Genomic DNA, 55692 nt, shown 5'->3' with positions numbered 1-55692 from the left:
CTCGCGGACCTCAACACCCAGCTCGACGTGCCGATCACGATCAACTTCAACGGCTGCCCGAACTCGTGCGCCCGCGTGCAGGTCGCGGACATCGGGTTCAAGGGTCAACTGATCGCCGACGAGGACGGCACCCCGATCGAGGGGTTCCAGGTGCATCTGGGCGGCAGCCTCGGCCTCGACAGCGCCTTCGGCCGGAAACTGCGCCAGCACAAGATTTTCGCGCACGAGGCCACCGACTACATCGACCGGCTGGTGCGCAACTTCATCAAGAACAAGCATGCCGACGAGCGGTTCGCGGAGTGGGTCGTGCGGGCCGAAGAGGAGGATCTGCGATGAGCTCCGGCGAAGAGCATTCGACGCCGATGACCACACCCGTGGACGTGGCGAACGCAACGGAGTCCGAACTCCGCGACCTTGCCGCGCAGGGGGCGGCAAGTCTCGACGGTGCGTCCGCCGCGGACCTGCTGCGCTGGACCGAGGACACGTTCGGCACCAACTACATCGTCGCGTCGAACATGCAGGACGGGGTGCTGGTGCACCTTGCGGCGCAGGTGCACCCGGGTGTCGACGTGCTGTTCCTCGACACCGGCTTCCACTTCGCGGAGACGATCGGGACCCGTGACGCCGTCGAGGCGGTGTACGGGGTGAACGTGATCAACGCCCGCGCCGAGGAGACGGTCGCCGAGCAGGAGGCCCGGCTGGGCAAGGACCTGTTCGCCCGCGACCCGAACGAGTGCTGCCGGCTCCGGAAGGTGGTGCCGCTCAAGCGGTCCCTCGCCGGATACCAGGCGTGGGTGACCGGCATCCGCCGGGTCGAGTCCCCCACCAGGGCCAACGCGCCGCTGATCTCGTTCGACGAGGCGTTCGGTCTGGTGAAGATCAACCCGATCGCCGCCTGGTCCGACGACGACATGCAGAACTACATCGACAAGCACGGGATCCTCGTCAATCCGCTTGTCGACGAGGGCTATCCGTCCATCGGGTGCGCGCCCTGCACCGCCAAGCCAGCTCCCGGCTCCGATCCGCGCAGCGGACGGTGGGCCGGCAACTCCAAGACAGAATGCGGGTTGCACGCGTCATGACTGCTGAACTGACCGACATCCGGCCGCTGCTGCGCGGCGACGACTTCGACACCCTCGCCGCCCTCGAAAGCGAGGCCATCCACATTTTCCGTGAGGTGGCAGGCGAATTCGAGCGCCCGGTGATCCTGTTCTCCGGCGGCAAGGACTCCACGGTGCTGCTGCACCTGGCGATCAAGGCGTTCTGGCCGGCGCCGGTGCCGTTCGCGCTGTTGCACGTCGACACCGGGCACAATCTGCCCGAGGTGCTCGCGTTCCGCGACCACGTCGTCGAGAAGTACAACCTGCGCCTGCACGTGGCGAAGGTCGAGGACTACCTCGCCGACGGCCGACTCACCGAGCGGCCCGACGGCATCCGCAACCCGCTGCAGACGGTGCCGCTGCTCGACGCGATCGCCGAGCACCGGTTCGACGCCGTGTTCGGCGGCGCCCGCCGCGACGAGGAGCGGGCCCGAGCCAAGGAGCGGATCTTCTCCCTGCGCGACGCGTTCGGCCGCTGGGATCCCAAGCGGCAGCGCCCCGAGCTGTGGAACCTGTACAACGGCAAGCACAACCCCGGCGAGCAGGTGCGGGTGTTCCCGCTCAGCAACTTCACCGAGCTGGACATCTGGCGGTACATCGCCCGCGACGAGATCGAACTGGCAAGCATCTACTATGCCCACGAGCGTGAGGTGTACCAGCGCGACGGCATGTGGATGACGTCCGGCGTGTGGGGCGGACCGCGCGAGGACGAGCAGGTGCAGACCCTGTCGGTGCGCTACCGCACCGTCGGCGACGGCTCCACCACCGGCGCGGTGCTGTCCGAGGCCGCCGACAACGACGCCATCCTGGCCGAGGTCGCGGCGTCCCGCCTGACCGAGCGCGGCGCGACCCGCGGTGATGACCGAGTTTCCGAGGCGGCCATGGAAGACCGCAAGCGAGAGGGCTACTTCTGATGAGTGATCTGCTGCGCCTGGCGACGGCGGGCAGCGTCGACGACGGCAAGTCCACCCTGGTGGGTCGGCTGCTGTACGACACGAAATCCGTTCTCGCCGACCAGATCGACGCCGTCACCCGCGCGTCCGTCGACAAGGGGCTCGACACCCCGGACCTCTCGCTGCTGGTGGACGGCCTGCGCGCCGAGCGCGAGCAGGGCATCACGATCGACGTCGCGTACCGGTACTTCGCGACACCGAAGCGCAGCTTCGTGCTCGCGGACACCCCCGGTCACGTCCAGTACACCCGCAACACCGTGTCCGGGGCGTCCACCGCGCAACTGGTGGTGCTGCTGGTCGACGCCCGCAAGGGGGTTATCTCGCAGACCCGCAAGCATGCCGCGGTGCTCGCGCTGCTCGGGGTGCCGCGACTGGTGTTGGCGGTGAACAAGATCGACCTGGTCGAGGATCCGGCGACCGTGTTCGCCGACATCTCCCGCGAGTTCGGCGAGCTGACCTCGTCGCTGGGCTGGGCCGCCGAGGACGTCGTGGAGATCCCGGTGTCCGCGCTGCACGGCGACAACGTCGCGGTGCGGTCGGAGAACACGCCCTACTACGACGGCCCGACGCTGATCGAGCACCTGGAGTCGGTGCCGGTCGACTCGGAGCCGCACCGGGTGGGGCTGCGCTTCCCGGTGCAGTACGTGATCCGGCCCCGCACCGCCGACTTCCCCGACTACCGCGGCTACGCCGGTCAGGTCGCCGCCGGCGAGGTCCGGCCGGGCGACGAGGTCGTCGTGCTGCCGTCCGGTATCCGCACCACCGTCAGCCGGGTCGACACCGCGGACGGCGAGTTGGACTTCGCGCATGCCGGTCGCAGCGTGACGCTCGTGCTCGAGGACGACGTCGACATCTCCCGCGGTGACACCATCGCGTCGGTGGGGGACGCGCCGGAGCCGCTCGGCGAGTTCGAGGCGACCGTGTGCTGGCTGGCCGAGAAGCCGCTGCACCCCGGCGCCCGGCTGCTGCTCAAGCACGGCACCCGCACCACGCAGGCCATCGTCGGCGCGATCGTGGAGCGGTTCGATGAGCAGGAGCTGACCACCGAGCCGAGCCCGGCGTCGCTGGCGCTCAACGAGATCGGCAAGATCTCGGTGCGGGTCGCGGAGCCGATCGTCGCGGACGACTACCGCGTCAACCGGCACACCGGCAGCTTCCTGCTGATCGATCCCGCGGGCGGCAACACCCTGGCGGCGGGCCTGGTCGGCGACGCGATCGCGGCGATCGAACTCGGCGAGCGGGTCTAGGTCGATGAGCGCGCCCCTGGTCCTCGTCGCGCACGGCAGCCGCGATCCCCGCTCCGCGCGGGCGATCTCGGCTGCCGCGGCGGCGATCCGGGGCGCGCGGCCGGATCTCGACGTCCGGCTCTGCTTCCTCGACCTGTCCGCGCCGTCGGTGGACCAGGTCGTCGACGCCGTTGCCGCGGAGGGGCACTCGTCCGCGGTGGTGGTCCCGTTGCTGCTCGGCAGCGCGTTCCACGCCCGGGTGGACCTGCCTGCCCTGCTCGCGGCCGGTCGCGCGCGGAACCCCGGGCTCGATCTCGTGCAGGCCGACGTGCTCGGCGACGACGAGCGTCTGGTGGCCGCGGTTCGGGACCGAGTGCGGGCCACCGGCGTCACCCTCGACGACGCCGAGATCGGAGTGGTACTCGCCGCGGTGGGCTCGTCCCGCGCGGCGGCCAACGCCCGCACCGCCAACATCGCGCCGCGCCTGCTTGCCGGAACCGCCTGGTCCGGCGCCGAGACCTGCTTCGCCACCACCGCACCGTCACTGCCGCAGACCGTCTTCCGCCTCCGCGCGGGCGGCGCCCGGCGGATCGTCGTCGCGCCGTGGTTCCTGGCGCCCGGTCTACTCACCGACCGGCTCAAACTCCAGGCCACCGAGCACGCGCCCGATGCTCTCTTCGCAGACGCGATCGGCGCCCACCCCCTGCTCGCGGAGGTCGCCTTGGACCGCTACCGCGGAGGCCTCGAACTGCTCTCCGACACCCGAATCGAGTTGTCCGCGTAAGGACTCCCGCCGTTGTGCACTACGCGTACTTGACGGTGCGCGGCACTCCCACCCTGCTCCGTCGCCGTGCGGGTTCGGACAACCAGCCATGTTCTTCCGAGAATGGGAAACCCTCGCCGAGGCTCCACCCGCACCTACCGACGGTTCTGCATCGGCACCGCTGCACTCGCTGCCACCGTCTCCCTGGACCTGACCATGACCTCACCCGCATCCGCAGCGGATGTCGCCGGACCCAACGAGGTGGGTGGGCGTTCGAGTGGAAGTGGGACGGGCAACGCGCGATCGCCGTCGTCCGAGACAGCCAGTGCCACCTGTACAGCCGCAGCCGCAACGGCAACGACGTCACCAACTCCGTCCCCGAACTTGCCGAAGCGCTCCCCGGGGCGGTCAGCGACCGGGACGGCATCGTGGACGGTGAGATCGTGGCCCTCGACGAAGGGGGCCGACCATCGTTCGCCCGGCTGCAACGCCGGATGCACGCGCAGCGGCCCACCGCGCAGCTCCTCGCCGCGGCGCCCGTGTCGTACTTCGTGTTTGACGTCCTCGAGGTCGACGGCCAGTCGACGACCGGCCTGCCCTACCTCGAGCGCCGGGCGACGCTCGCTGATCTCGTGCAGCCGGGCCCGAGGGTGCAGGTTCCCCGCACCAGACCGACGTCGACGGTCGGAAGATGCTCGACCTCGCTCGTGAGCACGGGCTCGAGGGTGTGGTGGCCAAACGCATCGACTCGACCTACCGGCCCGGCCGCCACTCCCCCGTCTGGCTCAAAACCCCGCTCCGAAACAACGCCGAGGTCATCGTCATCGGTTGGGTGGGCGGCGCCGGCGCCGCCCACGGCGGGGTCGGGTCGCTCCTGCTCGGCGCAGACGACGACGACCGCAGCCTGGTCTACATCGGCCACGTCGGAACAGGATTCACCACCGCCGACCGCCGAGCGCTCCGACAGCAGCTCGCTGCGATCGAGCGGCCGACCAGCCCACTCGCTACGGCCGCGCCCGCGCGCGATGTTCGCGGTGCGCACTGGGTGGAGCCGTTGCTGGTCGGCGATGTCGAGTACCGCGAGTACACCGGCTGCAGCCTGCGACATCCGAGCTGGAAGGGCCTGCGCGACGACAAGGCGCCCGACGAGGTCGATATGCCGGGCCTGCACTGAGCAACGGCAACCAACCGCGGGCTGTCGCCACCCCCTCGACGCCTGCAGCTCTGCCCGCGGGACTCACGGTCGTCGACGAAGGGGAATGGGTCGACCTGCGCCCCGGTACGGACGGAACGTCCCCACTGGTCAAGAATCTCGTCAGCGATGAGGAATGGCTCGAGCTGTATCGGCGGCTCGACCAGTACGCCGGCGAGCACGACCCCCCGCTGCTATCCGCCAGCCTCGACGAGTCCCGCATCTTGCAGAGTGAGCGACGAGGGGCTGCCTACGTCCGGGATGCGGCCCGCCTCGTGGGGATGGACGAGGTCGCCGACCGCCTCGACCGCGCGAGCTGGTGTACCTCGACAAGATCGGTGGGCGCCTGGCCATCTCGATGCCGTCCCGGGTGGGCGGCCGGGTGCTGGCGAACTCCACCGCGGGCGGCAAGGCAATGCTGGCGTGGCTCGCCCCCGAATGCGTCGGCGCCGCGATCCGCGGTCCCGAGTGCCCGGTCGCGGCCGTCTCCCTGTGCGGCGACAACCGGACGGCACCCCTCGAACGGGTCTCGCCGCTGGTCCTCGACGCGACCCGTAAGATCGCCCTGGCCCTCCATCCGGAGCTCAGCACCGGGCGGCCGGCCCCGCGGCCCGCCCCGGCCGAGACCTGGTCGCCGGGGGCCCAGGCGCTCCAGATGCCCGGACAGCGCTCGGGCTGGATCTGACTCGACCTGCGACGGCAGACGAGGTCGCCCGCGCCCACCACCGGCGCACCGAAGATGATCGGCCTCAACGCATTTCCCGATCGTGACGGCTGTGAGCTCGGCGGCCGGTTGGTGGCTTTCGATCTCGTCTCAGCGAGGGTCCGTCGTTGCGGAGACCGCACCGTCCCCGGACCGTAGACGCACCGGGATCCCGGCGGGATCCTGCGGCACCTCGATGGTGCTTGTCCCCGTCGCCGACACGGCGTCCACCGCGTAACCGCCCGGGCCCGCGACCAGCGTGACGTCACCGTAGCGGGAATTCAGATCGAGGGCGCCACGGGTGTCGGTCACCGTCAGATCACCGAACTTCGAGTTCCCTCGGACGACGGTCCCGTACGGGACAGCGATCTCGTATCGGGCGACGCAGGTAGGGCTGCCGACAGCAAATCTGTCGGGGCAACTCGCGCTGATCATCAGACCGGACCCGTCGGTGTCGATGCGTTCAACCGGCTTGTCGCCGTCGGTGAACTCGAAGGTGCGCCGGATCTCGATGTCGTCGCGGTCGGAGCCGATCACCTGGGCGCTCAGGGCCGCGGTGGTGACACCGAACTGTTTCGCACCCGCATCATCGAAATCGAGTGTGACGGAGGCGGCGCCGCTGTAGCTGTCATTCCGCTGTTCGTGACTCGTGGAATCGGAGGTGCAGCCGGCGACTGCCACAGACGAGAGTGCCAGTGCCGCAACACCGACGGAGAGGTGGATCTTCCTGAGTGCAGTGTCAACGACGGGCATGGCGAATCTCCTGAACGAGTACGGTGGCGGCGATCAGTACGGCGCTGACGCCGAAGGACAACAGTGGAGACGGGCCGCTGAGCGACCCATCGGTGCGGAGCACGCCCATGACGTCGACCGCTGCGACCCCGTTGAGCACGGCGTACCAGATCACCAGGTAGACAGCCTGGAACACGCGTGCGCCCCGGCCGATCGACCCGATCAGCAACGCAAGGGCAGGAATCATCGTCGCGGCCGCAACCCACGCGGCGACTCCGGTTGCGTCCGATGCCAGGAGCATCTTCACCAGCGGGCCGACACCGGCGATGACCGCAATGAGCACACCCGCACCCCACTCGGCGATGAGTCTGATGCGAGACGAGACACCGCACTCCACAAGGGGAGCGACGCCTTGTTCATAGGTGAGTGTCCCGAGACGTGACCACAACAACACCGGCAACAACCACCCGAAGAGCAGTGCGGTGCCGACGCGATCAGCGGGAACAGCGAGCGCCGCGACCGTCACGATCGCGAGTGTGAGCCACCACCACCGCGACACGCTTCCCAGATGAATGCGCACCTCGCCGAGCAGCAACCCCAGGAACGCGTGTCCACGCTCGGCCGGCGACAGCGTTCGCGGACCGTGCGAGAACGCCGGTGCAACGGGAGCCTCGGTCGCAGGTACTGCAGACGTGTTCGAGGGAGAGCGCTGCTGCCGTGCGGGGTCGAACCGGCCGAACCAGAGGGCGGGAAGGATGGCGACGAGCGTGGAGGCCGCTATCACCCCCGCACTCGCGGCGACGAGAGTCGCGTCGATGTCCAACCCGGACCACGTGAACTGCCCGAGCGCGCCCGGTTCCGCGGTGAGCCCGATCGAGATCTCGTCGTCCATGCCGGGGTGCTGCGCCGCCAGGTCGGCCTGGAACCCTGCGATAGCCGACCCGCGGACCAGCGGAATCCCGGCGAGGAACATCGACGGATACACGAAGAACCACAGAATGTTTCCCGCACCACCTCGCAAGAACGGGACCGTTTCGAGGACGACGGCGGCTGCTGCGGCCACGGTCAGGACAGGAAGACAGAACAGCACGATCGGAAGCCAGAGCGCCGTCATGTCGAGGCTCGTGGATTCCCCGCGGAGAAGCTGCATCACGGGTGCGATCAGGGCGAGTGCGGCGGCCATCGCCGCGAGCACCGCCAGGTTGCTCAGATACTTGCCCAGCAGATATGTCGGCGTGCGCAACGGCGAGGCGGAAAGCGTTTCGCCCACGCCAGTGGAGATGTCGCGCGCGATGTTGCCGCGAACGACATAGAACCCGAACAGCGGCAACCACAGGCTGCCGATCATGGCGAGCAACATGCCGATGTACGCGCTGTCGTACAGTCCCCGGAACGATCCGACCTTGACCATCGCGTACGTTGCAGAGACAGGCGGGACGGCCACATATCCGAGTGCGACCGCGCCGAGCACCGTCACCAGGAACGCGGGACGCCGCGAACGATCCCGGAAGTCTGCCATCGCGACGGCAGCGGTGGCGCCTGTCATCGGGTCACCCCGGCCGGCGCCATCGGGCTGTGGACCGCGTTGACGTACGCGTCTTCGAGGTCGGGTTCGACAGGACGAGCCCCCGGCATCGGCGGTGTATGGGCGACCGCACGGACCCGAATACCCTGTCCTGTTCGGACCGTGCGGGTTATCGTCGCTCGTTGCCGGATCTCGGCCACGGCATCGAGGGGGACCATCGCTTCCCACACCAGACCGTCCGCGGAACGGAGCAGTTCCTCGGGGGTGCCGCGCCGACGTAGTTCGCCGGCGGTGAGGATCGCGATGTCGTCGGCGATCGCCTCGATGTCCGACACGATGTGAGTGGACAGGATGACGATCCGGTCGTTCGCCAGATCCCCGAGCAGGTTGCGGAACCGCATGCGTTCCTCGGGGTCCAACCCGACCGTCGGTTCGTCGACGATGAGAAGCTCGGGGTCGCCCAGGAGCGCCTGCGCGATACCGACACGCTGGCGCATTCCGCCGGAAAACCTGCCCACCGGCCGCGATCCCGTGTCCGTCAGGTTGACGAGTTCGAGCAGCTCGTCGACCCGCTGCTTGGCCGACCGCGCCGTCAGACCTTTGACTGCGGCGAGATACCGGAGGAACTCCCCGGCACTGAGATTCGGGTACACACCGAAATCCTGTGGGAGGTAACCGAGGACGCGTCGGAGCGGCTCCGGCCGAGCGACGATGTCGGTACCGTTCCACGTGACCGTACCGGTGGTCGGGCGGGTGATCGTGGAGAGAATGCGCATCAGCGACGACTTACCGGCTCCATTGGGGCCGAGGAGGCCGAGCACCCCGGGCCCGATCCGCAGGCTGACGTCGGTGACGGCCGGTTTGCCCCGATAGGTTTTGGTGACGTTGTTCAGCTCCAGTTGCATGACTTCAGCTGACCATTCGACCGGTGGTGCGGTCACTGGGTCCATGCGGCGGATCGAAGGTGGTGTCAGCACCACCTTTCGGCTGCACTCCGCCTCATCCTGAAGCATTGGCCGCGCCGATAGGCTCACTCGGTGTCCTCCGATGAACCGGCCACGGTGCTCACCGCGATCACACGGCGGCGCTTCCTGCTGACCGGGTGGCCGTGGCGGTCGCTGGGTCATGTGCTGACCACCGTCCCGGTGGTGTGTGTGGTGGCGCTGCCGTTCGCAGCGTTCTGCGTCCCGTGGCTCGTGCTGGCCGTATGGGCCGGCGGCGGCATGTATCCGCAACCGCTCGGCAGAGTGCTGTTCCTCGGTGTCCTCGGCGCAGCGCTGGTGTTCGGGCTCGGCCCGTTGGTGGCGATACCGCTGGCAGCCCTGGAACGAACACGCCTGCGCCTGGTGAGCCTCGACCGGGCACTCTCGGCTCACCATTGCCCTCCGGCAACGGGCCTGTGGGCGTGGGTGCGCACCCGCTACACCGAGGCCGCAACGTGGAGGGAGCTCGGCTACACATTCCTGCTGCTCACTCTGGTGCCGGCCCTGTGGCTCTCGGGTGCGGTGATCGTCGGGCTCATCGTGGTGATGGTGGTGAGCCCCCTGATGGTGGGTGACGGAGACGAGGCAGTGGCGCTCGGTTTCAGCCAGATCACGGCGGTCGACCAGGCCGTTCCGTACGCGATCGCAGGTCTGCTGTTGTTGCCGGCGATCCCGTATCTGCTGGCGCTGATCGCGGGACTGCACGGTGCGTTCGCCCGGTCGTTGTTGTGCGGCGACGACCCGGACGCGCTTCGCGCACGACTTGTGGAGGTGTCCCGGTCCCGTGCCCGTCTGGTCGATTCCTTCGAGGCGGAACGTCGCAGGATCGAGCGGGATCTGCACGACGGCGCGCAATCGCTGCTCGTCAACCTCACCTTGCAGTTGGGTATGGCCAAACTTGACCTCCCACCGGATTCTGCAGCCGCGAAAAGCGTGTCGCAGGCGCATGATCAGGCCAAGGAGTTGATGGCGGAACTGAGGCAACTCATTCGGGGAATCCACCCCCGGGTCCTCACCGACCGTGGCCTGCCCGACGCGTTGCGTGCACTGGCCGAAGACTTCGTGGCCGCGGTCGGCGTCACCGCGGACATCCCATCCCGCCCGGCCCCGGATGTCGAGGTCGCGGCGTACTTCGTAGTGGTCGAGGCGCTCAACAACGTCGCCAAGCATGCGAATGCGACGGCCGTCGATGTGGCTGTCCGACGCGCCGGGGACCTGCTGGTCGTCGAGGTCATGGACGACGGCTGCGGCGGTGCGGATCCGGAACGAGGGAGCGGTCTGACGGGCCTGGCCGACCGGGTCGCGGCGGTCGACGGCAGAATGCTGCTGTCCAGCCCGCCTGGCGGGCCCACCGTTGTCCGTGTGGAGTTGCCGTGGATCGAGAACTGACTGCCGTGCGAGTGGTACTCGCCGAGGATGGGGCCCTGCTGCGCGAAAGCCTCGCTGCGATGCTCGAGCGATTCGGGTTCGAGGTCGTGGCCGCGGTCTCGGATGCCGTGGAATTGGAATCGGCTGTCGCCGAGCACTGTCCGGATCTGGTTGTGACCGATGTGCGGATGCCACCGGGTTTCACCGACGAGGGGTTGCGCGCAGCAGTGAAACTGCGACGAACCTGTCCGGGGCTTGCCGTCGTCGCGCTGAGCCAGTATGTCGAACTGAGTTACGCCGACGAACTGATGGGCGCGGAAGGTGGCCGGGTCGGTTATCTGCTGAAGGATCGCATCGTCGATGTCGAGGAGTTCGTCTCCACCCTGCGGCATGTGGTTGCCGGCGGCACTGTGATCGACCCGATGGTGATACAGCAGTTGTTCCGTCGTCGGCGGGATCCGTTGGCGCAGTTGTCGCCGCGCGAACGCGAGGTGCTCGCCTCGATCGCGGAGGGGCATTCGAATGCGGCGGTCGCCGCTCAGTTGTTCATCACGGAATCGGCTGTGGGCAAACATGTCGGCAACATCTTCAACAAACTGGTGCTGCCGCCGACCGACGACACGAATCGTCGGGTGCTGGCCGTGCTCGCATATCTGCGTCGGGACGAGCTCGGCTGAGACATTTGCAGAACCTGCACGGTGCACGCACCGACCACGGGAGTGGTTGCCGGTTTCTCAGGCGTCGGGATCGGGGATCTCGTGCGGCCAGTAGTCGGGTAGGCGGGTGGCGGGGATGATGGCGGTCACGCTGATCGCGGCCAGGATCAGCAGGCCGATTTTGAGGGTGCGGAGCCGCGTGTCCTCGTTGACAGCGACGGCGGCGTCGACCTGGTCGGGTGTGGCATCGGTGCCGTCGAGAACCTCCCGGATTCGGTCGTTGCTGACGAAGTTGACGTCGTCGGCACCGTGAACCGCCGGGCGGGCAGTGACGTCAGGTACTCGGTCAGGCGGCGATCCAGAGGCACAGGCTGTGCATCGGGCCGCGACGAATCTGCTCAGCAAGAAGTTCCCCGGGTTGGCCTTCGCGATCGTCAAACCCGACCCGAGCACCCCCGGGGCCTCGCTCACCACCACATACCACGACGGACACGCCAGCCTCGACCCGAGCATCCCGGTCGGCCCGCAGACGCAGTTCGAGGTCGGATCCGAAACCAAACTGTTCACCGCGGCGCTGCTCGCCAAGCAGGTCGCCGAGGGGGACGTGGGTCTCGACGATCTGGCCTCGTCCTACTCCGACTGCCACCCACTGCCGAGTCGTGACGGGGCGCAGATCACGCTGCGCGAGTTGGTGACCCACACGTCGGGCCTCGCGGACGACCCCCCGAACCTGGACGCCGGGTGCCACGGACAGAACCCGTGTCCGGAAGCAAAGGCCTGGGACACCGAGGGCCTGCTGTGGGCAGGCCTGCAGGACAATGGCGCCCTCGTGAGCACGCCCGGCACACAATGGCTGTACTCGTATCTCGGCTTCGGACTACTCGGTCACCATCCTGTCCAACGGAGGGGGGAGCCTCTCCGTGCCAGGGACGCCCGCACACCAGATCGTGCCTGCCGCCAAGCGGCTCATGAACGAGCTCATGTTCGGAACGCTGTTGTCGCACGGCTCGACGGGTTCGTCGATCTTCGGGAGCTGCGGGCGCGGGGAAGGGTCGGGCGCTTTCTACCCCGCGCTGCGGACTCCTGCCGCACAGACGAATGCGGTCGGGGTGCGGCCGATCCGGGTGAGCACGACACTCAGCGACGCGCTGCCCCGCAGCTTGAGCCGGGGCCGCAGCGTCGCAGGGTCGACGTCGACGCCGCGGACCAGGATCTCGACGACCCCGCAGTCATGCCGGGCCAGTTCCTGCCGCAGCGCCTTCTCGGAGTACTTGAGCCGCGCCAGGACTCGGAAGCCGCGCACGCCTGCGGGCACCGCATCGCCGGTGAGGTAGGCGATCCGGGGGTCGAGCTGCCAGAGCCCGTGCCGGGCCGCGTAGTGCCGCACCAGCCCGGCCCGGACCACGGCGCCGTCGGGGTCGACGATCCACTCCCCCGGCTCGCGTTCCGGGATGTCGTCGGGTTCGGCGTCGGTAATCTCCCAGCCGCTCCCGTCGGCGTCCAGGACCGTCGCTCGGCGCCGCACCCCGTCACCGGCGAGCCCGGGCGACCACAGGCACGCCTCACGCACCCCGCCGGACAGCGAGACGATCTCCACCTCCCCGTCCCAGCCGAGCTCGTCGTAGTCGAGGCCGGGCGCGCATTTGACGGCGAGGTCGCGGCCCGCGTAGGCGTCCAACAGGTCCGGCAGCGGCGGCATCAAGGCCGCCGGGTCGTGCCTGCGCCTGCCCCCGGACCGGCGGGCCGGGTCGGCGAGGACGACGGTGCCACGGCTGCACGGCCGCAGCGCGTCCGCCCGGATCACGGTGGCGCCGGGCACGTTCCGCGCCGCCATCGCCAACCGCACCGGGTCGAGGTCGCTGCCGAGGACGGCGCCGGCGACGCCGACGAACGCGGCCAGTTCGGCACCGATCGAGCAGGTCACGTCGTGGACGTCGCGGCCGGCGAGCCGTTCCGCCCGCCTGCGCGCGACCAGTATCGGGGTGGCCTGTTGCAGCGCGTCGTCGGTGAGCAGCCAGCCGTCGCCGACGAGCTTGCCCGCGGCGCGCCGCCGCAGCAGTACCGTCTCGACGAGCGCTCCGGCCCGATCACCGAAACGCGTACGCACCCGGCCGATGTCGGCCAAATACGTAAGCGGGTTCAGGTCGAGACGATCCACCTCGGCGAGGTCGGCTGCGGCGCCGCTCAGGTACCGGACGTCCTCGGCGGTGAAGTCGTATCCCACCGGGAGGTCAGGACTCCTTCTGGACCGGCTTCACGCCGGTGATCATCACGTTGTAGAAGAAGTTACGCGGGACGACGTGCTTAAGGACCTTCTCGTCCACCCAGCTCAGCGTCTTGAACCCGCCGAACGCGAAGCGCGCCCAGCCCCAGCCGAGCTTCTCCTGCGGGACGGCCGCCTCGAAGGTGCGAACCGGCCAACCGAGCAGCGCCGCGGCGAACTCCTCGGTGATGGCACGAACCTCGACACCGCCAGCGGACTTCGCCATGTTCTCCAGGTCGGTCGGGTCGAACGTGTGGATGTCGACGACCGCCTCGAGTGCCGCGGCGCGGGAGGACTCGTCGAGCTCTTCCTGCGGACGACGCCAGTCGGCCAGGAACGGCAGCTTGGTGATGGTGGTGGTGGCCTCCCAGGTGAGGCGTCCCAGCCAGCGGGCGTAGAAGTTGCCGACCGTGGACGGCTCGCCCGCGAAGACGAACCGGCCGCCCGGCTTGAGCACCCGGAGCACCTCACGCAGGGACTGCTCGACGTCCGGGATGTGATGCAGCACCGCGTGCCCGACGACGAGGTCAAAGGTGTTGTCGTCGTAAGGAATCCGCTCTGCGTCGGCGACGCGGCCGTCGACCTCGAGTCCGAGGTTCTCGGCGTTGCGCAGCGCGACCTTGACCATGCCCGGAGACAGGTCGGTCACCGACCCGGTCTTCGCGACGCCGCCCTGCATCAGGTTGAGCAGGAAGAAGCCGGTGCCACAGCCCAGTTCGAGCGCCCGCCCGTACGGCAGCGGCAGGTCGCCAGCGACGGCGTCGAACCGCCCCTTGGCGTAGTCGATGCAGCGCTCGTCGTACGAGATCGACCACTTGTCGTCGTAGGTCTCCGCTTCCCAGTCGTGGTACAGAACCTGGGCGAGCTTGGTGTCCTTGAGCGCGGCCTCGACCTGTTCGGCGGTGGCGTGCGGGTTCGGAGCGGGATCGACGACGTCGTCGTTCGAGCTTGCAGTCATGGTGGTGAGCCTACCCGGTGGTAAGGGATGAACAAGTTCTAGTTTCAGAGAATGATCGTCCCGGGAGCCGCGGCAGCGCGACCCCCGGGACGACGGTGCTACTTGCCGACGAACTTCGCCTTACCCGGCCCGTTCTCGATGAACGACGCCATGCCGATGGACCGATCCTCGGTCGCGAACAGGCCAGCGAACTGCGCGGCCTCGATCTTCAGTCCGGTGTTCAGGTCGGTGTCGAGGCCCTGGTCGATGGACGCCTTCGCCGCGGCGAGCGCACGGGCGGCACCGCCGACAAACTTCGACGCCCACGCGCGCGCCGCGTTGTACACCTCGTCGGGCGCGACCATCTCGTCGATCAACCCGATCGCGAGGGCCTCCTCGGCAGCGACGAAGCGACCCGTGAACACCATGTCCTTCGCCTTCGCAGGCCCGATCAGCCGGGCCAGCCGCTGGGTGCCGCCGCCACCGGGGATGACGCCGAGCAGCACCTCGGGAACCCCCAGCTTCGCGTTGTCACCGGCGATGCGGCGGTCGGCGCCGAGCGCGATCTCCAGTCCGCCACCGAGCGCGTAGCCGGTGATCGCCGCGACCGTCGGCTTCGGGATCTCCGAGATCACGCCGAGCGCGGACTGCAGCTCACCCGCGATCGGCGCCATGTCGGCGTACGACATCTCCGCCATCTCCTTGATGTCCGCACCGGCGGCGAACACCTTCTCGCCGCCGTACACGATCACCGCGGCAACGTCGTCGTTGACGGTGGCCTCGCGGGCCGCGGCCCGCAACTCCTCCTGCAACTGACGATTCAGCGCGTTCATCGGGGGACGGGCCAGTCGGATGGTGCCGATGCCGTCGGAAACTTCGAGGGTTACGAACTCAGCCATGCTCGAAGGCTACCGCTAGCGCGCGAACCCGGATCCGGCGGCGCTACCGGGTGCTCCAGGGATGGATCCCTGCTGCGTAGTACGGCTCCTGCCCCGGGAACCGCACCCGCAACCCGCCGTCCTCGCGGTACAGCGTCGGCAGGATCTGCGGGATCTCCGGCTCGGCGGCGAGCACCTCGGCCACCGACCCGAAGGACGCGATCGACCGCAGCTGCGTCCACGTCGGCGGTAGCAGCATGGTGCGGCCCTCCCGCCAGTCGGTGATCGCCTCCTCCGGCGTCTGCCAGGCGACGGCCGCGGCCTCCGAGGTCTCCCCGTCCGCGTTCTGCCCCGCGGGCGCCGCGGCGACGAAGAAGCGGGTGTCGTACCGCCGGTGCTCTCCGACCGGGGTGATCCAGTTCGCCCACGGCCGAAGCAGATCCGCGCGCAGCACCAAACCCTCACGGGCGAGGAACTCGCTGAACGAGAGTTCCCGCGACTCGAGCTGCCTGCGGGCCTGCGCGTAGCCGGACGTGTCGGAGACGACCGTCTCCGCGGTCGGGCCAGCGAGCAGCACCCCGCACTCCTCGAACGTCTCCCGCACCGCCGCGCACACCAACGCCTTCGCCCGCGCCTCGTCGACGCCGAACCGTTCCGCCCACCACGACACCGGCGGGCCCGCCCACGCGACCTCCGCGGTCGCGTCCTGCGGGTCGACGCCGCCGCCGGGGAACACCGTCATCCCCCCGGCGAACGCCATCCCGCCGACCCGGCGGAGCAGGAACACCTCCGGCCCGGACGCGCCGTCCCGGACGAGGATGACGGTGGACGCGTCCTTCACCGGGACGTCGGCGTGCAGTTCATTCGAAGCCATGTGACGCAACTTACGCCGCGCGAACCGCCGCCGACCGGCACCCCCCACACCCGCTCCGGGCGGAGCGGGGGTGGGTCAGCGGCGATGCTGGCCGGGCAGCCTGCTGCGGCGCGCGAAGAAGCGCCCGTCGACGCGGTCGAGGGCGATCGACTGGCTGAACGCCGCGGTCAGGTTCTCCGCCGTGATGACGTCGTCGATCAGCCCCTGCGCGACAACCTCCCCCTCCTTCAGCAGCAGCGCGTGGGTGAACCCGGGCGGAATCTCCTCGACGTGGTGGGTGATCAGCACCGTCGCCGGCGCGTCGGGGTCGGCGGCCAGGTCCCCGAGCCGGGCGACGAGCTCTTCGCGACCACCGAGATCGAGGCCCGCGGCGGGCTCGTCGAGCAGCAGCAGCTCCGGGTCGGTCATCAGGGCCCGGGCGATCAACACCCGCTTGCGCTCCCCCTCGGACAGGGTGCCGTAGGTGCGGTCGGCGAGGTGCTCGGCGCCGATGCTCTCGAGGATCTCCACCGCGCGGTCGGTGTCCATCTCCTCGTACCGCTCCCGCCAGCGGCCCAGCACCGCATAGCCTGCGGACACGACGAGGTCCTTGACCAGCTCGTCCGCGGGAACCCGGTTCGCCAACGCGGAGGACGACAACCCGATCCGCGGCTTCAGCTCGTTCACGTCGACCCGGCCGAGGGTCTCGCCGAGCAGGTTCGCGTGCCCCGAGGTCGGGTACACCTCCCCAGCGGCGATGCGCAGCAGCGACGTCTTCCCTGCCCCGTTCGGTCCGAGCACGACCCACCGCTCGTCGAGCTCCACCTTCCAGGTCACCGGACCCACCAGAGTCACCCCACCGCGGCGGATGAGGACGTCGTCGAAGTCGATGAGCAGATCGGGATCAGGTTCGGACACGGCTGCCATCTTCCCGCACGAACGTCGAGGCCGTGCACCGGGTCCGGGCGCGTGTCGGACCTCCGCACCCGAGGCACCCGAACGGGCATCGCGGGGGCACCGACGACTCGAGGTCCGGCCACACGCCGGGCGCCGCGAGTTGGTCGTGTTCCGGTGATTCCGACGCTCAGCGCCACGAAGGCGCCCAACTCGCGGGACGGCCGGAGCGCGTCCCGCTCACCCCCGAGCCGGGACCGCGATCACCGTCATCGATCCCGGCGCGACCTCGGTGAACCCGGCGTCCCGCACCGCAATCGCGCGGCCATCCGACTCCGCGCGAACCAGGGTCGACCAGAGCTCCGGGTCGGCGTCGCGGACCGAGCACCGGTAGCCGTCCGCCGCCCACATGGCCGCCCGGTCGACGGTCATCGCGCCCGCCAGGATCATCGCGGCGTGCCCGACCTGCGCCGCCGCCTTGCCGACGGTCATGCCGAGTCGGGCGTTCAGCCACAGCACCGGGGCGTCGGCCGCAGGCTCGCCCGGGTCGTCGGGTTCGAGGTCGGTGCCACCGATCTGCAGCTTGCGCAGCCGCGGGTCGAGCGCGCCGACCTCGGTGGGCACGAACGCCCGGGCCTGCGCGCCGCGCACGTCGACGGTGACCCCGTCCACCTCCTGCGCGGCCCGCCAGTGCGCGCCGCGCGCCCGGCGCGCGACCTTCCGGATCCGGGCGTCGGTCCAGGCGCGGTACGCGGCGTGCCACGGTCCCGGTTCCCCGTCACAGCCGACCCCGACCCGCTCATCGAGACACACCGCGATCGTCGCCGCGGCCGCCGCCGCCAACAGCGCACTGCGTTCGGGGGGATCGGGTTTCGGGATGTGCAGCACCAGCGGCATCGCCAGCACCCGCCCCGGATCGTCCGGGTCCGGCCGGTCACCGTATCCGGCGGCGAGGACCGCGTGCCGGGCCGCGAACCCGGCGTCCGGCACCGCCGTCACAGCGGGACCCGGCGCACCAGCCCATCGACGGCGTCGGCGGCCTCGACCTCGTGACGGGTGATACCGAGGACGAAGAGCACGGCATCGAGGAACGGGTGCGAGAGCGCGGTGTCCGCGACCTCCTTCAATGCGGGCTTGGCGTTGAACGCAACCCCCAGGCCTGCGGTGTTGAGCATGTCAATGTCGTTGGCGCCGTCACCGACCGCGACGGTCTGCTCGAGCGCCACCCCTGCCGAGTCGGCGAACTCGCGCAGCGCGCGGGCCTTCGCGGCCCGGTCGACGACCTCGCCGACCACCCGGCCGGTGAGCACCCCGTCAACGATCTCGAGGGTGTTCGCGCGGACGAAGTCCAGTTCCAGTTCCTCGGCGAGGCCCTCGATCACCTGGACGAAGCCGCCGGAGACGACGCCGCACTTGAAACCGAGCCTGCGCAGCGTCCGGATGGTGGTGCGGGCGCCTGCGGTCAGTTCAATCGACGCGGCCACCTCGTCGATCACCGTCGCGGGCAGTCCCGCGAGGGTCGCGACCCGCTGATGCAGGGACTCGGTGAAGTCGATCTCGCCGCGCATCGCCGACTCGGTGACCTCACGGACCTTGTCCTCCACGCCCGCGTGGGCGGCGAGCATCTCGATGACCTCGCCCTGCACGAGGGTGGAGTCCACGTCGAACACGATCAGCCGCTTCGCCCGCCGGGCCAGGCCCGCCCGCTCGACGGCAATGTCGACCGCCTCGACCATCGCGAGCTCGGACAGTCCGGTGCGCAGCCGTGCGTCCGCGTCGTCGCCTCCGTCGGCGGCGGTCACCATCAGCTCGAGCCCGGTGACCGGGTAGTCCGCGACCCCCCGAATGGAGTCGATGTTGGCCCCCTGCTTCGCCAACTCCCGCGCGATGTGACTGAACGAGCGCGCGGTGACGGGGCTGCCGAGCACGACGACGGCGTGCGTGGACGGAGCGGGCCGCTCCGCAGCGCCCGCGCCGATCTCGACGTCGACGGTCATGCCGACGGTCGCCATCGCGTCCTCGAGCGCCTCCTGCAGCGCCTCCGGGTCCGCCGGGCACTCCACGAGCACGCCGAGCGTCAGTCGACCGCGGATCACGACCTGCTCGACGTCGAGCAGGCTGACGTGGTGCCGCGACAACGCGGCAAGCAGCACCGAGGTGACACCGGGCCGGTCCCGACCGGTCACCGTGATCAGGACCGTGGTCCCCGACTTCATCGAGGCATCCGCACCCACCGAGAAACTCCCTCCATCCCGTGGTCGCCGCCACGGGTCTCGCCCATCATTGTGCCAACCGTGCTTTCACGACCAGAAGGCCCCGCCCGAAACTCGGGCGGGGCCTCGTGGTCAGCTGCGTGCCACGCCTAGCGCGCGTCCTCCAGGACGGGGGCGTCGTGCTGCTTGTGGCCGGGACCGACGTGCGCCTCGGCGCGCATCCGCTCGACCATGTGCGGGTAGTGCAACTCGAACGCGGGCCGCTCCGACCGGATCCGGGGCAGCTCGGTGAAGTTGTGCCGCGGCGGCGGGCAGCTCGTCGCCCATTCGAGGGAGTTGCCGTAGCCCCACGGGTCGTCGACCGTGACGACCTCGCCGTACCGGTAGCTCTTGAACACGTTCCAGATGAACGGCAGCGTCGAGGCGCCGAGCACGAACGCGCCGATCGTGGAGATCGTGTTCAGCGTCGTGAAGCCGTCCGACGGCAGGTAGTCCGCGTAGCGACGCGGCATGCCCTCGTTGCCGAGCCAGTGCTGCACCAGGAAGGTGGCGTGGAAGCCGAGGAAGGTCAGCCAGAAGTGCCACTTCGCGAGGCGCTCGTCCATCATCCGGCCGGTCATCTTCGGGAACCAGAAGTAGATGCCCGCGTAGGTGGCGAACACGATGGTGCCGAACAGCACGTAGTGGAAGTGCGCGACCACGAAGTACGAGTCGGTGACGTGGAAGTCGAGCGGCGGGCTGGCGAGCAGGACGCCCGAGAGGCCGCCGAACAGGAAGGTGACGATGAAGCCGACGGAGAACAGCATCGGCGACTCGAACGTCAACTGCCCCTTCCACATCGTGCCGATCCAGTTGAAGAACTTCACGCCGGTCGGGACCGCGATCAGGAACGTCATGAACGAGAAGAACGGCAGCAGGATGGCGCCGGTGGCGTACATGTGGTGCGCCCACACGGCGATCGACAGCGCGGCGATGCCCAGGGTGGCGTAGACCAGGCCGCTGTAGCCGAAGATCGGCTTGCGCGAGAAGACCGGGAAGATCTCCGACACGATGCCGAAGAACGGCAGCGCGATGATGTACACCTCGGGGTGACCGAAGAACCAGAACAGGTGCTGCCACAGCAGGACGCCGCCATTGGCGGGGTCGAAGATGTGCGCGCCGAAGTGACGGTCGACGAACAGGCCGAGCAGCGCCGCGGTCAGCAGCGGGAAGGCGAGCAGGATCAGGACGCTGGTCACCAGGATGTTCCAGGTGAAGATCGGCATCCGGAACATCGTCATGCCGGGGGCACGCAGGCAGACCACGGTGGTGATCATGTTAACGCCGCCGAGGATGGTGCCGAGGCCGCTGACGGCCAGACCCAGGATCCACAGGTCCGCGCCGACACCGGGCGAGTGCACCGCGTCGGTCAGCGGGCTGTACGCGGTCCAGCCGAAGTCGGCGGCGCCACCGGGGGTGATGAAGCCGGCGGTCGCGACGGTGGAGCCGAACAGGTACAGCCAGTAGCTGAAGGCGTTCAGGCGCGGGAACGCGACGTCGGGGGCGCCGATCTGCAGCGGCAGGATGTAGTTCGCGAAACCGAACACGATCGGCGTCGCGTACATCAGCAGCATGATCGTGCCGTGCATCGTGAACAGCTGGTTGAACTGCTCGTTCGACAGGAACTGCATGCCCGGGATCGCGAGCTCCGACCGCATCAGCAGGGCCATCAGGCCGCCGATCAGGAAGAACGCGAACGACGTCACCATGTACATGATCCCGAGGACCTTGGGATCGGTCGTGGTGATCATCTTGTAGATGTAGGAACCCTTAGGTCCAAGCCTCGCCGGGAACGGCCGTTTGGCCGTTAGCTCGGGGACTGGCTGGGGCGCTACGGCAGTCACTGATCCTCCTGAATGTGCCCTTGGTCGCTCGGCAGGCTCGCTCAGGACGTTCGCCTCGGGCAGCGAGACGACCATCCTCATGGCTTGCGCTCTGAGGAATCGTAGACCGTCCCCCCACGATCCGCGGACCCGGTCCTACCCACTGTCGTACTTCGTGTCGGCCGCCTGCCCGCGCCCGCGGCTGACCAGGGGCGACGAGCCCGGCCGCGGTCACCCGAATCCACCCGAAGCACCGGTTGCTAAGGTTCTCCTTACCTAACTGATGGGAGTTCCCGTGAAGGTGCGCAGAAGGCCACTGCTCGCGCTGCTCGGCGCCGCGGCCGCCACCGTCCTCGTCGTCACCGGCTGCTCGTCCACCGACGGGACCGAGTCCGCCGCGCCCGCCGCCGGCGCCGGAGCCTTCCCCCGCACCGTCGACCACGCGCTCGGATCCACCGAGATCCCGGCAGCACCGCAGCGGATCGTCGCCCTCGACACCAGCTACTCCGATGCGGTGCTGCTCCTCGAGACCGACCTCGTCGGCTACGTCACCTACCGGACCGACGGCCTGCCCGACTACCTCGGCGACGCCCGCGCCACCTACGCGGCCGACGCCGTTCCGGTCGGGCCGCTCACCACGCCGAGCCTCGAGAAGATCGCCGAACTGCAACCCGACCTCATCGTGTCCGCGAAGGTCCGGCACGGCGAGATCTACAACCAGCTGTCCAAGATCGCCCCGACCGTCATGTCCGAGACCACGGGACCGACCTGGAAGGACAACATCCGTCTGCTCGGGACCGCGCTGGGCAAGGAGGACCTCGCCGAACAGAAGATCGGTGCGTACGAGCGGCACGCCGCCGACGTCGGGGCCGCCATCAACGCCGCCGCGAACAATCCGACGGTGTCGGTCGTCCGGTTTGCTGGCGAACCGACGGCCCGCATCTACCGGACCACCTCGTTCAGCGGCATCGTCCTCGCCGACGCGGGCATCGCCCGACCCGCGAGCGCCGACCCCGACCCGGCGAAGCCATCCAGCATCGCCAACGACATCAGCCCCGAGCTGATCACCGAGGCGGAGGCGGACCTGATCGCGGTCAGCACCTACCAGCCGCCGGACGGCAGCACCGCCGTCACCGAACACGCCCAGCCGTTCCTGACCAACCCACTGTGGGCCGGGTTGACCGGGCGGAAGGTCGACGTCAACGACGTGGTGTGGATGGCCGCGGTCAGCGTGCAGGGCGCCGAGGGCATCCTCGACGACCTTGCCCGGGCGTTCGGCGTCGATACCCAGCGCGGATAGTCTCAACCAGCCCCACCGAGAGGACACAAGCCCCATGCGCAAGCCCACCCTTGCCCGCCGCGCGGCACCGATCGCCGCGCTGGCCGCGACCGCCCTCGCCCTGACCGCGTGCGGCGGCTCCGGCACCGACGACGCCGCCAGCAGCATCGTGCGGAGCACCACCAACGTCGCAGGCGCGGGCGTCCTCGGCAACGCCCGCGACACCGAGAACGTCTGCGGCCCCACCGCCCCCGTCGACCCCGCAGGCGTCACCGGCGCGGTTCGCAAGGTCACGCACGCCGCTGGCGAGTCCGAGATTCCTGCGGACCCGCAGCGCATCGTTGTCCTCGACACCGACAAGCTCGACACCGTGTGCGCGCTCGGACTGCAGGACCGCCTCGTCGGTGCAGCCGTCGCCGGCGCGGTCGGCGCGCAGCCCGAGTACCTCGGCGCGACCATCGCGGCGGTCGAACCGGTCGGCACCGTTCAGGAGCCCAACTTCGAGAAGATCGCGGCACTGCAGCCGGACCTGATCCTCGGCTCGAAGTTCCGCACCCCGGACGACTACGAGCGGCTCTCCGCCATCGCACCGACCACGTTCACCGAGCGGGTTGGCCTGACGTGGAAGGACAACCTGGTCCTCGACGGCACCGCCCTCGGCCGCGGAGCCAGTGCCCGGCAGGTGCTCGACGAGTACGAGACCACCGCCACCGAGACCGGAAAGTCGTTGAACTCGTCCGAGACCCAGGCCTCGGTCGTGCGGTTCATGCCGGGCATCATCCGCGTCTACGGCCCGGACAGCTTCTCCGGTCAGGTCCTCGCCGACGCGGGCGTGCAGCGGCCCCCGTTCCAACGGCTCGAGGGCGCGCAGGATCGCCGGTTCGCCGAACTCAGCGAAGAGGAACTGCCGAAGGCCGACGGCGACATCATCTACGTCAGCTTCTACGGCGACGAGGCCCGCGGCCAGGGTGTCGACGTCATGAACGGCGACCTGTGGCAGCGGCTCGGCGCGGTGACGGACAAGCGCGTGTTCACCGTCGACGACGAAATCTGGATGACCGGCATCGGCGTGATCGCCGCAAACGGCATCCTCGACGATCTGGAGGTTTCCCTCAATGGCTATGTCAACTAGGCGACTGCTGTTCGCCGCGCTCGGTGCGGCGCTGGTCGCCTCCGCAGGCGCGAGCCCCGCGGTCGCCGCGCCCGCCGCACCGGGGTCCGCGCACATCGAGGTGCTCGCCGCCGACGGCGTCACCCCGCTCGGCGACACCGCCGTCCACGAGGGCGACCGGATCGTGGTGCGCGGCACCGGATTCGACCCGAACGCCAACACGGACGGGCTGCCGGTCCCGGTCCCGCCCGGCGTCCCGCACGGCACCTTCGTCACCTTCGGCGCGTTCGCCCCGCACTGGCGCCCGTCCGAGGACGCCCCCGCGGAGGCCCGGGTCGGGCAGCAGCGGTCGGCCACCGCGTGGGTGATGTCGGAGTCCGCCCTGAACCGGGTGCCCGACGTCCCGTTCGACTTCCGTCGCACCATCCGGCAGCAGTGGGTGCCGCTCGCCGACGACGGCTCGTTCACCGCGACGCTGACCGTGACGAAGCCGGCGAAGACCGCGCCGGACGCCTCGTACGGCGTCTACACCTATGCGGCCGCGGACGCGGTCAACGCCGCGGAAGAGCTGTCCGTCCCGGTCACCTTCGACCCGGCCCCCGGCCCCAACACCCCGGTACCGCCTGCCCAGGACCTGCAGTGGGGCGTTGCGCCCGGCTACACCGACCTGGTCAAGTCGACGACGCAGGGGTCCGTCGTCGGCAGCGACGGCGCGTCCGTCCGCGGCGACGGCAGGCTCACGTTCGAACTCGATGGCGCCGACGTCGACCCGGCGACCGGCCTCGGCACCGTCCGCTACCGCGGCACCGTGGTCTCGTTCACCCGGTTCCACCTCGCCGAGATCGCGCTCGCGAACCCGTGGATCGAGTTCACCGACCGCGGCGCCTTCCTGTCCGCGGAGACCTCCGACGGCAACATGGTCGGCACCGACGCGATGCACCGGATCCGATTCGCGCAACTCGACACCGCGGCGACACCGGGGTCCGTCGACGGCGAATTCACCGACGTCCCTGCACGTTTCGAGGCGCCCCTCGCGCCCAGCATCCTGCTCCCCTACTCCGGGCAGCAGGCCGCGCCGGTCACCTTCCGGTACTGATCAGCGGGCCGCGCGCCGACGTCGGACCCGCCCGTCGCGGACGTCCGGCGTTGGCGCGCTAGCCTGCCGTCTCCCACAGACCCATGATGTTCCCCTCGGGGTCCTTGAAGTACGCGGCGAACCCCATCTCGCCGACCACCGTCTTCTCCCCCACCGGCTCCCCGCCGAGGGTGGTGATCTTCGCCAGCGCGTCATCGATGCTGGCGACGTCGATCGTGATCACCGGACCCTGCGGGAACGACGGCTCCCGTTCGAACATGCCACCGCCGATATAGCCCGGTTCGGCGGGCATTCCGGTGTCGGCCGTCGGCCCGGTGGCCACACCGGTGTAGTTGTACTCCGGAATCTCGTGGTACTCCCAGCCGAACACGTCCCGGTAGAACGCTCGTGCCCGGTTGCCGTCCGAGAACGGGACCTCGAAATGCACCACCCGACCACTCATCGCCGCCTCCTGACGCTTGGTGAATGTCACGTTCGACGCTAGACCGGTTCGGGTCGCGTTAGAAGAGCACCGAGCGCCAACACCAGCCACCTGACCGCCCCCCACCCCCCTGACCGCCCCCGCCCCCTGACCGAATGTGGGATTCGGTCAGGTGAAGTGATCGAATCCCACATTCGGTCAGGGACGGGGTGGGGGTCGGGCGGGGTGGGGGTCGGGCGGGGTCGCGGTCGGGCGGCAGCGGGAGGGGGCGCTAGAAGTCCCAGTCCTCGTCTTCGGTGTTGACGGCCTTGCCGATGACGTAGCTGGAGCCGGAGCCGGAGAAGAAGTCGTGGTTCTCGTCCGCGTTCGGGGACAGCGCCGACAGGATCGCCGGGTTGACGTCGGTCTCGTCCTTCGGGAACAGGCCCTCGTAGCCGAGGTTCATCAGTGCCTTGTTCGCGTTGTAGCGGAGGAACTTCTTGACGTCCTCGGTGAGCCCGACCTCGTCGTAGAGGTCCTGGGTGTACTCGACCTCGTTGTCGTACAGCTCGAACAGCAGCTCGAACGTGTAATTCTTCAGGTCGTCGCGCTCGGCCTGGGTGAGCTGCTCAAGTCCCTTCTGGTACTTGTAGCCGATGTAGTACCCGTGCACGGCCTCGTCGCGGATGATCAGCCGGATCAGGTCCGCGGTGTTAGTGAGCTTGGCCCGCGACGACCAGTACATCGGCAGGTAGAAGCCCGAGTAGAACAGGAACGACTCGAGCAGCGTCGAGGCGACCTTCCGCTTAAGCGGGCTGTCCCCGGTGTAGTACTCGAGGACGATCTCCGCCTTACGCTGCAGGTTCGGGTTCTCCTCCGACCAGCGGAACGCGTCGTCGATGTCGCGGGTGGAGCACAGCGTCGAGAAGATGCTCGAGTAGCTCTTGGCGTGCACCGACTCCATGAACGCGATGTTGGTGTACACCGCCTCCTCGTGCGGGGTCAACGCGTCCGGGATCAGCGAGACGGCGCCGACGGTGCCCTGGATCGTGTCGAGCAGCGTCAGGCCCGTGAACACCCGCATGGTGAGCTGCTGCTCGTGCGCGGTGAGGGTGTTCCAGGACGGGATGTCGTTGGAGACCGGGACCTTCTCGGGCAGCCAGAAGTTGCCGGTGAGACGGTCCCACACCTCCGCGTCCTTCTCGTCGGGGACGCGGTTCCAGTTGATCGCCGACACCCGGTCGATCAGCTTGATCTTCTGGCTCACGATGCCCTCACTCCATTCGAAAAGTCGTTAGCAAGACTCATAGCATGCAACTGACGCAACCCTCCACCTCGGTGCCCTCGAGGGCCATCTGCCGCAGGCGGATGTAGTACAGCGTCTTGATGCCCTTGCGCCACGCGTAGATCTGCGCCTTGTTGATGTCGCGGGTGGTGGCGGTGTCCTTGAAGAACAGCGTCAGCGACAGGCCCTGGTCCACGTGCTGGGTGGCCGCGGCGTAGGTGTCGATGATCTTCTCGTACCCGATCTCGTACGCGTCCTGGTAGTACTCCAGGTTGTCGTTCGTCAGGTAGGGCGCCGGGTAGTAGACGCGGCCGATCTTGCCTTCCTTGCGGATCTCGATCTTCGACGCCACGGGGTGAATGGAGCTGGTGGAGTTGTTGATGTAGGAGATCGACCCGGTCGGCGGGACGGCCTGCAGGTTCTGGTTGTAGATGCCGTGCTGCTGCACGGACGCCTTCAGTTCACGCCAGTCGTCCTGGGTGGGGATGTGCACGCCCGCGTCGGCGAACAGCTGCCGGACCCGCTCGGTTGCCGGCTCCCACACCTGGTCGGTGTACTTGTCGAAGTACTCGCCCGTGGCGTACTTCGACTCCGGGAAGCCGGCGAAGTAGCTGCCGCGCTCCTTCGCGATCTCGTTCGACGCCCGGATCGCGTGGAACACCACCGTGTAGAAGTAGATGTTGGTGAAGTCGATCCCCTCGGCCGAGCCGTAGTGGACGCGTTCGCGGGCGAGGTAGCCGTGCAGGTTCATCTGCCCGAGCCCGATCGCGTGGCCCTCGTCGTTCGCCCGCCGGATCGACGGCACCGAGTCGATGGACGTCTGGTCGGCGACCGCGGTCAGCGCGCGGATGGAGGTCTCAATGGTCTGCGCGAAGTCCGGCGAGTCCATCGTCTTCGCGATGTTCAGCGACCCGAGGTTGCAGGAGATGTCCTTGCCGACCTTGCTGTAGGTGAGGTCGTCGTTGTACTCGGACGGGGTGGAGACCTGCAGGATCTCCGAGCACAGGTTCGAGTGGGTGACCTTGCCAGCGATCGGGTTGGCGCGGTTCACGGTGTCCTCGTACATGATGTACGGGTAGCCGGACTCGAACTGCAGCTCGGCGACGGTCTGGAAGAACTCGCGCGCCTTGATCTTCGACTTGCGAATCCGCTTGTCGTCGACCATCTCGTAGTACTTCTCGGTGACGTTGATGTCGGCGAAGGGCTTGCCGTAGATGCGCTCGACGTCGTACGGCGAGAAGAGGTACATGTCCTCGTTCTTCTTCGCCAGCTCGAACGTGATGTCCGGGATGACGACGCCGAGGGACAGCGTCTTGATCCGGATCTTCTCGTCCGCGTTCTCCCGCTTGGTGTCGAGGAAGCGGTAGATGTCGGGGTGGTGCGCGTGCAGGTACACCGCGCCCGCACCCTGACGGGCACCGAGCTGGTTCGCGTACGAGAAGGAGTCCTCGAGCAGCTTCATGATCGGGATGACGCCGGAGCTCTGGTTCTCGATCTTCTTGATCGGGGCGCCGTGCTCGCGAACGTTGCTGAGCAGCAACGCAACTCCACCGCCGCGCTTGGACAGCTGCAGCGCCGAGTTGATCGCGCGACCGATGGACTCCATGTTGTCCTCGATGCGCAGCAGGAAGCAGGAGACGGGCTCGCCGCGCTGCTTCTTGCCGGAGTTGAGGAACGTCGGGGTCGCCGGCTGGAACCGGCCGGAGATGATCTCGTCGACGAGCTGCTCGGCGAGACGCTCGTCGCCCGCGGCGAGGGTCAGCGCGACCATGCACACCCGGTCCTCGAAGCGCTCCAGGTAGCGCTTGCCGTCGAACGTCTTGAGCGTGTACGAGGTGTAGTACTTGAACGCCCCGAGGAACGTCGGGAACCGGAACTTGTGCGCGTACGCGCGGTCGATCAGATCCTTGACGAAGTTGCGGGTGTACTGATCGAGAACCTCACGCTCGTAATAGTTCTCCTTGATCAGGTAGTCCAGCTTCTCGTCCAGGTTGTGGAAGAAGACGGTGTTCTGGTTGACGTGCTGCAGGAAGTACTGGTGCGCGGCCTCGCGGTCCTTGTCGAACTGAATCTCGCCGTTCGGGCCGTACAGGTTCAGCATCGCGTTCAGCGCGTGGTAGTCGAGCTCCCCCGCGGACGAATCGGGTCGTGCCGTAGCGCGCTCTACACTCCCAGCCGGGGCTGCGTCTGTGATGGTCGGTGCCACTGTTCACTCTCCATGAAATGCTCGAGACCGTCACGGACGGCCACAACGTCGTCGGCGGTGCCCATGAGTTCGAAGCGATACAGGTACGGAACCTGACATTTCTGCGAAATCACGTTGCCGGCATAGCAATACGACTCGCCGAAGTTCGTATTACCGGCTGCGATCACCCCTCGAATGAGGGAACGGTTATGCGTGTTATTGAGGAATCTGATGACCTGCTTCGGCACGTAACTGGTGTCTCGGCCGGTCACCGTCGTCCCGCCACCGTAGGTGGGCAGGATCAGGACGTACGGTTCATCGACCTCGAACGTGCCGTCGCGGTCGTGCAACGGGATGCGGATTGCGGGGATTCCCAGCTTCTGCACGAAGCGATGGGTGTTCTCCGATGCACTGGAGAAATAGACCACCGAGGTCACGGCCGATCATCTCCGTAGGTCTGCTCGGGTGACGGGCCGCTTCAGGCGACGCTGGCCGTCAGGGACTTGATGCGATCCGGGCGGAAACCGGACCAGTGGTCGTCACCGGCCACCACGACGGGCGCCTGCAGGTACCCGAGAGCCATCACGTAGTCACGCGCCTCGGCGTCCTCGGAGATGTCGATGACGGAGTACTCGACGCCGGCCTTGTCGAGCGCCCGGTAGGTCGCATTGCACTGAACGCACGCCGGCTTGGTGTAGACGGTGATGCTCATGTAAGTCCTCTTCCCCTTGGCTTACGAACGGATCAGTGACGGACGACGAACAGTGGTGCTGGCACCTCGCGAAACACGGTCGGACACGCCCACCGACGGCGGGATCGGGACGTTGTCATGTGACGTCGATCTCACCTACCGAGCAGTCCGTCGGCCCTGTTTCTCAGCCTTGCCGGCCCTGTTTCTCGACCGTTCCGGCACTGCCCTCTCGGTGTTCTAGACACTACACCTAGTGGCCGACATATCCACACAGCGCGAGATGTTGTGAACCACAATCGTGAAATTCCCAGGTCGCGCGACGCCGAGGGCGACGCGCCGCAGGTCGCACCGGCGTGTCGCCCATCACACTTTCCTTCGTTCACGCCCCGCCAACCAGCGGGTGTGCGGCATCGCGCAGCAACACCCCTACTGTTGGTGCGTGCCCGCCGACGACGAACCCCGATTCCGCGCCAGCGTCGCCGCAGCGGCGACCCTGTCCCCCAGCCTGCGGCGACTCCGGTTCACCGGTCCCGAACTCGCGGGGTTCACCTCGAGCGGCGACCCCGACGAGCGGGTGCTGATCGACTTCGAGGACGCGGCCGATGACCGCCGGCACAATCGCAGCTACACCGTCCGGGCGTGGCACCCCGGCGCCCGGATGCTCGATGTCGACTTCGCCGTGCACGCGGGCGGCCCCGCTGCCGAGTGGGCGCGGACCGCGGTCCCCGGCGCCGCCGTCCGGGTGTCCCGGCCCAAGGGCTGGTACCGCCCACCGGTGGCCGCCCGGCGACTGCTCGTCCTCGCGGACCTGTCGGCGCTGCCCGCCGCGGGCCGGATCGTCGAGTCCGTTTCGGCCGGGGTCGCGGTGCACGTCGCCGCCGAGGTCCCCGACGCCGCCGACGAGCAGACCTGGGACAGTGCCGCGGACCTGAGCATGACGTGGCTGCACGGAACCGGTAACGGGGCGACCCCGAGCGCGCTGCCTGGGGCGCTGCCCGACCTCGTCGCCGCGCATCGGCCGGACTATGTGTGGGCGGCGGGCGAGACGGGCGCCTCCCGCACGGTCCGCGGGTATCTGCGCCGAACCCTCGGCTGGGCGCCGGAGCGGTATCACGTGATGGGCTACTGGCAGGCGGACAGGGAGCGGTGGCTGGCGCGCTACGCCAAGGTCGAGGCGCAGATGGAGGAGCTGACCGCCCGCGAGCTGACGTCCGGGCGGAGCCTCGAGGAGGTCCGGGACGCGATCGACGACGCCCTCGACCGGGCCGGCCTGTAGCGGAACCCCAGCGCCGAGCCGGTTCAGGCGCCGAGCCGTCCGAACCCGACGACGGCGGAGTCGGACGCCCAGTCGATGCGGTGCACGCGAATCCGGCCCATCTCGTTGCCGCCGACGGTGGTCGCGGTGCCGCCGTCCACCGCGACCACGATGTTCGTGTGCTGACCCACCCAGCTGGTGTTGTCGTACAGCACGACGTCGCCGACCACCGGACGGTAGCCAGCCTCGGCGGCCTCGAACCGGCCCTGCGACTCGTAGTACTCCTGCAGCGTGTAGACGCCGGGGATGCGCCAGTGCCCGGAGTTCGGGTTCGACAGCGGCATCCCGGCCTCCCGCATGATCCAGCTGACGAAGTCAGCGCACCACGGTTCGGTCACCCCCTCGGCGTAGAAGGTGCCGGGTCGCTGCGCGTCGTGTTCGGCGGCGAGGAGGTCGACGACCCGGGCCTGCTCCGCGGACAGCGCGGCGCGGTCGATGTCGGGGAACGCGGTGGTGTCCCAGGGCAGGTAGCGGCTCGGGACCGCCAACAGCACGCCCGCGACGAGAACGGCGAGCGCGGTGACGGCGGCGGCCGTCCACCCGAGCACGCGGCGACGGGTACGGGCCTGGGTCGTCGTCATGGGACCAACATAGCCAGAGAGGAACAGTGTGGGATGCCTCCCGGCATCCGGGAGGCATCCCACACTGTCACCGGGACGCGGTCAGCGCGTGGCGTTCCGTCCGGGTCCGGAGTCGTACTCGGCCCGGTCCTCGAGCTCGTCGATCTCCGAGATCAGCTCGGGGTCGGCGCCACCGATCGACACGGTGTCGGCCGCGCCCTGCGCTGCCCGCTCGGCCGCCAGCTGCTCGATGCCGCTGTGGGTCTTGAGCGCGACCTCCTTGAGGAAGGCGATCGCGACCAGGCTCAGCAGCGCGAGGATGCCGGAGATCAGGAAGATTCGGGCGGTGGCGTCCCCGTAGGCGGCGCGGACGATCTCGGCGATCGGTGCGGGCAGGTCGTTCAGGTTGGACAGGCCCGCGCCGGATCCGCCCGCCTGGCTCATGTCGACGCCGCCCGCGATCAGGCCCTTGGTGATCAGGTCGGCCACGTGGGTGGACAGCACCGCACCGAGCACGGACACGCCCGCCGCGCCGCCGAGCGACCGGAAGAAGGCCACCGTCGCGGTCGCCGACCCCAGGTCGGTCGGTGCGACGTTGTTCTGCACCGGCAGCACCAGGTTCTGCATGGTCATGCCCATGCCCGCACCGAGGATGAACAGGTACACCCCGACGAGCGCCATGTTCGTGCTGTGGTCGGTGGTGCCGAGCAGCAGGAAGCCCGCGGACATGCCGAGCGCGCCGACGATCAGGAAGCGCTTCCACTTGCCGTACTTGGTGATGAGCTGACCGGACACGGTTGCCGAGATCATCGACCCGATCACCATCGGCAGCGTGAGCAGGCCCGCCGCGGTCGGCGAGTAGCCGCGCGCGATCTGGAAGTACTGGCCGAGGAACACCGCGCCACCGAACATCGCGACACCGACGGCGATGCTGCCGAGGGTGGCGAGGGTCATCGTCCGGTCCTTGAACAGGCGCAGCGGAACGACGGGGTCCTTGGCCCGGGTCTCGGCGAAGATCGCCAGGCCGAGCAGCACCACGCCGACCGCGACGAGCTCGTAGGAGGTGGCGGAGGCCCACGCGAAGTTCTTGCCCGCGAGGGTCACCCAGATCAGCAGCACGCTCACGCCGGCGGCGATCAGGGTGGCGCCGACGTAGTCGATCTTCACGTCCCGCTTGACGACGGGCAGGTTCAGCGTGCGGCCGATGACGACGAGGGCGATGACGGCCAGCGGGGCGCCGACGAAGAAGCACCAGCGCCAGCCGAGCCAGCTGGTGTCGACGATGACGCCGCCGAGGAGCGGCCCCGCGACGGTGGCGACGGACATCACCGCGGCCATCGGTCCCTGGTAGCGGCCGCGTTCGCGGGGGCTGAACATCGCGGCGATGACGATCATGCCGAGCGCCTGCAGGCCGCCGAGGCCGAGGCCCTGGATGACGCGGAACCCGATCAGCATCGGGACGCTGGTCGCGAGGCCGGAGAGCACGGAGCCGAGGGTGAACACCACCAGCGACAGCTGGACCAGGAGCTTCTTGCTGACGAGGTCGGCGAACTTGCCCCAGATCGGCGTGGTCGCGGTCGACGCGAGGAGGGTCGCGGTGACCACCCAGGTGTACTGGTCCTGGGTGCCCTTGAGTTCGGTGATGATTGTGGGCAATGCGTTGGAGACGATCGTCGACGAGAGGAACGCGACGAACATGCCGAGCAGCAGCCCGACGAGGGCCTCGACCTTCTGTTTGTGGGTCATGCCGTCGATGTCGGCGCCGGTGGCTGGCGGACTGTCCGGGGATTGCGACGAACTCATGCTCACTCCTGTGGGGACTGGATCCGCACGCGATGGGCGCCGGAATGGACGAGCGGCCGACGAACCGTCGGCCGCGGGGGTGATGGTGACAAGGTCAGTGGGTGGCGGATGCCTGACGGGGCCTGGCCCCGGCCGTGCCGAGCAATCGTTCGAGGCGCGCGGTGAGATCCTGCACCTCGTCCTCGGTCCAGTCGGCGAGCGCGGACATCGCCCACTCGAGCTGCACCTCCCGATGCACCCGGAGCGCCTCCGTCCCCGCCTCCGACAGCGAGAGCAGGCTGGCGCGGCCGTCGAGCGGGTCCGGGGTGCGCACGACGTAGCCGAGCGACTCGGCGTGCGCGACCTGCCTGCTGAGCGCGGACTGCGTCACCCGCAGGTCCTCGGCCATCGCGCTCGGGCGATGCCCCTGCGCGCAGGCGATGTGCGAGAGCAGTGCGCCGAGGGGTGGCGGCAGCATCCCGGGATGGGTGCCCCGCGCCGCGACCGCGCGCGCGTGCCGGACCAGAGAACGCAGCGACTCGATCAGATTCGACGCGGATTCCGGACTGACCATCTCACCCTCCATTAGTTGATGGTTGCAACCATATACCCAGTTGATTGCATCCAGCAACTAATGTGGCGTGGCGCTCACCCCACCTCGTCGCCGAGCCTGCGCAACAGCGCCGACAGCGCCCGCAGGTCGTCCGGGTCCCACCTCGCCAGCTTCCGCCGCCACACCGCGATGTGCTCGTCCCGGTGCGCCACCAGCCGCACCCGACCCTCGGGTGTCAGTTCGACCAGGCGCGCCCGCGCATCGGACGGGTCCGAGATCCTGCGCGCAAGCCCGAGCCGGGTCACGGCGTCCACCTGCCTGCTCAGCGTCGACTTCCCCACCCCGAGCACCTCTATCAGCGTTGCCATCGGGACCGCGTCGGCCCGGCGAGTCAGCAGCATCAGCAGCGGATAGCAGGCCGCGTCCAGCTTCGGGTCGACGGCGGTGGCCCGCGCGCGGGCGCTGACCCCGCCGCGCCGCCACATGTCCACCAACTCGGATTCGAGTTCGTCGATCGGATCCGGATCCACGCGCGCCGCTTCCTTCCCATGCCACCGCCCGCCCGGCTTGCCGCCGAGTTGCGATTCCGTTCACGTCCCGCCCCGATGCACGATCGTGCACGACCGCTGTCACTACGCGGTCGCCAACCCCTCTCGCACCTCGGCCCCCTCCCGCCGGGTCGACGTCCGTGCGAGCGGGCCGGACGCGACCACGGTGAGCACCAACGCGAGTGCCGCCGCGCCGGCACCGACACCGAACGCGATCACGAACGCGCCCTCCCTCGGCAGGACGGTGCCGGCGACGGTCAGGGTCGCGAGCAGGGTCGACACCAGCGCGCTCGAGAGTGAACTGCCGACCGTGCGGCAGATCGAGTTGACGCTGTTCGCGACCCCGGTCTCGGCCCGGCTCACCTCCGCGACCAGCATCGCGGGCAGCGCCGCATAGGCGAGGCTGATGAAGACCTGCACCGCGACCATCGCGACGATCACCGACACGGTCAGGTCGTGGGACACCGCAATCAGCACGAAACCACCAACCCCGACGGCGCAGGAGGTGATCATCACCGCGCGGGCACCGAAGCGGTGCAGCAATCGACCGCTGGCGGTCGATGCGATGACGCCGGCGACGGCGCCGGGGAGCAGGTACACCACCCCGGTCTCGAAGATCGTTGCGCCGAACCCGTATCCGGCGGCCTCGGGCGGCGTCTGGACGAGAACGGAGCAGGCGAGGAACGCGACGAACATCGCGGCGCCGACGAGCATCGCGGTGATGTTCGCGACCAACACCGGTCGGTGGGTCAGCATTCGCGGCGACACCAGCGGCTCAGCTGCGCGGCGCTCGAACGCGAACCACCCTGCCAGGACGGCGATTCCGGCCGCCGCGCAGCCGACGGTCGGCGGGGACCGCCAGCCCCAGTCGCCGCCCTCGGACAGCGCGAGCAGGACCAGGATCAACCCCACCGCGAGCAGCACCGCGCCGGTCCAGTCGAGGGTGCCCGCCGCAGCCCGTGCCCGGGGCGGGACCGCGACCACGGCCGCGGCCAGTGCGACGGCGCCGACCGCGGACGCGAGCCAGAACACCCGCCGATAGTCGCTGTCGTCGTGGACGAGCAGTCCGGTGACCACCATCCCCGCGGCGCCGCCGACGCCGAGAGTGCCGGACAGCAGGCCCATCCCGCCGACCAGTCGGTCGGTAGGCAGCTCGTCGCGCAGCACCGCGATGCCGATCGGGAACAGCGCGAACGACGCGCCCTGCAGCACCCGGCCGAGGACCAACCACGGCAGCGTCGCTGCCACCGCCGCGATCAGGGACCCGCACAGCACCGCGACGAGCACACCGATCAGCACCGGGCGTTTGCCGCGCAGGTCGGCGAGGCGGCCGAGGATCGGGGTGGCGACCGCCGCGGCGAGGAGGTTCGCGGTGAGCACCCAGCCGACCGCGGATCGATCCTCGCCCAACTGGATTCCGATGCGGCCCACGATCGGCACGACCACGGTCTGCAGCACCGAAATGGTCATCACGATCAGGCACAACGCCGGCAGCAGCAGCGTCGGCGCCTGCCGGGGCGGCTCCTCCACCCGGGTCGTGGTCATCGCGCACGCCGATCGGCTCCGGGGAGGGGGAGCTGGGCCACGGGCGACTCCTTCGACGTCGGGTGCTGTGCGACACACATTCGCACAGGAGTCCCCGGGTGCCCCTGGTCAGGTCCGCGTCCGGCGCGCGATCAGCTGCCGAACGGCGCTCCGTTCCGGTACGGGAGTGCGTCACCGAGCCGCTGGCCGCCGTCGATCACCATGGTCTCGCCGGTGATCCAGGAGGCGGCGTCGGACGCGAGGAACGCGATCGCCGCGGCGATGTCGCCCGGTTCGCCGATGCGGGCCAGCGCGGTCGAGGCAGCGACCTGCGCCTCGTGTTCCTTCCACAGCGCCTCGGCGAGCCTGGTGCGCACCACGCCGGGGGCAACCGAGTTCACTCGCACCATCGGTGAGAGTTCCAGTGCCAGTTGCTTGGTCAGATAGATCAGCGCTGCCTTGGACACGTTGTACAGGCCGATGCCCGGTTCGTGACCGAGCCCGCCGATGGACGCGGTGTTGATCACCGATCCGCCGTGCTCCCCCATCCACGCCTCGGTGGCGATGCCGGTCCACAGCAGCGGCGCCCACAGGTTCACGTCCATCGTCTTCGCGAACCGGCCGTGATCCTGGGCGATCAGCGGACCGAACGCCGGGTTGGTTCCCGCGTTGTTGACGAGAATGTCGATGCTGCCGAATCGTTCGAGTGTCAGCGCGATGCAGCGACGGGCCTGGTCCTCCTCCACCGCGTGCGCGCCAACCCCGATCGCGTTACCGGTGACATGCGCACCGCCTCCGGCGCTGCTGGTAATCGACGCCGCGGCCTCGTCCGCGGCCTCCTGCTTGCGGGAGGTGAGAACCACGTTGGCGCCCGCGGCGGCGAGTGCCTGCGCGGCAGCAAGACCGATGCCGCGGGAAGCACCGGTGACAATCGCGGTCCGCCCGGTCAAGTCCGTGCTCGTCATGGTGCTCAGTGCCCTTCCGGTCGCAGCTCGCGGTACCGGCGGAGTTCGCGGCGGGCGAGGGCCCGCTTGTGCACCTCGTCCGGTCCGTCGGCGAGGCGGAGGGTGCGCAGGTGCGCGTACGCCATCGCAAGGGGGAAGTCGTCGGTGACGCCAGCGCCGCCGTGCACCTGAATCGCGCGGTCCACGATCGTCAGTGCGATGGTGGGCGCGGCCACCTTAATCGCGGCGATCTCCGTCTGCGCCTGCTTGTTGCCGACCGTGTCCATCAGGTACGCGGCCTTGAGGGTGAGCAGCCGAATCATCTCAATGTCGATGCGCGCCTCCGCGATCCAGTCCTGAATGTTCGCGTTGTCGGCGACCGGCCTGCCGAACGTGACCCGGGACTGGGCGCGCCTGCACATCAGCTCAAGTGCCCGCTCGGCCATCCCGATGGCGCGCATGCAGTGGTGAATGCGGCCGGGCCCGAGCCGGGCCTGGCTGATCGCGAAGCCCTCCCCCTCCCCCTTGAGCACGTCCGTTGCGGGGACGCGCACGTCGGTGAAGTCGATCTCGGCGTGCCCCTCGCGGTCCTGGTAGCCGAAGACGGGCAGTCCGCGCAGCACGGTGACACCGGGCGCGTCGATCGGGACGACCATCATCGTCTGCTGCCGATGCGTCGGCGCGGTCGGATCGGTCTTGCCCATCACGATCATCACCTTGCAGTTGCGGTGCAGGGCGTTGGACGCGAACCACTTTCGGCCGTTGAGGACGTATTCGTCACCGTCCCGGACCATCGACAGCTCGACGTTGGTCGCGTCGGAGCTGGCGACCCGCGGCTCGGTCATCGCGAAGGCGGAGGCCATCGTGCCGTCGAGCAGCGGCTTCAGGTACTTCTCCCGATGCTCCTCGGTGCCGAAGAGTTCGAGTACCTCCATGTTTCCGGTGTCGGGCGCGTTGCAGTTGCAGGCCTCGGACGCGAGATGGCTGCGGCCCATGATCTCGGCGAGCGGCGCGTACTCGAGGTTGGTCAGGCCAGCCCCGGTCCCGGGATGCGGATGGAAGAGATTCCACAGTCCCCGCCTCTTGGCCTCGACCTTGAGGTCCTCGAGGATCGGCGGCTGGAAGTGCGGGTCGCCGGAGGCGCGCATCTGCTCCTCGTACACGGACTCGGCCGGGTACACGTGCGAGTCCATGAAGGCCTGCAGGTCCTCCTGCAGCTGCGTGGCGCGTTCCGAGATGTCGAACAGGGACATGCGAACTCCTGACGGATGGGAGGGACGGGCGAGGTCAGCCCCGGTCGAGCAGGGACGCCTGATAGCGGCGCATCCCGCGCAGCCACCGGTCGTAGTCGGCACCCTTGTGCCGGAACATGTCCAGCACCTGCGGGTGCGGCAGGATCAGGAACCGCTCCTCGTCGATCGCGGCGAGGGTGTCGGCGGCGACCTGGGCAGGCTCGAGGACCTTGCCCGCCGAAGTGATGGCCTTCGCCGCCGCCGCACTGAGTACGCCGGCGTCCTCCTCGGGGAACAGCAGTCGGGTGTTCACCCCCTGGGGGCACAGGCAGCTGACCTTCACACCCCGGTCGCCGTAGGTGACGCTGAGCCACTCGGCGAACCCGACGGCGGCGTGTTTGGTGACCGCGTAGGTGGCGCCGCCGATCTGGGTGAGCAGTCCCGCGGCCGACGCGGTGCTGACGAAGTAGCCGTCGCCGCGCTCGACCCAGCCCGGAACCAGCAGTCGTGCGGCCCGAACATGGGCGCGGAGATTGACGTCGAGGGCCAGGTCCCAGGCGCCGTCGTCGGCGTCGAGGCCGGGCGCCCCGGTGATGCCAGCGTTGGCGAAGTACAGGTCGACGGGCCCGAATTCTCTCTCCGCCAGGGCGATCAGGCCGCGGATCGCGTCGGTGTCCGACACGTCGGCGGCCGCGGCGACCGCGGCGGCGGGATGCGCGGCGTTGATCGTGTCCGCGACGTCCCGCGCCGCGGGCCCGACCAGGTCCGCGACAACGACCCGCGCGCCCGCGTCGACCAGGGCCCGCGCGAGCGCGCCGCCGATGCCGCCTCCGCCCCCGGTGACGACGGCGACCTTGCCTGCAACCTTCACTGCCGACCCCCGCTCTCGCGCCGATGCCGCCTCGCCCCAACTATATAGTTGAATCCGGCGTCAAGTTCAAGGTTCACTGCAGTCCTGCCACCAACCGTTGAATGGGGCTTCAGTGACCAATCGCGGCCAGCGAATGACACATGAACCCCCATTCAACGCCTGGGGGCGCCAGGTCAGGCGGTGATGCGCAGCGCGTTCACCCAGAGCCGGGTCGCGGTGCGGGTGAGGGCGTCGAGGTCGACGCCGTCCTCCTCCGCGGCATCGCCGGTGACGAAGTACCCGAACGCGAGTCGGCTGATCATGCCGGAGAGGGCGCGCGAGGACAGCAGCGGATCGAGGTCCACGTCGGCGAGCCCGCGCTTCTGCAGCGCCTCGATGCTGCGGGCGTTGCGCCGCACGAAGGCGTCCGCCCTGCGCTGCCGCAGCATTCGGAACTCGGGGTCGACGCTGGCGACCTGCTCCAGCAGGCCCATCAGCTTCGCGTTGCGGCGGTACGCCTCGAAGTACGCCCGGTTGCTCGCCTCGATGATCGCGGCCGGATCGCCGTCGGCGTCCACGTGCGGCATGCCGGGATGCATCATGTCCTCCTGCGCGAGCTCGAGGACGGCGGCGAAGATCTCCTCCTTGCTGGCGAAGTAGGTGTAGAAGGTGCCCGCCGAGCACTTGGCTGCCGTGGTGATGTCGATCAGCCGCGTGTCCAGGTAGCCGGACTGTTCGAACACGGTGCGGGCGGCGGCGATGAGCGCGGACCGGGTGCGCAGCCCCCGCTCGGTGGCGGGGAGGTCACGGAGCAGCGCCGAGTTCGCCATCGACGGCGGGACGTCCTCGGGGGTGGGTCGTGCTGCTGATCGTGCCATGTACACAGTTATAGCCCTGGGGCGCCGGATCAGGACCGCAGGTGCGCGAGGACCGCGAGCACCCGACGGTGCCCGCTGTCCGATGCCGACAGCCCGAGCTTGGCGAAGATGTTGCCGATGTGCTTGCTCACCGCGGTGTCGCTCACCACGAGTCTGCGGGCGATGTCGGTGTTGCCGAGCCCCTCCGCCATGAGGCCGAGCACCTCGGATTCGCGTGGGGTGAGGGTGCGGATCGGGTCGTCGGCGCGGCGCCGGCTCATCAGCTGGGAGATCACCTCGGGATCCATCACGGTACCGCCGCCGACCACCCGGTGCAGGGCGTCGACGAACTCCTCCACCCTGCCGACCCGCTCCTTGAGCAGGTAGCCGACCCCGGACGCCCCGCCGGAGAGCAACTCCCCCGCGTACCGGTCCTCGACGTATGCGGACAGCACCAGCACCGGGAATCCGGGGCGCCGCCGGCGCGCCTCGATCGCGGCCTTGAGTCCCTCGTTGGTGAACGTCGGCGGCATCCGCACGTCGAGCACCGCGCCGTCCGGCGGGTCGGCCTCGAACGTGGCGAGGAACGTCTCGGCGTCGTCGACGGCGGCGGTCACCTCGACCCCGACGCTGCCAAGCAGCAGCGCGAGGCCCTCCCGCAGCAGCGCGTCGTCCTCCGCGATCAGAATCCGCACGGCAGTGCCACCTCGATTCTCGTCGGCCCGCCGAGCGGGCTGCCCAGCGTCATCGTCCCCTCGAACGCTGCCACGCGGCGCCGGATCCCCGCCACTCCGCCGCCCGCCGCGGCGACGGCCCCGCCGACGCCGTCGTCCCGGACGTCGATGACCAGCGCCGCGCCCCGCTCGTCGTCGCGCGTGGACAGCGTCACCCGGACCTGCCCGGCGCCGCTTTGTTTGGCGACGTTGGTGAGGGCCTCGGCCACGACGAAGTAGGCGGCCGCCTCCACCGCGGCCGGTGCCCGCCGCAGCCCCTCGGTGTCCAGGACGCACGGCACCGTGCTGCGGCCCGCGAGCGCGGAGACCGCCCCGCCGAGCCCGAGTTCGTCGAGGATCGGCGGGTAGATGTCGTGGACGAGCGTCCGCAGTTCCGACAGCGCCTCCGCTGCCGCGTCCTGGGCCCGCAGCAGTTGCGGCCGCGCCTGATCGGGTGCAACCCGCAGGGAGCGTTCCGCGAGACCGAGCATCATGACGACGGCGACGAGCCGGTTCTGGGCGCCGTCGTGCAGGTCGCGTTCGATGCGGCGCAGTTCCGCGGCGTGCGCGTCGAGGGCGGCGGCCCGGCTCACGGTGAGCGCCGAGACCCGTTCGGACAGTTCGGTTTCCCGACCCGGGGCGAGGAGATTCCGCGCCAGACCTGCGATCCCCCGCGCCAGCAGCGGCGTCACCCACCACGCCAGGGTCAGATATCCGACCCCGACCAGCGGCGCCGCCGCCGCGCCCCACCACGAGGTGACGGGATAGAGGTTGCTCACCGGCTCGTCCGGCGGCAGCGCCCACCAGTAGAACGGGATCGCAAGGGAGTTCACGGCGGCGAGCGGGAGAACGATCGCGACAAGCCCGGACGTGAGCGCCGCGACGGAATGGACCGCGACCCACCCGAAGTCGCGGCGCGTCGACGGCGCGGTGAGCAGCCGGCGCAGGTCGTCGACACCGGGACGGTCGGGGACGGTCGGATACCGCTCGGGCACCTGCCGACCCGTGTACGCGGACGATCGTCGCCGCGCCCGGCCCGCCCACCACCGGAGCGCCCGCACGTAGGTGGGCACCGCGAGCCAGCCGACGATCAGGATCAGCATCGACCCGACCACCAGTCCGACCACGAGGAAGCAGAGCGAGACGACGGCAGCACCGGCCTCGACCACGAGGAAGCGGACGGCGCGCCACCGCTCGTTCAGGCGTTCGGTCCACTGCATCACCCCAGCATGCCGCACGCCGGCCGCGCCGTCGGTACAGCTGGCTACACCATCGATCGGGTACCGCACGGGATGTTCTGCGGCGTCGCCGATTCCTAGCGTTGTCGCCATGACCTCCTTCACCTCTCCCCTGCCCCCGGTGCAGAGTCCCCCGCAGTCGGCGGTCCGGCTCGCCGACGTGAGCAGAACGTACGGTTCTGGGCGCACGCAGGTCACCGCGCTCGACGCCGTCAGCCTGTCCCTCGCCCCGGGCAGTTTCACCGCGATCATGGGTCCGTCGGGCTCGGGCAAGAGCACGTTCCTGCACTGCGCTGCCGGACTCGACCGGCCCACCCGCGGGTCGGTGTGGCTCGGCGACACCGAGATCAGCGCCCTGAAACCCAAGGCCCGCACGATCTTCCGACGCGACCACATCGGGTTCGTGTTCCAGGCGTACAACCTCATGGCCGCACTCACCGTCGAACAGAACGTGACGCTGCCGCTGCTGCTGGCTGGCCGCCGCGCGGACCGCGCGCACCTCGACCACGTGCTGGACGCGGTCGGCCTGGCCGACAAGCGCCGCCGACGGCCCACCGAGATGTCCGGTGGCCAGCAGCAGCGGGTCGCGATCGCGCGGGCGTTGATCACGCGGCCGCACGCGGTGTTCGCCGACGAGCCGACCGGCGCGCTCGATTCCCGCACCGGACGCCAGGTGCTGGACCTGCTGCGCCGCACCACCACCGACCTCGGTCAGACGATCGTCATGGTCACCCACGATCCGGTGGCCGCCGCGCACGCCGACCGGGTGCTGTTCCTCGCCGACGGTCGTCTCGTCGGACGGATGGATGCACCGAGCGCCGCGGCGGTCGCCGACCATATGACCCATCTCGGGGAGTGGTGAGCATGCGTCGCTCCCGTCTGCCGCGGCTGGCGCTCGCGAACGTGCGGCAGCGCCGGGGCAGTTTCGCGGCCGTGTTCGTCGCCGTGTTCTGCGCGGCGGCCCTCACCTGCGGGCTGGCGGTGCTGTTCGAGTCCGGGATCCGCGGCGGCGTCACCCCGCACCGGTATGCGGGGGCCGACGTCGTCGTCGGCGCGCCGCAGGCCCTGGACGTGCGTGAGGGTGTCGACGAACCGTTCGTCGAACGCGCACTGCTCCCCGACTCCGTGGTTGACGACCTGTCCCGGATGCCGGGGGTGCGGGCGGTGGTCGCCGACCGCGCGGTGCCGCTGGCCACCGACGACGGTGCCCTGCGGACCGCGCACCCGTGGTCGTCGACGGTGCTGGCGCCGTACACGCTCGCCGACGGCCGCGCCCCCGCGGCGTCCGACGAGGTCGTGGTGACCGGGGGCGGCACGGTCGGTGACCGGATCACGTTGCGGCACGGCGGTATCGGCGACGAGTACACCGTCGTCGGGGTCGTGTCGGCCCCCCGGCCCGAGCCCGCCGACCGGCCGGCGACGGTGTTCCTGTCCGACGCCCGGATCGGTGACCTGTGGCCGCACGGGGACCGGGTTGCCGCGGTCGGTCTGCTCGGCGACGACGGGGTGGACGCCGACTCGCTCGCGGCACGCGCACGAGACGCGCTGCCGGGCCTCGACGTGACCACCCACACCGGTGACGGCCGCGGCGACGTCGAATTCCTCGATGCCGGTGCCGCCCGCAGCAAGCTGATGGCGCTGTCCGCGGCGTTCGCGGGCGTGGCGATCCTCATCGCGATGTTCGTGGTGTCGAGCACCCTGTCGCTGTCGATCCAGCAGCGCCGCCGCGAGTTCGCGCTGCTGCGGGCGACGGGCGCAACACCGGGCCAGGTGCACCGGCTGGTCGGCACCGAGGTGCTGCTCGTCGCGGGCGTCGCCGCACTGCTCGGTACCGCACCCGGCTACGCGCTCGCCCGACTCCTGCGCCTCCAGTTCGTCGACGCGGGGGTGCTGCCGACGGACTTCGCGCTCGCGGCGGGTCCGATCCCCGCCGTCGTCGGCGCCGTCCTCGCGCTCGTGACGGCTCGGATCGCGGGCGCGGTCGCGGCCCGCCGTCCGGCCCGCCTCGATCCCACCGAGGCGCTGCGGGAATCCGCGGTCGAACAGGCATCCCTCGGCTGGGGTCGGCTCGTCACCGGGGTCGTGTTCGGCGTCGGCGGTATCGCGACGTCGCTGTTGCCGATGGTGCTGCCGGGTCCGGCGGCGCTCGCCGGTGCCGGCGGGTCGGCGATGCTGCTGGTGATCGCGGTGGCGCTGCTGGGCCCGGTTCTCGTCCGCGGCGCGGTCCGCTGGTTCGGCGGGCCGCTGCGCCGCAGCGGGTCCCCGGCGCGGGTGCTCGCCGCCGCGAACGCGGGCACCCGGTCCCGGCGGCTGGCGTCCGCGATCACCCCGCTGGCGTTGGCGATCGCGATCGGCGGCGTCCAACTGTTCACGCAGGACACCGTGTCCGCGGCCGCCGACGACCAGTCCCGCAGCGGCATCACCGCGGACCTCGTCGTCACCGGACCGGCCGGGCTGTCCCCGACGCTGATCGACGGCATCACAGCGAACGACGCTGTCCGTCAGGTGAATCCGATCGCCCGCAGCACCGCCCTGTTCAGCACCGGCGGGGAGAACCCGACCACGCAGACGTACCCGGTCCAGGGCATCGACCCGGCAACGACCGCGTCCACCCTCGACCTCGACGTCCGCGGCGGCGACCTGGGACGGCTGCGGGACGGCACCGTCGCGCTGTCCACCGACGCGGCGTTCGCGATGAGCGCCCGCATCGGCGGCACCGTCGCGCTGCGGCTCGGCGACGGCACCCTCGTCACCCCGGAGGTGGTCGCGACGTATGGGCGCGGCCTCGGCTTCGGCGACGTGACCCTGCCCGTGGCGTCGGTGCGCGCGCACACCACCTCCGGCCTGACCGACATGCTGCTGGTGTCCGCGCATCCCGGCCGCGTCGACGAGGCGCGCACCGCGATCACCGCGCTCGGTGGCGTCGCCGTCGCCGACCGCGGCGAGTTCGCGGCCGCCGGGCAGGAGCAGCGGCGCATGCAGTCCGGCGTGAACCTGGTGGTGCTGGCCGTGCTGCTCGGCTACCTCGCGGTGGCCGTCGTGAACACGCTCGTGCTGGCCACCGCCGAACGCGGCCGCGAGTTCGCGCTGCTCCGCCTGGTCGGGGCGAGCACCCGGCAGGTGCGGGCGATGATGCGCACCGAATCGGTGATTGTCGTGACGGTGGCGGCGGTCCTCGGCACGGTGATCGCGGCACCCCCGCTCGCCGGGGTCGCGGTCGCGGTGTCGGGGCGCCCGATCCCCACCGTGTCCCCCACCGTCTACGGGCTGCTCATTGCGGGCACGGTGCTGCTGGGGCTGGTCGCGATCGCGGTCCCGACCCGGACCGCGATGCGCGCCGACCCGGTCGCCGCGATCGGCACCCGCGAGTAGCGGACCCGGGACGCGCGGCCACCGAGTTCGCCTGCGCGCGGCGCGCCGGTCGGCGACGATGGTCGGGTCCGCGCGTCTCCGTATCGACAGGCAGTGAGGTCCACCCACGTCCACGCAGCCCCCCGAGCCCGACCCGCCCACCGACCCGAGCGGCGTCGAAGCCGTGCTCCGCCGGGCCGGGTGCGTGTTCGCCGAGGAGGAGGCCCGCCTGCTGCTCGGGGCGGCGCGGGACGGCGCGCACCTCGCCGGGCTGGTTCGGCAGCGGGTGACCGGGCGCCCGCTCGAACAGATCCTCGGGTGGGCCGAGTTCTGCGGCCTGCGGGTCGCCGTCGCGCCGGGCGTCTTCGTCCCCCGCCGGCGCACCGAATTCCTCGTCGAGCAGGCGACCGGGCTGCTGCCGCGGGCCGGGGCGTCGGTGCTGGACCTGTGCTGCGGGTCGGGGGCGGTCGGTGCGGCGCTGCTGTCCACCTCGGCGGTCGTGCTGCACGCCAGCGACATCGATCCGGTCGCGGTCGCCTGCGCCCGCCGCAACCTGCCCGCCACGCCGGTGCACTGCGGCGACCTGTACGACCCGCTGCCCGCGGAGCTGCGCGGCCGGGTCGACGTCGTGGTCGTGAACGCCCCGTACGTGCCGTCCGACGCGATCGCGACGATGCCCGCGGAGGCGCGCCTGCACGAACCGCGCACCGCGCTCGACGGCGGACCCGACGGCGTCGACGTCCATCGCCGGGTCGCGGCGGCGGCACCGGGGTGGCTGGCGCCCGGCGGTCACCTGCTGGTCGAAACCAGTCGGCGGCAGGCGCGGTGGACGGCCGATGCCTGCACGCGGGCCGGTCTCGTCGCCCGGGTGGTGCACTCCCCCCGGCTCGACGCGACCGTCGTCGTCGCGGAGGCGCCGATACGTTAAGGACAACGCGTGAGCCCGGTTATGCTGCGGCCGTGACCATCTCCCTGTGTGTGCTGCTGTGGGCCCGTCCCGGCGAGGAGGACGGCCTCGTCGCCTACGAGGATCGGGTGCTCGAACTCGTCACCGAGCACGGCGGCCGGGTGCTGCAACGCGCCCGCACCGACGGTTCCGGCGGGCAGCCGCTCGAGATTCAGCTGTTCACGTTCGCGAGCCAGTCCGCGATGGACGGGTACATGGCCGACGACCGCAGGCTCGCGCTCGCCGCCGAACGAGACCGTGTCGTGGCCCGCACCGAGATCATGCCGGTCACCGTGCAGTGAGGGCCAGCGGCAAAAGCCGTTGCCGCACCGACCGCGGTGTCCGTACCGTCGAGGTGACCGCCGTGCCGTCTATCGAAGGACCGATCGCGCCATGCTCCCCGTCACCGAGGCCGACATCCGGGCCTCGTTCGTCAACTGCTCCAAGGGTGACGCCAAGCGCCTGTCCGTCCCGAGGGACCTCGCCGACCGCCCCTGGCAGGACCTCGACTTCCTCGGCTGGAGCGATCCGACGTTGCGCGGCCGCTGCTACATCGTCGTCCCCCTCGGCGACGACCTGGCCGGGGTGGCGTTCCGGTACGCGACCGGCGGAACGGGCAAGGCGCAGATGTGCGCGATCTGCAAGACCACCCACACCGGCGGCGGTGTGTCGCTGATGACCGCGACGAAGGCGGGTGACGCGGGGCGACGCGGCAACACGGTCGGCATCTACATGTGCACCGACCTCGCGTGCTCGCTGTACGCCCGCAACAAGCGCCGCCCCGCCGCCGGGAACCGCTACCGGGAGAGCCTCACCGACGAGGAGAAGGTGGCGCGGGTGCGCGACAACATCACCGCGTTCGTCACCGGCCTGTCGACCTGACCGTCCCGGGAACGAACACGTCCCGAACGCGTCCGGGCCCGGACGGTGCGTGACGCACCCTCCGGGCCCGGTAGACCGGCTTCGGGTCAGGCGCTCACCAGCTCGCCAGCAGCGGCGACCAGGCCGGCGACGACGGCGGCGACGTCGGCGGCAACCTCGGCGTTCTCGCTCGGGTGCTTGTCACCGAACTTGTCGAACGTGCCACCGATGGAGATGGAGACGTCCTCGACGACGGTGCCGCCGGCGATCCGGACCGCCTTGCGGGTGTCCTCGTGCGCCCAGACGGCGGCGTTCGGGGACGGCGACGCGCTGATCACGGCGACCGGCTTGTCCTTGACCGCACCGGCGCCGAACGGGCGGGAAATCCAGTCGATGGCGTTCTTCAGCACGGCCGGAATGGTGCCGTTGTACTCGGGGGTGACGAGCAGCAGGGCGTCGGCCTCACCGGCGGCCGAGCGCAGCGCCTGCGCGGCGGCGGGTGCGGCGTCGCCGTCGATGTCCTCGTTGTAGAACGGCAGCTCGCCGAGCCCCTCGTAGATCGTGACCTCGGCGCCTGCGGGGGCGCCCGAGACCGCGGTCTCGGCGAGCTGGCGGTTGACGGAGCCCGCGCGCAGGCTTCCGACGAGGACGAGGACACGGGTCTGAGACATACGGGCTTCCTTACGAGGTTCGTTGGGCTGGCTCGATCCAGCACGACCAGCTTAACCGGACCGCGGTCCGGTTGTATTCCCCGGCGGGTAGCATCACGGCGTGCAGTCCACCCCGATCCCGATGGCCGAGACCCACGAGGCCGAACGCTGCGACGCCGCCCGCAACCGCGCATTGTTGCTGGATGCGGCGGCGCTGCTGGTGGCCGAGCGGGGCGTCGATGCGGTCACGATGGACGCCGTCGCCGCGCGGGCCGGTGTGGGGAAGGGCACAGTCTTCCGTCGATTCGGCAGCCGGTCCGGCCTGATGCACGCCCTCCTCGACCACACCGAGAGCGAACTCCAGCACGCCTTCCTCGCCGGCCCCCCACCGCTCGGGCCCGGCGCGGACCCGCTCGACCGGCTGATCGCCTACGGCCGGGCCCGGCTGTCGATGGTCGGGGTGCAGGGCGACATGCTGCGCGCGGTGGAGAGCTCGCCGGAACTGCGGTTCGGCGGGCCCGCCCGCAATGTCGCGCTGACCCACGTGGTCACCCTGCTCCGGGGCACCGGCACCCGGGGCGACCTGCCGATCCTCGCGCACAGCCTGCTCGCCCCCCTCGAGGCGTCCCTGATCCTGCACCAGGTCCGCGATCTGGGGATGCCGATCGACCGCGTCGCCGACGCTTGGGAGGACCTGGCACGCCGGGTGACATCGGCCTGATCCGAATCGGCCGCGCCGGTCACTACCCTGCACGTCATGCGCACTCTCCGACTCGCAGGCCTCATCGCCCTGACCGCCGCCCTCGCGGCGTGCTCCGACTCCAGCACGGCGTCGCCGGAGTCCCCGCAGGCCGATCTGCTCGGCCGCACCTTCGTCTCGACCACCGTCGACGGCACCCCGATCCCCGGCGGCGGGCCGCTCACGGTCGAGTTCGTCGAACCGGACCGGCTGGCGGCAACCGCGGGCTGCAACCGGGCCACCGGCACCGCCGACTTCTCCGGCGGCACGATCACCGCGGGCGCACTGGCGACCACGATGATGGCCTGCGTCGGGGACGTCGGCGAATCCGACGCGTGGCTGACCGAGTTCTTCACCGCGAACCCGCAGTGGAGCCTCGACGGCGACACCCTGCACCTGCGCACCGGCGCCGCGGACGTCACCCTCCTCGACAAGAAGGTCGCCCAACCGGACCGCCCGTTGACGGGCACGACGTGGGTGGTCGATTCCACGATCAGCCCGACCGCGGTCACCGCGTCCCGCGCGATCGAGGAGTCGGCACCGTCCCTGCAGATCGGGGACGACGGCGCGGTCACCGGCTCGACCGGATGCAACACCTTCACCGGCACCGCGCAGGTCGCCGACGACAGCGTCACGTTCGGTCCGCTCGCCACCACAAGGAAGATGTGCCCGCCGGACGTCGCGGAGGTCGAACGCGCGGTCCTGTCCGCACTCGACGGCGCCACCACGGTGACGATCGACGCCGACCGGATGCGCCTGATGAACGACAACGGCACCGGGCTCGGCCTGCGCGCGCGCTGACCGGCCGGTGCCGCGGGATCAGTAGTTGGTGTCGAGCCAGGACCCGAGGATCCGGGCACTGGCATCGACCTGCGCGGGCCAGTCCATCGCGGACTCGTCGGCGTGGTCGCTGACGTGCTTGACCAACCGGCACCGCACACCCATCCTGGCGCAGGACGCGGCCACCGCGAATCCCTCCATGTCGACCAGGTCGGCGCGGCGGGACAGGTCCTCGCGCAGCACCGGGTCGGACACGAACACGTCGCCGGTGGCGAGCACCGACCCGTCGCCGCCCTCGAGTGAAATCCGGTCCTGCGCCGGGTAACCCAGGGTGCGCAGCACGTCGGCGCTGAGATCGTGGTTGAGCACCTCGGACGGCACATACAACCCGCTCGACGCGCAGGCGGCGTCATCTGCGCTGTGATGGCCGCGCAACGCGCCCGCGGTGCCGATGTTGACCACCGTCGGGCGGGCACCGTCCGGGTGCGCGGCCAACGCCTCGGTGACCGCGATCGCCGCGTCGACCTTCCCGATCCCGGTGACGAGCACCTCGAACCGCGGCGGCACGTGCGCGGCCTCGGCGAGCGTGGCGGAGACGACGAGGACGGGGAGCGGGTGTTCGCGAATGACATGGGTCACGCCGAAAACAGTAGTCTGCGCGCGGCGCCGGGCCCCTCGCTAGAGTCACCGCATGGCCACACTGCGTGCTCGAATCCTGCAGGAACTCGGCGCGAAGCCGACGATCGACCCCGCCGCCGAGATCCGGGACCGGATCGACTTCCTCAAGGCATACCTGCGGTCCACCCCGGCGAAGGGCTTCGTGCTCGGCATCAGCGGCGGACAGGACAGCACCCTCGCCGGGCGGCTGTGCCAGCTCGCCGCCGAGGAACTCCGGGCCGAGGGTCGGGGCGCCGAATTCGTCGCAGTCCGACTGCCGTACGGGGTGCAGGCCGATGAGCACGACGCGCAGGTCGCGCTGACGTTCATCGAGCCGGACCGGTCGATCACCGTCAACATCAAACCGAGCGCGGACGCGGCGGCAGCGGAGAGCGCCGCCGGGCTCGCCGAGGTACTCGGGCACGACGTCGCGCTGCGGGACTTCGTCCGCGGCAACGTCAAGGCCAGGGAGCGGATGGTCATCCAGTACGCGATCGCGGGCGAACTCGGCCATCTCGTGGTCGGCACCGATCATGCGGCGGAGGCGATCACCGGGTTCTTCACCAAGTACGGCGACGGCGGCGTCGACGTCACCCCGCTCACCGGGCTGTCCAAGCGTCAGGGTGCGGCCCTGCTCCAGCATCTCGGTGCGCCGGACAGCAGTTGGCGCAAGGTGCCGACCGCGGATCTCGAGGACGACCGTCCCGCGCTGCCCGACGAGGAGGCATTGGGCCTGCGCTACAGCGAGATCGACGACTACCTGGAGGGCCGCGACGTCACCGCCGCGGTCGCGGAGAAGCTGGAGGGCATGTACCTGGGCACCCGGCACAAGCGCACCGTCCCGGTGTCCCCGCTCGACGACTGGTGGCGGTGACGCCGGTCAGCCGCCCGCGAACGGGGGCAGCACGTCCACCCGCGCCGCGGCGGGCGCGTCGAGGTCGCGGGTGAGTTCGTCGTTCTGTAGGAACGCGGCGACCCGCAGCACCCGTTCCATCGCCGCGCCGTGCCGGTCGGCGAGCGCGGACCGCAGATCGCCGAGCGTGCCGCCCGCCGCCAACGGCACCTGCTCCGCCCCGCACCGCGCGGCCTCCGCCGCGGCCGCGAAGTAGCGCACCGTCACCATCGTCTCAGCCACCGATCGCTCCCATGCTGCGTTGCGGCGGCGCGAAGCCAGCCGAGTCGATGCCGTGCCCGGCCCACTTGGTCCACATCGCGCCCCGCCACAGGTCGGCGAGTTCGGTGTCGGTCGCCCCGGACCGCAGCGCCGCACGCAGGTCGGTCTCGGCGTCACTGAACAGGCAGGACCGCACCGTTCCCTCCGCCGTGAGCCGGGTCCGGTCGCAGTCCGCGCAGAAGTTGCGGGTGACCGAGGCGATGATCCCGACGGTCGCGGGGCCGCCGCCGACCAGCCACTCCTCGGCGGGCGCGGCCGGATCGTCCCTGCCGACCGCGGCCAGCTCGAAACGCTCCCCGAGCACCTCAAGCAGCCGCTGCGCGTCGACCATCGCGTCCCGATCCCAGGCCTGATCCGCGTCGAGGGGCATCTCCTCGATGAACCGCAGGTGCACCCCGGCGTCCAGGCACCACTGCAGCAGATCCGCCGCACCCACCAGGGTTTCGGGCATCAGCACCGCGTTGACCTTCACCGGTGCCAGGCCTGCGCGGGCCGCGGCGCGGATCCCGGCGAGCACGGACGGCAGCCGGTCCCGCCGGGTCAGCTCCGCGAAGTGGGCGCGGTCGACCGTGTCGAGGGAAATGTTGACGCGGGTCAGCCCGGCGTCCACCAGCCCCCGCGCCCGGTGCTCGAGACCGACGGCATTGGTGGTCATCGACAGCGGAATGCCGGGAACCGCGGCGGCGCAGCCCCCGATGATCTCCTCGAGGTCGCGGCGCATCAGCGGTTCGCCGCCGGTGAAGCGCACCTCGCGGACACCGAGATCCCGCACCGCGATCCCCACCAGCCGGACGATCTCGTCGGCGGACAGCAGCCGCTGCCGCGGAATCGCGGGCAGCCCCTCCGCCGGCATGCAGTAGGTGCACCGCAGCGAACACTTCTCGGTGATGGACACCCGCAGGTCACGGGCGACGCGGCCGAAGCGGTCCACCAGCTCCGGGGAGTCCGGCCGGTCCCGCGCATCGGTGGTCGCGCGCACGCGCGGCAATCCGATCGACACGGGGCGCAGCGTTGCGGTCATCAGCTCACCACCTTCGTCATCATTCGAGTATGACCGCAAACGTGTGTCGTCCGCGTTGCCACGCCACCACGGGCACGCGGTCCGGCGTGTGAGTGCCCGCCGCCTAGAATCGGCGTTCACGCCACAGGGAGGGTCATGACCAGCAGATCCGTCGACGAGCACGCGCAGGCGATCCGGGCGGCGCTTGCCGCAGCGCTGACGCCCCGCGCCGAGGAGGTTCCGGTCCGCGACGCGCTCGGCCGGGTCCTCGCCGGCGACGTGTCCGCGGAGATCGACCTGCCGGTGTTCCGGAACTCGCAGATGGACGGCTACGCGGTCGCCGCGGCGGACGTCCCGCACCCGCCGGTGACGCTGCCGGTGGTCGGCACCGTCGCCGCCGGTGACGCCGGACCCCGCCACCTCGCCGCCGGGACGGCCGTGAAGATCATGACCGGCGCACCGGTGCCACCGGGCGCCGACTGCGTGATCCCGGTCGAGGACACCGCGCCGGACGGCACCGGGGTGCGCATCCTCGCGTCCCGGCGGCCGGGTGACTTCGTGCGCGAGGCGGGCAGCGACGTCCGTGCCGGCGAGACGCTGCTGCGGGCCGGCGCGCGGCTGACCGCCCGGCAGCTGGCGATGTTCGCGGCGGTCGGTCTCGCCCGGGTGCCGGTGCTGCGGCGGCCGCGGGTCGCGGTGATCGCGACCGGCGCCGAACTGGTGCCCGCAGGCACGACGCTGCGGCCCGGCCAGATCTACGAGTCGAACTCGACCGGCCTTGCCGCGTGCGTCACCGCCAACGGCGGCGACCCGGTCCTGGTGGGGCGCAGTTCGGACACCCCTGCCGAGTTCGGGGACCTGCTGACGCGGGCGGTGGCGACCGCCGACGTGGTGCTCACCTCGGGTGGCGTGTCGATGGGCGACTTCGAGGTGGTCCGGGAGGTGCTGACCCCGCTCGGCGGGTGGTTCGGGCATGTGGCGATGCAGCCGGGCGGACCGCAGGGCCTGACCGTCGTCGACGGGGTTCCGGTGCTCAGCTTCCCCGGGAACCCGGTCAGCAGCCTGGTCTCGTTCGAGGTGTTCGCCCGCGCCGAACTGCGTCGCGCGGCCGGGCTCGCGGCCCGGGCCACCGGTCGTGCGACACTCACCGCTCCGGTGCAGTCGCCGCCGGGGAAGCGGCAGTTCCTGCGGGGCCGCCGGGTCCCCGGCGGGGTGACACTGGAATCGGGACCCGGATCCCACCTGGTGGCGGCGCTGGCCAAAGCGGAGGTACTTCTCGACATTCCGGAGGACGTGACGACGATGCAGGCGGGAGACGACGTGCGGGTGTGGGACCTGTGAGCGGCGACCTGACACACCTCGACGGCGAGGGGCGGGCCCGGATGGTCGATGTCGGGGCGAAGGCCGTCACCGCCCGGGTCGCGGTCGCGGCGGGCGAACTGCGCACCACCGCCGAGGTGATCGCGTTGGTGCGCGCCGACGACCTGCCGAAGGCCGACGTGCTGGCCACCGCCCGGATCGCCGGGATCGCCGGGGCGAAGCGGACATCCGAGCTGATCCCGCTGTGCCACCAGATCGCGCTGTCGTCGGTGAAGGTCGAGTTCGGGTTCACCGACACCTCGATCACCATCGAGGCCCGCGCGAAGACCACCGGGCAGACCGGCGTGGAGATGGAGGCGCTGACCGCGGTCGCGGTGGCCGGGTTGACGCTGCACGACATGGTCAAGGCCGTCGATCCGGCCGCGGTCCTCGACGGGGTGCGGCTGCTGACGAAATCGGGTGGCAAGCGCGGCAACTGGGCACGCGAGGACGCCGCGGGCCGGTCGCCTGCGGCCGGGGTCGCCGATGCGGGGCCCCGATCCGCGGTCGTGCTGGTGGCGTCCACCGCCGGCGCGGCGGGGAGCAGGGCGGACACCACCGGCCCGGCGCTGGCGGCCTGGCTGGACGGTCTCGGTTTCGCGGTGCGCGGGCCGCTGGTGTACGCGGACGCGGACATCGACGCGGGCCTCGCCGACGCCCTCACCGGTCACCCCGCCCTGGTGGTGAGCACCGGCGGCACCGGGGTCTCACCGACGGACCGCACGCCCGAGGCCACCGCGGCCGTCCTCGACCGCGAGCTGCCCGGCGTCGCGGAGTCGCTGCGGCGCAAGGGCGCCGAGCAGACCACGTTCGCGTCGCTGAGCCGCGGCCTGGTTGGGCTCGCCGGCCGGACCGTGGTGGTGAACCTGCCCGGCTCCACCGGCGGGGTGCGGGATGGCATGGCGGTACTGGAGCCGATTCTCGACCATCTGCTGGCGCAGGTGGCCGGTGAGGGGATGCACGATGCGTGAGCTGTTGGCCGCGATCTCGGACCGGCCGCTGGACGCGGCGGCGGTGGACGCCGCCGTCGCCGGGCCCGAACACGGTGCGGTGGTGCTGTTCAGCGGCGTCGTCCGCAATCATGATGAGGGACAGTCTGTTTCCGCGCTCGAGTACTCGGCGCACCCGGACGCGGAGACGTTTCTGCGCCGCTGCTGCGAACAGGTGTCGGCGGAGTCCGGGCTCCCCGTCGCCGCCGTGCATCGGGTCGGCCCGCTGGCCGTCGGCGACCTGGCCCTCGTCGCGGCGGTCGCGGCGCCGCATCGCGCCGAGGCGTTCGCGGCGTGCGCGTTGCTGGTGGAGCGGATCAAGGCGGAGGTGCCGATCTGGAAGCGTCAGCACTTCGACGGCGGTGTCACCGAATGGGTTGGGCTGTGACGCCGAGGGAGAGCACACCACCCATGGTGTGACCCAGGCAACGGCCCGGCACCCGACGGGTCGGCTATGCTGGCACCCACATGGCGCGAGTCCCACTGCGCCAGCCGTCGTGGAACGGTTTTCACGTGCCAAGCACGAACTCTTCTTACGGCGATCGATTTTGCCCACCGGCAATCTCGCCAGACTTGTGCTGATGAGGCGCGTGAACCCGCGGGTTCCCGTGCTGCGCAGCGCAACCCGATGCCCGAAAGGCACTCGACACATGACCGCGTCCTTCGCCGAACTCGGCGTGCCCGCTCCCCTCGTGACGGCGCTCGCCGACGGTGGAATCACCGCCCCGTTCCCGATCCAGGTCGACACCCTGCCCGACACCCTCGCCGGACGTGACGTCCTCGGCCGCGGAAAGACCGGCAGCGGAAAGACCCTCGCCTTCTCCATCCCGATGGTGACGCGCCTCTCCGGCGACCTGGCAGCCAAGCGCAGGCCCCGCACCCCCCGCGGTCTCGTGCTCGCCCCGACCCGCGAACTCGCCACCCAGATCACCGCGACCCTGCAGCCGATGGCCGACGCCGCGGGCCTGCGGGTGACCACGATCTTCGGCGGCATCTCCCAGCACCGTCAGGTGAAGGCGCTCGACGCCGGGGTCGACATCGTCGTCGCCTGCCCCGGGCGTCTCGAGGACCTGATGAAGCAGGGTCTGGTGTCCCTCGACGCGATCGCGATCACCGTCCTCGACGAGGCCGACCACATGGCCGACCTCGGATTCCTGCCCGGTGTCACGCGAATCCTCAAGGCCACCCCGGACTCCGGGCAGCGGCTGCTGTTCTCCGCGACCCTCGACAACGGCGTCGACATCCTGGTCAAGAAGTTCCTGCACAACCAGGTGCTGCACTCGGTGGACGAGGCAAACTCCCCCGTCGCCGCGATGACCCATCACGTGTTCGACGTCGCGGGGACCGCCGAGAAGAAGGACCTGGTGCACAAGCTCGCCTCGGGAACCGGCCGCCGAATCCTGTTCATGCGCACCAAGCATCAGGCACGCAAGCTGGCCAAGCAGCTCACCGAGTCCGGCATCCCGTCGGTCGACCTGCACGGCAACCTCTCGCAGAACGCCCGCGACCGGAACCTGGCCGCGTTCTCGTCGGGTGAGGCGCGCGTGCTGGTGGCCACCGACGTCGCCGCCCGCGGTGTGCACGTCGACGAGGTCGCGCTCGTCGTCCACGTCGACCCGCCCGCCGAGCACAAGGCATACCTGCACCGGTCGGGCCGCACCGCCCGCGCGGGCAGCGCCGGTGACGTGGTCACCGTCGTCCTTCCCGAGCAGCGCAAGGATCTCGCGCTGCTGATGCGCAAGGCCAAGATCACCGTCACCCCGCAGCAGGTGACCGCGGCCTCCCCCGCGGTCGTCGACCTGGTCGGCGAGATCGCACCGCACGTCGTACCGGCCCCGAAGCCAGCGACGCAGCCGAGCGGGCAGGGCGGCGGTCGTCGCGGCGGCGGGCAGGGTGGCGGGCAGCGCCGCGGCGGCCAGAAC

General features: G+C 70.1%; 57 protein-coding genes and 2 pseudogenes (1 of these 59 only partly in view). 27 read left to right on the top strand and 32 right to left on the bottom strand.

The window, feature by feature from the left end; translation table 11 throughout:
- From ACWF62_RS16300 to ACWF62_RS16265, 8 genes and pseudogenes are all read left to right on the top strand, one after another.
- Positions 1-336: the 3' end of a nitrite/sulfite reductase gene (locus ACWF62_RS16300; RefSeq protein WP_378508289.1), read on the top strand. Its footprint begins 1371 nt before the window's first position; 336 of the gene's 1707 nt are visible here — the last part of the coding sequence; its start codon lies beyond the left edge, outside the window; its stop codon occupies positions 334-336.
- 26 nt (positions 337-362) lie between these two features.
- Complete coding sequence (locus tag ACWF62_RS16295; protein ID WP_378570889.1) at positions 363-1082, top strand: phosphoadenylyl-sulfate reductase; 720 nt, start codon at positions 363-365, stop codon at positions 1080-1082.
- Entirely contained in the window at positions 1079-2014 is a 936-nt protein-coding gene (gene cysD / locus ACWF62_RS16290) for a sulfate adenylyltransferase subunit CysD (protein ID WP_452630614.1), read from the top strand. The genes ACWF62_RS16295 and cysD overlap by 4 nt, the downstream gene beginning before the upstream one ends.
- The gene (locus tag ACWF62_RS16285) at positions 2014-3300 is read left to right on the top strand and encodes a sulfate adenylyltransferase subunit 1 (protein ID WP_452630613.1); all 1287 of its coding nucleotides are present in this window, start codon (positions 2014-2016) and stop codon (positions 3298-3300) included. Before cysD ends, ACWF62_RS16285 begins: the two co-directional genes overlap by 1 nt.
- A 4-nt stretch (positions 3301-3304) precedes the next feature.
- Positions 3305-4063 (top strand): sirohydrochlorin chelatase, encoded by a 759-nt coding sequence (locus tag ACWF62_RS16280; RefSeq protein ID WP_452630612.1) that lies wholly within the window; start codon positions 3305-3307, stop codon positions 4061-4063.
- A gap of 14 nt (positions 4064-4077) precedes the next feature.
- Positions 4078-4665, top strand: a pseudogene (locus tag ACWF62_RS16275) (ATP-dependent DNA ligase); the annotation flags it as partial.
- 68 nt (positions 4666-4733) lie between these two features.
- Positions 4734-5216, top strand: a complete 483-nt coding sequence (locus tag ACWF62_RS16270) for an ATP dependent DNA ligase (protein ID WP_452630611.1) — start codon at positions 4734-4736, stop codon at positions 5214-5216.
- 337 nt (positions 5217-5553) lie between these two features.
- Entirely contained in the window at positions 5554-5919 is a 366-nt protein-coding gene (locus ACWF62_RS16265; RefSeq protein ID WP_378570837.1) for an IclR family transcriptional regulator, read from the top strand.
- Positions 5920-6048: 129 nt separating this feature from the next.
- Here ACWF62_RS16265 and ACWF62_RS16260 read toward each other — a convergent pair whose 3' ends face one another.
- From ACWF62_RS16260 to ACWF62_RS16250, 3 genes are read right to left on the bottom strand one after another with little or no spacing between them, the layout of a single operon-like run.
- A complete protein-coding gene (locus ACWF62_RS16260; protein WP_452630610.1) occupies positions 6049-6690 on the bottom strand; it encodes a hypothetical protein in 642 nt (213 codons plus the stop codon).
- Positions 6677-8215: a hypothetical protein gene (locus ACWF62_RS16255; protein ID WP_452630609.1), complete on the bottom strand. Its 1539-nt coding sequence runs from the start codon at positions 8213-8215 to the stop codon at positions 6677-6679. The genes ACWF62_RS16260 and ACWF62_RS16255 overlap by 14 nt, the downstream gene beginning before the upstream one ends.
- Positions 8212-9207: an ABC transporter ATP-binding protein gene (locus tag ACWF62_RS16250; protein WP_452630608.1), complete on the bottom strand. Its 996-nt coding sequence runs from the start codon at positions 9205-9207 to the stop codon at positions 8212-8214. The genes ACWF62_RS16255 and ACWF62_RS16250 overlap by 4 nt, the downstream gene beginning before the upstream one ends.
- A 24-nt stretch (positions 9208-9231) precedes the next feature.
- On the opposite strand from ACWF62_RS16250, the gene ACWF62_RS16245 reads away from it, so the two are divergent.
- Both ACWF62_RS16245 and ACWF62_RS16240 read left to right on the top strand, forming a co-directional pair.
- Positions 9232-10566, top strand: a complete 1335-nt coding sequence (locus tag ACWF62_RS16245; RefSeq protein ID WP_452630607.1) for a sensor histidine kinase — start codon at positions 9232-9234, stop codon at positions 10564-10566.
- Positions 10551-11222, top strand: a complete 672-nt coding sequence (locus ACWF62_RS16240; RefSeq protein WP_452630606.1) for a response regulator transcription factor — start codon at positions 10551-10553, stop codon at positions 11220-11222. Before ACWF62_RS16245 ends, ACWF62_RS16240 begins: the two co-directional genes overlap by 16 nt.
- A gap of 57 nt (positions 11223-11279) precedes the next feature.
- Here ACWF62_RS16240 and ACWF62_RS16235 read toward each other — a convergent pair whose 3' ends face one another.
- Complete coding sequence (locus ACWF62_RS16235) at positions 11280-11672, bottom strand: hypothetical protein (RefSeq protein WP_378570847.1); 393 nt, start codon at positions 11670-11672, stop codon at positions 11280-11282.
- On the opposite strand from ACWF62_RS16235, the pseudogene ACWF62_RS16230 reads away from it, so the two are divergent.
- Positions 11575-12030 (top strand): annotated as a pseudogene (locus tag ACWF62_RS16230) (serine hydrolase domain-containing protein); the annotation flags it as partial. The gene ACWF62_RS16235 and the pseudogene ACWF62_RS16230 overlap by 98 nt on opposite strands.
- Positions 12031-12264: 234 nt before the next feature.
- On the opposite strand, the gene ACWF62_RS16225 reads toward ACWF62_RS16230, so the two are convergent.
- The 8 genes from ACWF62_RS16225 to ctaD all read right to left on the bottom strand — a co-directional run bounded on the left by ACWF62_RS16225 (position 12265) and on the right by ctaD (position 21122).
- A complete protein-coding gene (locus ACWF62_RS16225; protein ID WP_452630605.1) occupies positions 12265-13425 on the bottom strand; it encodes a THUMP-like domain-containing protein in 1161 nt (386 codons plus the stop codon).
- 7 nt (positions 13426-13432) lie between these two features.
- Entirely contained in the window at positions 13433-14422 is a 990-nt protein-coding gene (locus ACWF62_RS16220; RefSeq protein WP_378508284.1) for a class I SAM-dependent methyltransferase, read from the bottom strand.
- Between the two features lie 98 nt (positions 14423-14520).
- On the bottom strand, positions 14521-15300 hold the full coding sequence (locus ACWF62_RS16215; protein WP_378508283.1) for an enoyl-CoA hydratase/isomerase family protein: 780 nt from the start codon (positions 15298-15300) through the stop codon (positions 14521-14523).
- A 43-nt stretch (positions 15301-15343) separates the two neighbouring features.
- The gene (locus ACWF62_RS16210) at positions 15344-16153 is read right to left on the bottom strand and encodes an NUDIX hydrolase (RefSeq protein WP_452630604.1); all 810 of its coding nucleotides are present in this window, start codon (positions 16151-16153) and stop codon (positions 15344-15346) included.
- 75 nt (positions 16154-16228) lie between these two features.
- The gene (locus ACWF62_RS16205; protein WP_378508281.1) at positions 16229-17059 is read right to left on the bottom strand and encodes an ABC transporter ATP-binding protein; all 831 of its coding nucleotides are present in this window, start codon (positions 17057-17059) and stop codon (positions 16229-16231) included.
- Between the two features lie 207 nt (positions 17060-17266).
- The gene (locus ACWF62_RS16200) at positions 17267-18025 is read right to left on the bottom strand and encodes an aminoacyl-tRNA hydrolase (RefSeq protein ID WP_378570851.1); all 759 of its coding nucleotides are present in this window, start codon (positions 18023-18025) and stop codon (positions 17267-17269) included.
- Entirely contained in the window at positions 18022-19242 is a 1221-nt protein-coding gene (serB, locus tag ACWF62_RS16195; protein ID WP_378508428.1) for a phosphoserine phosphatase SerB, read from the bottom strand. The genes ACWF62_RS16200 and serB overlap by 4 nt, the downstream gene beginning before the upstream one ends.
- A gap of 146 nt (positions 19243-19388) precedes the next feature.
- Positions 19389-21122, bottom strand: a complete 1734-nt coding sequence (gene ctaD, locus ACWF62_RS16190; protein WP_378570853.1) for an aa3-type cytochrome oxidase subunit I — start codon at positions 21120-21122, stop codon at positions 19389-19391.
- Between the two features lie 274 nt (positions 21123-21396).
- On the opposite strand from ctaD, the gene ACWF62_RS16185 reads away from it, so the two are divergent.
- The 3 genes from ACWF62_RS16185 to ACWF62_RS16175 are packed head-to-tail and all read left to right on the top strand — an operon-like array spanning position 21397 to position 24587.
- A complete protein-coding gene (locus ACWF62_RS16185; RefSeq protein WP_378508278.1) occupies positions 21397-22401 on the top strand; it encodes an ABC transporter substrate-binding protein in 1005 nt (334 codons plus the stop codon).
- A gap of 34 nt (positions 22402-22435) precedes the next feature.
- A complete protein-coding gene (locus ACWF62_RS16180) occupies positions 22436-23512 on the top strand; it encodes an ABC transporter substrate-binding protein (RefSeq protein WP_452630603.1) in 1077 nt (358 codons plus the stop codon).
- Entirely contained in the window at positions 23502-24587 is a 1086-nt protein-coding gene (locus ACWF62_RS16175) for an HtaA domain-containing protein (protein ID WP_452630629.1), read from the top strand. The genes ACWF62_RS16180 and ACWF62_RS16175 overlap by 11 nt, the downstream gene beginning before the upstream one ends.
- 58 nt (positions 24588-24645) lie before the next feature.
- Here ACWF62_RS16175 and ACWF62_RS16170 read toward each other — a convergent pair whose 3' ends face one another.
- From ACWF62_RS16170 to nrdH, 5 genes are all read right to left on the bottom strand, one after another.
- A complete protein-coding gene (locus tag ACWF62_RS16170; RefSeq protein ID WP_378508589.1) occupies positions 24646-25029 on the bottom strand; it encodes a VOC family protein in 384 nt (127 codons plus the stop codon).
- Positions 25030-25279: 250 nt separating this feature from the next.
- A complete protein-coding gene (nrdF, locus tag ACWF62_RS16165; RefSeq protein ID WP_378508588.1) occupies positions 25280-26242 on the bottom strand; it encodes a class 1b ribonucleoside-diphosphate reductase subunit beta in 963 nt (320 codons plus the stop codon).
- Positions 26243-26291: 49 nt separating this feature from the next.
- The gene (nrdE, locus tag ACWF62_RS16160) at positions 26292-28478 is read right to left on the bottom strand and encodes a class 1b ribonucleoside-diphosphate reductase subunit alpha (protein ID WP_452630602.1); all 2187 of its coding nucleotides are present in this window, start codon (positions 28476-28478) and stop codon (positions 26292-26294) included.
- Positions 28436-28894, bottom strand: a complete 459-nt coding sequence (gene nrdI / locus ACWF62_RS16155) for a class Ib ribonucleoside-diphosphate reductase assembly flavoprotein NrdI (protein ID WP_378508468.1) — start codon at positions 28892-28894, stop codon at positions 28436-28438. Before nrdI ends, nrdE begins: the two co-directional genes overlap by 43 nt.
- 41 nt (positions 28895-28935) lie before the next feature.
- The gene (gene nrdH / locus ACWF62_RS16150; RefSeq protein WP_378508467.1) at positions 28936-29169 is read right to left on the bottom strand and encodes a glutaredoxin-like protein NrdH; all 234 of its coding nucleotides are present in this window, start codon (positions 29167-29169) and stop codon (positions 28936-28938) included.
- Between the two features lie 418 nt (positions 29170-29587).
- Here nrdH and ACWF62_RS16145 point away from each other — a divergent pair, with 418 nt between their 5' ends.
- The gene (locus ACWF62_RS16145; protein WP_378508466.1) at positions 29588-30424 is read left to right on the top strand and encodes a siderophore-interacting protein; all 837 of its coding nucleotides are present in this window, start codon (positions 29588-29590) and stop codon (positions 30422-30424) included.
- Between the two features lie 23 nt (positions 30425-30447).
- Here the strand turns inward: ACWF62_RS16145 and ACWF62_RS16140 are convergent, their stop codons facing one another.
- The 11 genes from ACWF62_RS16140 to ACWF62_RS16090 all read right to left on the bottom strand — a co-directional run bounded on the left by ACWF62_RS16140 (position 30448) and on the right by ACWF62_RS16090 (position 41246).
- On the bottom strand, positions 30448-31044 hold the full coding sequence (locus tag ACWF62_RS16140; RefSeq protein WP_452630600.1) for a CHAP domain-containing protein: 597 nt from the start codon (positions 31042-31044) through the stop codon (positions 30448-30450).
- 81 nt (positions 31045-31125) lie between these two features.
- Complete coding sequence (locus tag ACWF62_RS16135; RefSeq protein WP_378508464.1) at positions 31126-32826, bottom strand: MDR family MFS transporter; 1701 nt, start codon at positions 32824-32826, stop codon at positions 31126-31128.
- A 94-nt stretch (positions 32827-32920) separates the two neighbouring features.
- Positions 32921-33379, bottom strand: a complete 459-nt coding sequence (locus ACWF62_RS16130) for a MarR family winged helix-turn-helix transcriptional regulator (protein ID WP_378508463.1) — start codon at positions 33377-33379, stop codon at positions 32921-32923.
- 74 nt (positions 33380-33453) lie between these two features.
- Positions 33454-33888: a MarR family winged helix-turn-helix transcriptional regulator gene (locus tag ACWF62_RS16125; RefSeq protein WP_378508462.1), complete on the bottom strand. Its 435-nt coding sequence runs from the start codon at positions 33886-33888 to the stop codon at positions 33454-33456.
- Positions 33889-33990: 102 nt separating this feature from the next.
- Positions 33991-35451 carry an MFS transporter gene (locus ACWF62_RS16120; RefSeq protein WP_378508461.1) on the bottom strand — a complete coding sequence of 487 codons (1461 nt, stop codon included), beginning with the start codon at positions 35449-35451 and terminating at the stop codon, positions 33991-33993.
- Between the two features lie 131 nt (positions 35452-35582).
- Positions 35583-36395, bottom strand: a complete 813-nt coding sequence (locus ACWF62_RS16115) for an SDR family oxidoreductase (RefSeq protein ID WP_378508460.1) — start codon at positions 36393-36395, stop codon at positions 35583-35585.
- 5 nt (positions 36396-36400) lie between these two features.
- Complete coding sequence (locus ACWF62_RS16110) at positions 36401-37627, bottom strand: acyl-CoA dehydrogenase family protein (RefSeq protein ID WP_452630599.1); 1227 nt, start codon at positions 37625-37627, stop codon at positions 36401-36403.
- 34 nt (positions 37628-37661) lie between these two features.
- Positions 37662-38477 (bottom strand): SDR family oxidoreductase, encoded by an 816-nt coding sequence (locus tag ACWF62_RS16105; protein WP_452630598.1) that lies wholly within the window; start codon positions 38475-38477, stop codon positions 37662-37664.
- A gap of 173 nt (positions 38478-38650) precedes the next feature.
- Positions 38651-39334, bottom strand: coding sequence for a TetR/AcrR family transcriptional regulator (locus ACWF62_RS16100; protein ID WP_452630597.1), 684 nt, complete (start codon positions 39332-39334; stop codon positions 38651-38653).
- Positions 39335-39363: 29 nt separating this feature from the next.
- A complete protein-coding gene (locus ACWF62_RS16095) occupies positions 39364-40008 on the bottom strand; it encodes a response regulator (protein WP_452630596.1) in 645 nt (214 codons plus the stop codon).
- Positions 39996-41246: a sensor histidine kinase gene (locus tag ACWF62_RS16090; protein ID WP_452630595.1), complete on the bottom strand. Its 1251-nt coding sequence runs from the start codon at positions 41244-41246 to the stop codon at positions 39996-39998. The genes ACWF62_RS16095 and ACWF62_RS16090 overlap by 13 nt, the downstream gene beginning before the upstream one ends.
- 109 nt (positions 41247-41355) lie before the next feature.
- Between ACWF62_RS16090 and ACWF62_RS16085 the strand changes: the two genes are divergently transcribed.
- The 5 genes from ACWF62_RS16085 (at position 41356) to ACWF62_RS16065 (ending at position 46443) form a co-directional block, all read left to right on the top strand.
- On the top strand, positions 41356-42126 hold the full coding sequence (locus tag ACWF62_RS16085; protein WP_452630594.1) for an ABC transporter ATP-binding protein: 771 nt from the start codon (positions 41356-41358) through the stop codon (positions 42124-42126).
- Positions 42127-42128: 2 nt separating this feature from the next.
- Positions 42129-44636 (top strand): ABC transporter permease, encoded by a 2508-nt coding sequence (locus tag ACWF62_RS16080; protein ID WP_452630593.1) that lies wholly within the window; start codon positions 42129-42131, stop codon positions 44634-44636.
- Positions 44637-44799: 163 nt separating this feature from the next.
- Complete coding sequence (locus ACWF62_RS16075; protein WP_452630592.1) at positions 44800-45543, top strand: putative protein N(5)-glutamine methyltransferase; 744 nt, start codon at positions 44800-44802, stop codon at positions 45541-45543.
- 32 nt (positions 45544-45575) lie between these two features.
- Entirely contained in the window at positions 45576-45863 is a 288-nt protein-coding gene (locus ACWF62_RS16070; RefSeq protein ID WP_378508447.1) for a hypothetical protein, read from the top strand.
- Between the two features lie 91 nt (positions 45864-45954).
- Positions 45955-46443, top strand: coding sequence for an FBP domain-containing protein (locus tag ACWF62_RS16065; RefSeq protein WP_378508446.1), 489 nt, complete (start codon positions 45955-45957; stop codon positions 46441-46443).
- Between the two features lie 86 nt (positions 46444-46529).
- Here the strand turns inward: ACWF62_RS16065 and ACWF62_RS16060 are convergent, their stop codons facing one another.
- Positions 46530-47093, bottom strand: coding sequence for an NADPH-dependent FMN reductase (locus ACWF62_RS16060; RefSeq protein WP_378508445.1), 564 nt, complete (start codon positions 47091-47093; stop codon positions 46530-46532).
- 121 nt (positions 47094-47214) lie between these two features.
- Here ACWF62_RS16060 and ACWF62_RS16055 point away from each other — a divergent pair, with 121 nt between their 5' ends.
- Both ACWF62_RS16055 and ACWF62_RS16050 read left to right on the top strand, forming a co-directional pair.
- Positions 47215-47793 carry a TetR/AcrR family transcriptional regulator gene (locus tag ACWF62_RS16055; protein WP_452630628.1) on the top strand — a complete coding sequence of 193 codons (579 nt, stop codon included), beginning with the start codon at positions 47215-47217 and terminating at the stop codon, positions 47791-47793.
- A 36-nt stretch (positions 47794-47829) separates the two neighbouring features.
- Positions 47830-48612, top strand: a complete 783-nt coding sequence (locus ACWF62_RS16050) for an META domain-containing protein (protein WP_378508444.1) — start codon at positions 47830-47832, stop codon at positions 48610-48612.
- 18 nt (positions 48613-48630) lie between these two features.
- On the opposite strand, the gene ACWF62_RS16045 is transcribed toward ACWF62_RS16050, so the two are convergent.
- Positions 48631-49230, bottom strand: a complete 600-nt coding sequence (locus ACWF62_RS16045; RefSeq protein WP_378508443.1) for a nucleosidase — start codon at positions 49228-49230, stop codon at positions 48631-48633.
- Between the two features lie 52 nt (positions 49231-49282).
- Between ACWF62_RS16045 and nadE the strand changes: the two genes are divergently transcribed.
- Positions 49283-50122 (top strand): ammonia-dependent NAD(+) synthetase, encoded by an 840-nt coding sequence (gene nadE / locus ACWF62_RS16040; protein WP_452630591.1) that lies wholly within the window; start codon positions 49283-49285, stop codon positions 50120-50122.
- Between the two features lie 6 nt (positions 50123-50128).
- Here nadE and ACWF62_RS16035 read toward each other — a convergent pair whose 3' ends face one another.
- Both ACWF62_RS16035 and moaA read right to left on the bottom strand, forming a co-directional pair.
- Positions 50129-50371, bottom strand: coding sequence for a MoaD/ThiS family protein (locus ACWF62_RS16035; protein ID WP_378508586.1), 243 nt, complete (start codon positions 50369-50371; stop codon positions 50129-50131).
- 4 nt (positions 50372-50375) lie between these two features.
- The gene (moaA, locus tag ACWF62_RS16030; RefSeq protein ID WP_452630590.1) at positions 50376-51443 is read right to left on the bottom strand and encodes a GTP 3',8-cyclase MoaA; all 1068 of its coding nucleotides are present in this window, start codon (positions 51441-51443) and stop codon (positions 50376-50378) included.
- Between the two features lie 135 nt (positions 51444-51578).
- Between moaA and ACWF62_RS16025 the strand changes: the two genes are divergently transcribed.
- The 4 genes from ACWF62_RS16025 to ACWF62_RS16010 form a co-directional block, all read left to right on the top strand.
- Positions 51579-52763 (top strand): molybdopterin molybdotransferase MoeA, encoded by a 1185-nt coding sequence (locus ACWF62_RS16025; protein WP_452630589.1) that lies wholly within the window; start codon positions 51579-51581, stop codon positions 52761-52763.
- Positions 52760-53752 carry a bifunctional molybdenum cofactor biosynthesis protein MoaC/MoaB gene (moaCB, locus tag ACWF62_RS16020; RefSeq protein WP_378508439.1) on the top strand — a complete coding sequence of 331 codons (993 nt, stop codon included), beginning with the start codon at positions 52760-52762 and terminating at the stop codon, positions 53750-53752. Before ACWF62_RS16025 ends, moaCB begins: the two co-directional genes overlap by 4 nt.
- The gene (locus ACWF62_RS16015) at positions 53745-54158 is read left to right on the top strand and encodes a molybdenum cofactor biosynthesis protein MoaE (RefSeq protein ID WP_378508438.1); all 414 of its coding nucleotides are present in this window, start codon (positions 53745-53747) and stop codon (positions 54156-54158) included. Before moaCB ends, ACWF62_RS16015 begins: the two co-directional genes overlap by 8 nt.
- Before the next feature lie 262 nt (positions 54159-54420).
- Positions 54421-55692 (top strand): DEAD/DEAH box helicase (locus ACWF62_RS16010; RefSeq protein WP_452630587.1); only part of this gene is annotated, 1272 nt, incomplete at its 3' end.

It is taken from the genome of Rhodococcus sp. NPDC054953 (assembly GCF_053609225.1).
Note: the sequence above shows the minus strand (reverse complement) of the source record. Positions and strands in the feature narration are given on the sequence as shown.

What these genes read in the sequence shown, in the direction of transcription:
- ACWF62_RS16295 (WP_378570889.1), top strand. Translation starts at nt 363, where the DNA reads ATGACCACACCCGTGGACGTGGCGAACGCAACGGAGTCCGAACTCCGC.
- cysD (WP_452630614.1), top strand. Translation starts at nt 1,079, where the DNA reads ATGACTGCTGAACTGACCGACATCCGGCCGCTGCTGCGCGGCGACGAC.
- ACWF62_RS16285 (WP_452630613.1), top strand. Translation starts at nt 2,014, where the DNA reads ATGAGTGATCTGCTGCGCCTGGCGACGGCGGGCAGCGTCGACGACGGC.
- ACWF62_RS16280 (WP_452630612.1), top strand. Translation starts at nt 3,305, where the DNA reads ATGAGCGCGCCCCTGGTCCTCGTCGCGCACGGCAGCCGCGATCCCCGC.
- ACWF62_RS16270 (WP_452630611.1), top strand. Translation starts at nt 4,734, where the DNA reads ATGCTCGACCTCGCTCGTGAGCACGGGCTCGAGGGTGTGGTGGCCAAA.
- ACWF62_RS16260 (WP_452630610.1), bottom strand. Translation starts at nt 6,690, where the DNA reads ATGCCCGTCGTTGACACTGCACTCAGGAAGATCCACCTCTCCGTCGGT.
- ACWF62_RS16255 (WP_452630609.1), bottom strand. Translation starts at nt 8,215, where the DNA reads ATGACAGGCGCCACCGCTGCCGTCGCGATGGCAGACTTCCGGGATCGT.
- ACWF62_RS16250 (WP_452630608.1), bottom strand. Translation starts at nt 9,207, where the DNA reads ATGCTTCAGGATGAGGCGGAGTGCAGCCGAAAGGTGGTGCTGACACCA.
- ACWF62_RS16220 (WP_378508284.1), bottom strand. Translation starts at nt 14,422, where the DNA reads ATGACTGCAAGCTCGAACGACGACGTCGTCGATCCCGCTCCGAACCCG.
- ACWF62_RS16215 (WP_378508283.1), bottom strand. Translation starts at nt 15,300, where the DNA reads ATGGCTGAGTTCGTAACCCTCGAAGTTTCCGACGGCATCGGCACCATC.
- ACWF62_RS16210 (WP_452630604.1), bottom strand. Translation starts at nt 16,153, where the DNA reads ATGGCTTCGAATGAACTGCACGCCGACGTCCCGGTGAAGGACGCGTCC.
- ACWF62_RS16205 (WP_378508281.1), bottom strand. Translation starts at nt 17,059, where the DNA reads ATGGCAGCCGTGTCCGAACCTGATCCCGATCTGCTCATCGACTTCGAC.
- serB (WP_378508428.1), bottom strand. Translation starts at nt 19,242, where the DNA reads ATGAAGTCGGGGACCACGGTCCTGATCACGGTGACCGGTCGGGACCGG.
- ACWF62_RS16180 (WP_452630603.1), top strand. Translation starts at nt 22,436, where the DNA reads ATGCGCAAGCCCACCCTTGCCCGCCGCGCGGCACCGATCGCCGCGCTG.
- ACWF62_RS16175 (WP_452630629.1), top strand. Translation starts at nt 23,502, where the DNA reads ATGTCAACTAGGCGACTGCTGTTCGCCGCGCTCGGTGCGGCGCTGGTC.
- ACWF62_RS16170 (WP_378508589.1), bottom strand. Translation starts at nt 25,029, where the DNA reads ATGAGTGGTCGGGTGGTGCATTTCGAGGTCCCGTTCTCGGACGGCAAC.
- nrdH (WP_378508467.1), bottom strand. Translation starts at nt 29,169, where the DNA reads ATGAGCATCACCGTCTACACCAAGCCGGCGTGCGTTCAGTGCAATGCG.
- ACWF62_RS16140 (WP_452630600.1), bottom strand. Translation starts at nt 31,044, where the DNA reads ATGACGACGACCCAGGCCCGTACCCGTCGCCGCGTGCTCGGGTGGACG.
- ACWF62_RS16135 (WP_378508464.1), bottom strand. Translation starts at nt 32,826, where the DNA reads ATGAGTTCGTCGCAATCCCCGGACAGTCCGCCAGCCACCGGCGCCGAC.
- ACWF62_RS16130 (WP_378508463.1), bottom strand. Translation starts at nt 33,379, where the DNA reads ATGGTCAGTCCGGAATCCGCGTCGAATCTGATCGAGTCGCTGCGTTCT.
- ACWF62_RS16120 (WP_378508461.1), bottom strand. Translation starts at nt 35,451, where the DNA reads ATGACCACGACCCGGGTGGAGGAGCCGCCCCGGCAGGCGCCGACGCTG.
- ACWF62_RS16115 (WP_378508460.1), bottom strand. Translation starts at nt 36,395, where the DNA reads ATGACGAGCACGGACTTGACCGGGCGGACCGCGATTGTCACCGGTGCT.
- ACWF62_RS16110 (WP_452630599.1), bottom strand. Translation starts at nt 37,627, where the DNA reads ATGTCCCTGTTCGACATCTCGGAACGCGCCACGCAGCTGCAGGAGGAC.
- ACWF62_RS16100 (WP_452630597.1), bottom strand. Translation starts at nt 39,334, where the DNA reads ATGGCACGATCAGCAGCACGACCCACCCCCGAGGACGTCCCGCCGTCG.
- ACWF62_RS16090 (WP_452630595.1), bottom strand. Translation starts at nt 41,246, where the DNA reads ATGCAGTGGACCGAACGCCTGAACGAGCGGTGGCGCGCCGTCCGCTTC.
- ACWF62_RS16085 (WP_452630594.1), top strand. Translation starts at nt 41,356, where the DNA reads ATGACCTCCTTCACCTCTCCCCTGCCCCCGGTGCAGAGTCCCCCGCAG.
- ACWF62_RS16080 (WP_452630593.1), top strand. Translation starts at nt 42,129, where the DNA reads ATGCGTCGCTCCCGTCTGCCGCGGCTGGCGCTCGCGAACGTGCGGCAG.
- ACWF62_RS16065 (WP_378508446.1), top strand. Translation starts at nt 45,955, where the DNA reads ATGCTCCCCGTCACCGAGGCCGACATCCGGGCCTCGTTCGTCAACTGC.
- ACWF62_RS16060 (WP_378508445.1), bottom strand. Translation starts at nt 47,093, where the DNA reads ATGTCTCAGACCCGTGTCCTCGTCCTCGTCGGAAGCCTGCGCGCGGGC.
- ACWF62_RS16055 (WP_452630628.1), top strand. Translation starts at nt 47,215, where the DNA reads ATGGCCGAGACCCACGAGGCCGAACGCTGCGACGCCGCCCGCAACCGC.
- ACWF62_RS16050 (WP_378508444.1), top strand. Translation starts at nt 47,830, where the DNA reads ATGCGCACTCTCCGACTCGCAGGCCTCATCGCCCTGACCGCCGCCCTC.
- nadE (WP_452630591.1), top strand. Translation starts at nt 49,283, where the DNA reads ATGGCCACACTGCGTGCTCGAATCCTGCAGGAACTCGGCGCGAAGCCG.
- ACWF62_RS16035 (WP_378508586.1), bottom strand. Translation starts at nt 50,371, where the DNA reads ATGGTGACGGTGCGCTACTTCGCGGCCGCGGCGGAGGCCGCGCGGTGC.
- moaA (WP_452630590.1), bottom strand. Translation starts at nt 51,443, where the DNA reads ATGACCGCAACGCTGCGCCCCGTGTCGATCGGATTGCCGCGCGTGCGC.
- ACWF62_RS16025 (WP_452630589.1), top strand. Translation starts at nt 51,579, where the DNA reads ATGACCAGCAGATCCGTCGACGAGCACGCGCAGGCGATCCGGGCGGCG.
- ACWF62_RS16015 (WP_378508438.1), top strand. Translation starts at nt 53,745, where the DNA reads ATGCGTGAGCTGTTGGCCGCGATCTCGGACCGGCCGCTGGACGCGGCG.